Raw genomic sequence first — 50,235 nt, 5'->3', positions numbered from 1 at the left:
AATCAGTTTGCGCGTGGCTTCGAGGCCGCCGATGCCCGGCATCTTGATGTCCATCAGGACAACGTCGGGCTTCAGTTCGCGGGCTTTCTTCAGGGATTCTTCGCCAGACTCGGCTTGACCCACTACATGCAAGCCGTCGATATCAGCCAGCATACGGGTGATGCCGGTACGCACCAGGTCGTGGTCATCAACAACTAGCACCCTGATCAAGCGACACCCCGTTTGCATCAGCCGCTAAAAGCGGCTGGTTGGGTTGGAAGGCTGGAGATTTGTTAAACCCAGCTTGGCGCATAACCGTCAAAATGCAAGCGCCAATAAAGCTGTGCGCAAGGATGACGGCCAGAGGAATGTGGCGGAAGCGGTGAGATTCGAACTCACGGAAGAGTTTCCCCTTCGACGGTTTTCAAGACCGTTGCATTCAACCGCTCTGCCACGCTTCCGGCGTTCGCGGGCGGCAATCTTACCCGAACGCAACACGCTGTCAAACTCTGCGTATTGGCTCTTTATCTGCCTCTGCTATTATCGGGCCTGACCTTGGTCACGGAACCATCAGCCATTTCAGGAGTGTCGCCATGAACGAACACAATTATGCACTTGACCATACGCAGGTTGAGCAGCAAGAAGTCAGCCGCGTCCTGCGCAACACCTATGGCCTGCTGGCCATCACCCTGGCCTTCAGCGGCCTGGTGGCGTACATCGCGCAGCGCGCCAATGTGCCTTATCCGAATATCTTCGTGGTGCTGATCGGCTTTTACGGCCTGTTCTTCCTCACCGCCAAACTGCGTAACTCGGCCTGGGGCCTGGTTTCGACCCTCGCCCTGACCGGCTTTATGGGCTACACCCTCGGGCCAATCCTCAACCGCTATATGGGCATGGCCAACGGCGCTGAAGTTGTCAGCTCGGCCTTTACCATGACCGCACTGGTATTCTGCGGCCTGTCGGCCTACGTGCTGACCACCCGCAAGGACATGAGCTTCCTCAGTGGCTTTATCACTGCAGGTTTCTTTGTGCTGATCGGTGCGATGGTTGCCGGCTTCTTCTTCCAGATCAGCGGCCTGCAACTGGCGATCAGCGCAGGTTTCGTCCTGTTCTCCTCGGCCTGCATCCTGTTCCAGACCAGCGCGATCATCCATGGCGGCGAGCGCAACTACATCATGGCGACCATCAGCCTGTATGTATCGATCTACAACCTGTTCGTCAGCCTGCTGCAGATTTTCGGCATCATGGGCAGCGACGACTGATTCAAGTTGCTGTGCAAAGCCCGCTTCGGCGGGCTTTTTTATGCCTGCCGTCCATAGATGGCGCGCATCTTGGCGGCTCAGGCTTTATCATTCCGGCAAATTGGCTTGCCAGGTTTGCTATGAAGTTCGCCATCGCCCTGTTCTCACCTCCTCATGCGCCCTCCTCGCGCCGCGCGCTGCGTTTTGCCCAGGCGGCATTGGCCGGTGGGCATGAGATTGTGCGGCTGTTCTTCTATCAGGACGGCGTCCACAGCGCCTCGAGCAATGTGGTCTGCGCGCAGGATGAAGTGGACCTGCCGCGTGAATGGCGTGAGTTTGTGCAAGCGCAGCAACTGGATGGCGTGGTGTGCATTGCCGCCGCCTTGCGCCGTGGCGTATTGAATGACGACGAAGCGCAGCGTTACTCGCGCACTGCCGCCAACCTGGATACACCCTGGGAGCTTTCCGGCCTGGGCCAGTTGCACGAAGCGGCGCAACTGGCGGATCGCCTGGTGTGCTTTGGAGGGCCTTGAGATGAGTAAGTCGCTATTGATCATCAGCCGCCAGGCGCCCTGGTCCGGCCCCAGTGCGCGGGAAGCGCTGGATATCGCGCTGGCCGGCGGCGCCTTCGATTTACCGGTTGCCATGCTGTTTCTTGATGACGGGGTATTTCAGCTGAGCAGTGCACAGCAGCCGGCCAGCCTGCAGCAGAAAGACCTCAGTGCCAATCTGCAGGCTCTGCCGATCTTTGGCGTCGAGGCGCTGTATGTTGCCCAGCGCAGCCTGGAAGAACGCGGCCTGCAGGATCAGCCCAGCAGTCTTGCGGTCGAGCGTCTCGATGATGCTGGGCTAAGCGCCTTGATTGACCGTTACGACCAGGTGATTACGCTCTGATGGCTACCTTGCATGTACTCTCGCACTCGCCCTTTACCGATAGCCGCCTGGGCAGTTGCCTGCGCATTCTCGGCAGCCAGGATGCCCTGCTGCTCTGCGGTGATGCCGTATACGCCTTGCAGGACGGCAGCGCGCAGCGTCAGGCGTTGGAACTGATGCCAGAGGCCATTGCGCTGTATGCCCTGGATGAAGATGTCCAGGCCCGCGGCCTTGCGCACCCTAGCCGCCTCACCCTGGTCGATTACCCCGCTTTCGTGGCCCTGAGCTGCCAATACGACAAGGTAAACACCTGGCTATGACGGCATTGAATGTTGAAGGCCGCAGCCTGGCACTGGACAAGGACGGCTATCTGCTCGACCTGGCGGATTGGTCCGAAGCTGCCGCGCACGCCCTGGCGCAACGTGAGGGCATCAACCTGAGCGCCGATCACTGGGAAATACTCTGGCTGGTGCGCAGCTTTTATGACGAGTTTCAGTTGTCGCCGGCCAATCGCCCGCTGATCAAGTTTATTGCCGTGAAAGTCGGCCCCGAGAAAGGCAATAGCCTGCATCTCAATCGCCTGTTCAATGGTGCTCCCGCCAAACTCGCCGCCAAGCTGGCGGGCCTGCCTAAACCGACCAATTGCCTATGAATCTTGTTACCCCAGCCGAACACCCTTTTGCCCAGTTCGTCCGCGCCCTGGGCAAAGGCAAGCGTGGCGCACGCAACCTCACTCGCGAGGAGGCCCGTGAGGCCATGGGCATGCTGCTCGACGGTCAGGCCGAAGAAAGCCAGTTGGGCGCATTCCTGATGCTGCTACGGCACAAGGAAGAAAGCGCCGAGGAAATGGCCGGCTTTGCCGAAGCTGTGCGTGCACGCCTGCAGGCGCCGGCAATTCAGGTCGATCTGGACTGGCCAAGCTATGCCGGCAAGAAACGCCACCTGCCCTGGTTCCTGCTGGCCGCCAAAGCCCTGGCGGGCAGCGGTATGCGCATCCTGCTGCATGGCGGCGGCCCACACACCGCCGGGCGTATGTACAGCGAACAGTTACTCGAAATCCTGCACATTCCACTGTGCCGCAGCTGGGGTGGCGTCGAGCAGGCATTGGCGCAACAGCAGCTGGCGTTTATCCCGCTGGGCGACTGGATGCCGCAACTGCAGCGCATGATCGACCTGCGCAATATCCTCGGCCTGCGCTCCCCCATTCATTCCCTGGCACGCATTCTCAATCCGCTGGGCGCGCGTTGCGGCCTGCAGAGCATCTTTCATCCGGGTTATCAGGCGGTGCACCGTGAAGCAAGCCAGTTGCTCGGCGATAGCGCGGTGGTGATCAAGGGCGAAGGCGGCGAAATCGAGATCAACCCGGACGCCACCAGCCACCTGTATGGCACGGCTAACGGCGAAACCTGGGATGAAGAATGGCCGGCGCTGTCGGCGTTGCGCCACGTCAAACCCGAGTCACTGCAACCCGCTCATCTGGCAGCGTTCTGGCGTGGTGAAGTGGTCGATGATTACGGTCAGCTTGCAGTCATCAGCACCATGGCCCTGGCCTTGCGCGCCCTCGGTGAGCCGCGCGAAGAGGCCCTGGAGCGTGCCGCGCAGCTGTGGGCCGCGCGCAATCAGACGCTGGCCTGAGCCCCTTCGAACCAGGCCAGTTTTTCCCGCAGCTGCACCACTTCGCCGACGATTACCAGGGTCGGCGCATGCACCTCATGCTCCGCCACCAACTCGGCCAGATTGGCCAGGGTGCCGGTAAACACCCGCTGGTTCTGCGTGGTGCCCTGCTGGATCAATGCCGCCGGGGTTGTTGCGGCACGGCCATGGGCAATCAGCTGCTGACAGATGATCGGCAAGCCCACCAGGCCCATATAAAACACCAGGGTCTGACTGCTGGCCGTCAGCTCATTCCAGGGCAGATTGCTGCTGCCATCTTTCAGGTGACCGGTAACAAAGCGCACCGACTGCGCATGGTCACGGTGGGTCAGCGGAATCCCGGCATAGGCCGCGCAGCCTGACGCCGCAGTGATGCCCGGCACCACCTGAAACGGAATCCCGTGAGCGGCCAGTTCTTCGATCTCTTCGCCGCCGCGGCCGAAAATAAACGGATCGCCGCCCTTAAGGCGCAGTACGCGCTTACCTTCTTTGGCCAGATTGACCAGGCGTTGATTGATTTGATCCTGCGGCAGCGCATGCTCGGCGCGCTGCTTGCCAACATAGATACGTTCAGCATCGCGGCGGCACAGCTCGATAATCGCCGGCGCTACCAGGCGGTCGTACAACACCACATCAGCCTGCTGCATAAGGCGCAAGGCGCGGAAGGTCAGCAGATCAGGATCGCCCGGCCCGGCGCCAACCAGATACACCTCGCCCAGCGCGCGCGGTGCAATCCCGGCAATCTTTTCTTCCAGCAGACGCTGACCTTCCTGCAGTTTGCCGGCGAAGACGCTTTCGGCGACCTGGCCCTGGAACACATCCTCCCAGAACACTCGGCGCTGCTGCACATCCGGAAACAGCCCTTTAACCTGGGCGCGAAAGCGTTTGGCCAGGCCTGCTAACTGGCCGTAGGTCGCGGGAATCCAGGTTTCGATCTTGGCGCGAATCAGCCGAGCCAGTACCGGGGCGTCGCCGCCACTGGTGATAGCGACGATCAACGGCGAGCGGTCGACGATGGCGGGGAAAATCACGCTGCACAGCTTCGGGGCATCCACCACATTGACCGGGATACCCAAAACCTGGGCCTCGGCCGAAATCTGCGCATTCAGCGGTTCGTCATCGGTGGCGGCAATGATCAAGGCCACGCCCTGCAGATCAGCCGACTGATAATCACGCAGCAGCACCTCGCCATTGCGGGCGTTGGCCATCTCACGCAGTTCATCACGAATCTCCGGCGCCACCACCCGCAATGTCGCGCCGGCATCACTGAGCAAGCGCGCCTTGCGCACGGCAACTTCGCCGCCACCGACCACCAGTACCAGGCGATCCTGCAGTTTGTGGAACAGGGGCAGAAAATCCATGACGCACGCTCTCGATCGGGTAAACAAAACGGGGCAGCACTAGCCGCCCCGTCACGTGCAACTGAAGCCGGCTTAGCCGATTACTTCAATGCCGCCCATATAGGGTTTCAATACATCCGGAACGCGGATGCTGCCATCGGCCTGCTGGTAGTTTTCCAGCACGGCTACCAGAGTGCGACCCACCGCCAGGCCGGAGCCGTTGAGGGTGTGTACCAGCTCGGGCTTGCCGGTTTCCGGGTTGCGGTAGCGCGCCTGCATCCGGCGCGCCTGGAAGTCGCCGCAGTTGGAGCACGAGGAAATCTCGCGGTACTTATCCTGACTCGGCACCCAGACTTCCAGGTCGTAGGTTTTTACCGCGCCGAAGCCCATGTCACCGGTGCACAGCGCCAGTTTGCGGTACGGCAGCTCAAGCAGCTGCAGCACGCGCTCGGCGTTGGCGGTCAGGCTTTCCAGTGCCTCGAAAGACTTGCTCGGCTCAACGATCTGGACCATCTCGACCTTGTCGAACTGGTGCTGGCGGATCATGCCACGGGTATCACGGCCAGATGCGCCGGCTTCGCTACGGAAGCACGGGGTGTGTGCAACCAGCTTCAACGGCAGCTGCTTGGCATCGAGAATCTCGCCGGCAACGATATTGGTCAGCGACACTTCTGCAGTCGGGATCAGGTACAGATCGGCCTCGCCTTCACGGCTGATCTTGAACAGGTCTTCCTCGAACTTCGGCAGCTGGCCGGTGCCTTGCAGCGCCGGCGCCTGCACCAGATACGGCGTATAGGCTTCTTCGTAGCCGTGTTCGCCGGTGTGCAGGTTGATCATAAATTGCGCCAGAGCGCGGTGCATGCGGGCGATGGGGCCACGCAGCACAGCAAAGCGCGCGCCGGACAGTTTGGCGGCGGTCTCGAAATCCAGCCAGCCGTGCTGTTCGCCCAGGGCAACGTGGTCCTGAATCGGGAAATCGAAGCTGCGCGGCGTGCCCCAACGGGAAACCTCAACGTTGCCCTCTTCGTCTTCACCGACCGGCACCGACTCATGCGGCAGGTTGGGGATATTCAGCAGCAGGTCGTCGAGTTCGCTCTGGATGCTATCGAGGTCACGCTTGCCCTGCTCCAGATCGCTGCCCATCTGGTCCACTTCTGCCAGCAGCGGCGCAATGTCTTCACCGCGCTGCTTGGCCTGGCCAATAGATTTGGAGCGGCTGTTACGCTCGGCCTGCAGCTGCTCGGTGCGGGTCTGCACATCCTTGCGCTGAGCTTCGAGCGCTTCGAAACGCGCAACATCAAGGACAAAGCCACGGGCGGCCAGGCGCTCGGCCACTTCATGGAGCTGGGTACGAACGAGTTTGGAATCGAGCATGTTCTGGTCTCAACACATCACAAGGGTTTGCATGGCAGTAGCCATGGCGCGCAATGCCGCGCAGTTTAAGGCTTTAACAGGCTTGGGTGCCACACCGCACGTTAGCTTGCGTGGCTACTGGTAGAGGCGCGCCAGGGCAAAACCGCCCCACACCGCAGCCACACCACCGATTACGCTGCACAACAGGTAGGCGAAGGCTTCATTGTGGCGACCGCCTTCAAACAGCTTGAGCAACTCAAGGCTGAATGAAGAAAAGGTGGTGAAACCGCCCAGCAGGCCGATGATTAGACCGCTACGCAATTCGATGGGCAGATCACTACGCAGCAGAAACAGGCCGGACAACAGACCGATCAACAGGCAGCCGAGGATATTGACGGTGAAGGTGCCCAGGTAAAAATGCCGTGGCCAGTGCGCAACCACCCAGCTTGCAGTGAGAAAGCGCAGTACAGAACCTACGGCACCGCCGAGGGCAACGGCCATCGCTACACGAATCATGGTTTTCTCCGCTGACGAGGGCTGTTTCGGTCCTGGTTTTTCAAATGCTGCAGCTTGTCGCGAATCTTCAGTTCCAGGCCACGTGGCACCGGTTGGTAATACTCGCGTGGCTCGAAGCTTTCGGGAAAGTAGTCCTCGCCTGCCGCATAGGCATCGGGCTCATCATGGGCATAGCGGTATTCGTCGCCATAGCCCAGTTCTTTCATCAGCTTGGTTGGCGCGTTGCGCAGGTGCAGCGGGACTTCCTGCGAGCCGTGCTCAGCAGCATCACGCATGGCGGCGTTGAAGGCGCTGTAGACCGCATTGCTTTTCGGTGCGCAGGCCAGGTAGACAATCGCCTGGGCCACGGCCAGCTCACCCTCGGGGCTGCCCAGGCGTTCCTGCACATCCCAGGCATTCAGGCACAGGGTCAAGGCGCGCGGGTCGGCATTGCCAATATCTTCGCTGGCCATGCGCACCACGCGCCGGGCGATATACAGCGGATCACAGCCGCCATCGAGCATGCGCGCATACCAGTACAGCGCACCGTTCGGGCTGGAGCCGCGTACGGATTTGTGCAGCGCCGATATCTGGTCGTAAAAGGCTTCGCCGCCTTTATCAAACCGCCGACGGGTATCGCCGAGCAGATTGAGCAGCAGTTCGCTGCCGATCTCGCTGCCGTCCTCGGCCAGGTCCGCGGCGTTTTCCAGAAAATTGAGCAGGCGCCGACCATCGCCATCGGCGGCGGCCTGGAGGATCTTGAAGCTTTCTTCCGGCAAGCTCAGCTGGCGTTCGCCCAGGCCTTTCGGGTCGTTCAAGGCGCGCTCGACCAATTTGCGCAGCGCGCTTTCATCCAGACTTTTCAGCACGTACACGCGAGCCCGTGAGAGCAAGGCGTTGTTCAGCTCGAACGAGGGGTTTTCCGTAGTGGCGCCGATAAAGATCAGCGTGCCGTCTTCCACGTACGGCAGAAAGGCATCCTGCTGCGACTTGTTGAAGCGGTGCACTTCATCGACAAACAGGATGGTCTGGCGGCCGTATTGCGCGGCATGCTGCTGCGCCACTTCCACAGCCTGGCGAATCTCCTTGACCCCGGAGAGCACAGCGGAAATTGTCTCGAAATGCGCATCGGAAACCTGGGCCAACAAGCGCGCCAGGGTGGTCTTGCCGACGCCCGGCGGGCCCCAGAAGATCATCGAGTGCAGCGCACCCTGCTCCAGCGCTTCACGCAAGGGCTTACCACGGGCCAGCAAATGTTCCTGGCCGACGTACTCATCCAGGCTGGCTGCACGCAAACGGGCAGCCAGGGGTTGAGCGACGGGAGCCTTGCGAAACAGATCCATGACTGCGGTTTAACGCCTCTTGCTTTGAGCTTACTACTCTTGAATCACGTCCGCGCCGGCCGGAATCTCGAAGGTGAACTGCGCATCGTCCTGCGGCTCATTCATTTTCACGTTGAGAAACAGGATGTTGGTGCGCTGGCCGATGCTGTCGATCAACTGCATATCGTTGAGCACCTTGTTGCGGAACGACAGGCGCAGGCTGTCGAACAGGGTGTCCTTGGATTTTGGCTTGAGGATGAAGTCGACCACGTTGCCGCCTTCGTTGTGGCTGATTTCGAAGTTCTCACGAATCTTCGACACATCACCGGACAGCAGCAGCGCCGGAGTGTGGGTCAGGCGCTGATCGAGGGTCTGAATGGTCACCTGTTGCAGGTCCGGGTCGTACAGCCAGACCTTTTCACCATTGGAGACCAACAGTTGCTCCATCGGTGCATCGGTGTGCCAGCGGAACAGGCCCGGGCGCTTCAGTGCGAGCTGGCCCGCGGTTTCCTGCAGCTGGGTGCCGCTGCCGTCCAGGGTCAGCTGGGAAAAGCGCGCAGTGATGGTTTGCGCCTGGTTGAGCAGCTCGGTCAGGCGCTGCACGGCAACTTCATCGTCGGCCATGGCGGCAACGCTAGTAAAACTCAGTACGGTCAGCAACAACATGCGAATCAGGCGCATGGGACTCCTTAAGATCGGGCTAGGCGTTAATCGCGAACAGGGCTTGGTGCTATGACCTCGCGAGAGCCATTGGTGTTCATTGAGGTGACGACGCCGGCCATTTCCATGGCCTCGATCATCCGCGCGGCGCGGTTGTAGCCGATTTTCAGCTTGCGCTGCACGGCGGAGATAGACGCGCGGCGGCTTTCCAGGACGAAATTGACCGCCTCGTCGTAAAGCGGGTCGGCCTCGCTGCCTTCACTGCCCTCGCCGCTGCCGCCCTCGAAACCGCTACCGGACTCTTCAGCACCGGCCAGGATGTCATCGATATAGTCAGGCGTGCCGCGCTGCTTCCAGGCCTCGACCACACGGTGTACTTCCTCGTCGGAGACGAAGGCGCCGTGCACGCGAATCGGCAAACCGGTGCCCGGCGGCATATAGAGCATGTCACCGTGGCCCAGTAGCTGCTCGGCGCCGCCTTGATCAAGGATGGTGCGTGAGTCGATCTTGCTCGATACCTGGAATGCCATACGGGTCGGGATGTTGGCCTTGATCAGGCCGGTGATCACATCCACCGAAGGACGCTGAGTCGCGAGAATCAGGTGAATCCCTGCCGCACGGGCTTTCTGCGCAATACGTGCAATCAGCTCTTCGACCTTCTTGCCGACGATCATCATCATGTCGGCGAACTCGTCGACCACCACCACGATGGTTGGCAGGGTTTTCAGCAGCGGCGCTTCGTCGTGCATGCTTTCGCGCTTGTACAGCGGATCGCTCAGCGGTTCGCCCGCCTCTTCGGCGTCTTTGACCTTGCGGTTGAAGCCGGCCAGGTTGCGCACCCCCATCTTCGACATCAGCTTGTAGCGACGCTCCATCTCGGCCACCGACCAGCGCAGGGCGTTGGCGGCTTCCTTCATGTCGGTCACCACCGGGCACAGCAGGTGCGGAATGCCTTCGTAAATCGACAGTTCGAGCATTTTCGGGTCGATCATGATCAAGCGCGCCTCTTCCGGCGTGGACTTGAACAGAATCGACAGAATCATGGCGTTAACCCCGACCGACTTACCAGAACCGGTGGTACCTGCCACCAGCAGGTGGGGCATCTTCGCCAGGTCAGTGATTACCGGCTTGCCGCCGATATCGTGACCCAGGGCCAGGGTCACGGGCGATTTGGCTTCGTCGTACTCGGGCGACGACAGCACTTCGGAGAAGCGCACGATTTGCCGGTCTTCGTTGGGGATTTCGATACCGACCGTGGTCTTGCCCGGAATCACTTCCACCACGCGCACGCTGATGATCGCCATCGAGCGCGCGAGGTCCTTGGCCAGGCCGGAAATGCGGCTGACCTTGACCCCAGCTGCGGGCTGAATTTCGAAACGGGTGATCACCGGGCCCGGATGGACCGATTCGACGATAACCTCGACACCAAACTCCTTGAGTTTGATTTCAAGCAGACGCGACATGGCTTCTAGGTATTCAGGCGAGTATTTCTTCTGAACCTTTTCCGCCACATCAAGGATGGAAATCGGCGGCAGGCTGCCGGCCAGAGCGCTGTCTTCAAACAGGTTGACCTGCTTCTCTTTCAGCACGCGCTTGCTCGGCTCGGGCGCTTTCGGCGCAGCCTGTGGCGTGATCACCGGGGCTGGGCGGTTAACCCGCTCGCTCATATGCTTGTTCAGCGACTCTTCGCGCTCAATCAGGCGCTCTTTGACCTTGGCCTGTTCACGGCGATCTAGCACGATCGGCGCGGAGACTTCACTGACGCGCTCATCTACCTCACGCAACTGCGCCACCAGCTGCTTGCGCTCAACCCGCGCACTCCACCAGCGGTTGGCCAGGCTCTGGATCAGCTCAATCAAATCGAGGGTGATCTTGCCGGTCAGGTCCATCACTTTGAACCAGGACAGGTCGGTAAATACCGTCAATCCGAACAGGAACAATGCAATCAGCAGCAGCGTACTGCCCTGCACATTCAGCGCATTGATCGCTAGCGCTCCCAGGCTTTCACCCAACGCACCGCCGGCAGAGGCTGGCATGCTCGAGCTGGCGTGAAAATGGATATACGCCAGAGCAGCACCGGACAGCACCAAAAACACCAGGCCAATCAGCCGCCAGGAGAACAGCCAACCGCTCCATTGCCATGGCTGATGGCGGGCGCGGAACACCTGCAGGGTTTTGACCGCCAACAGCAGCGGGAATAAATAGGCGAAATAGCCCAGCGCCATAAACAAAATATCGGCAAACCAGGCGCCGGCGCGGCCGGCGGCGTTCTGTACCTGCTCGACATTGCTGGTGTGGGTCCAGCCCGGATCGGCCGCATCGTAGGTCAGCAGAGCCATCCACAGATAAAGGCAAAGTGCGCCCAGGCCAATCAAAGCGCCTTCTTTGAGTCGATAAGGCAGCTGCTGGCGCCAGAGAGGGGCTTGTGCGGTTGGGCTAGATTTCTTCAAAACGCATCTGTTCCTGCGCCAGAGGCGCCGAATAATTGGTTAACGGCAAAATATGCAGCGATTGTACGGGTTTAGCCAAACGATACCAGACCGAGCTGTATGCATAAACAGCTACGGCGGTTGACTCCCGCTCTTTGCCTGCTTCGGTGTAGCATATCCGCCAACATCGTCCGTGCGGCTCAATTGGAGCATGCATTCTCTTTTGTGACAAAGGCTTATGAGGTGTTTTTATGAGCGAAGTCAAGCATTCACGCTTGATCATCCTGGGTTCCGGCCCTGCCGGTTATAGCGCTGCCGTTTACGCTGCCCGCGCCAACCTCAAGCCTGTGATCATTACCGGCATCCAGCCCGGCGGTCAGCTGACCACCACTACCGAAGTGGACAACTGGCCCGGCGACGTTGAAGGTCTGACTGGTCCGGCACTGATGGAGCGTATGCAGAAGCATGCCGAGCGCTTTGAAACCGAGATCGTCTACGACCACATCCACACCGCCGAGTTGCAGTCGCGTCCTTTCACCTTGAAAGGTGACAGCGGCACCTACACCTGTGACGCACTGATTATCGCAACGGGCGCATCGGCGCAGTACCTGGGCCTGCCGTCCGAAGAGGCATTTTCCGGCAAGGGCGTATCGGCGTGCGCCACCTGCGATGGCTTCTTCTATCGCAACCAGGTAGTCGCGGTGATTGGCGGCGGCAATACCGCCGTTGAAGAGGCGCTGTACCTGTCGAATATCGCTAAGGAAGTGCACCTGGTGCATCGCCGCGACAAGCTGCGTTCCGAGAAGATTCTTCAAGACAAGCTGTTTGACAAAGCCGCCAACGGCAACGTGGTGCTGCACTGGAATCACTCCCTTGAAGAAGTACTGGGTGACAACACGGGCGTTACCGGTGCGCGCCTGAAAGATACGCAGAGTGGTGTGAGCAAAGACCTGCCGTTGGCTGGCGTGTTTATCGCTATCGGCCATAAGCCCAATACCGAGTTGTTCCACGGCCAGCTGGAAATGCGCGACGGCTACCTGCTGATCAAGGGTGGCAATGAAGGCAATGCCACCGCCACCAGCATTGAAGGTGTATTTGCCGCAGGCGACGTGGCTGACCACGTTTACCGCCAGGCCATTACCTCCGCCGGCGCTGGCTGCATGGCCGCGCTGGATGTCGAGAAATTCCTCGACGACAATTGATCCATCCAGGGCGGACGGACAGTCCGCCCTGCCCTCCTACGTCCAACCCCGGCCCTGCACATGCTGACGTGGCTGCAACGCGACTCACTGGATTTCCCGCCTCTTAATAAAGCCCTGCGCGAGCCCAATGGCTTGCTGGCCGCTGGTGGCGACCTGCGCCCCGAGCGTTTGATCCAGGCTTATCGCCACGGCTGCTTCCCCTGGTTTCAGGATGGTCAGCCGATTCTCTGGTGGTCGCCGGACCCGCGCACCGTGCTGCTGCCTGACCAGCTGCACGTCTCGCGTAGCCTTGGCAAAGTGCTGCGCCAGGGCCGTTATCGAGTGACCTTTGATCAGGCTTTCGCTGACGTGATCCGCGCCTGCGCCGCGCCGCGCAATTATGCAGCAGAAACCTGGATCACCAGCCCCATGCAGGATGCTTACTTGGAGCTGCACAGGCGCGGTATCGCTCATTCGGTTGAGGTCTGGCGCGATAACGAGCTGGTTGGCGGGCTCTATGGCCTGGCCATGGGTCAGCTGTTCTTTGGTGAGTCGATGTTTAGCCGCGCGGACAATGCATCCAAGGTGGGTTTTGTCACGCTGGTTGAACGCTTGAAAAACTGGGGCTTTGTGCTGATCGACTGCCAGATGCCAACCGAACACCTGCTCAGCCTCGGTGCGCAGACGATTTCCCGAAGCGAGTTCGCCAGCTACCTGAGCGCTTATCTTGATCAACCCAATCAGGCCGGCTGGGTCGCCTAGGCGAGTTTGCCAGCCTGGCTTACACTTGATTCAAGCCCGACCCTGAGAGTCGATCATGACTGAGCTGGCCCGCCTGAAGTTTTACGCCACTCAACCGCACCCTTGCAGCTATCTGCCCGACGAGCAGGCCACCACCCTGTTCCTCGACCCCAGCCAGCCCATGGATGCGGATGTTTATGCTGAGCTTTCGGAAATGGGTTTTCGCCGCAGCGGCGACCACCTCTATCGCCCGCATTGCCAGCGCTGCACCGCTTGCGTTCCGGCGCGCATTCCGGCCGCGCAGTTCAGTCCGAACCGCCAGCAACGGCGCATCTTCAAGCGCAATCAGGACATCCAGGTGCGCCTGGTACGCCCGGCATTTACCGAAGAATATTACGCGTTGTACGTGCGCTACATCGAGCAACGGCATGCCGATGGCGATATGTACCCGCCCAACCGCGAACAATTTTCAACCTTTCTGGTGCGTGATCTAGCCTTCTCGCGCTTCTATGAGTTCCGCCAGGACAACCGTCTGCTGGCAATTGCTGTAACCGATGTGCTGCCCAATGGGCTGTCCGCGGTATACACCTTTTATGAGCCGAGCGAGGAACGGCGCAGCCTCGGACGCTTTGCCATCCTCTGGCAAATTGCCGAAGCGGCGCGTCTGGGGCTGCATGCGGTCTATCTGGGTTACTGGATCAAGAACTGCCGCAAGATGAATTATAAGACCCAGTACCGGCCAATAGAGCTGTTCGTCAATCAACGCTGGGTCAGTCTTAACTGAAGCCCTTGGCGCAAACCCCAAATTTCGGGCACAATGCACGCCGCTTTTGCCTGGCGCCAGTTGCACCGGGCCATTCATTGGATACCGAGGGCTTTACTGCATGTCGAAAGAAGACAGCTTCGAAATGGAAGGCACTGTCGTCGACACCCTGCCCAACACCATGTTCCGTGTGGAGTTGGAAAATGGGCACGTCGTTACTGCGCACATCTCCGGAAAGATGCGCAAAAATTACATCCGCATTCTGACTGGCGACAAAGTTCGCGTTGAACTTACGCCTTATGACTTGAGCAAGGGCCGCATTACTTACCGCGCCCGTTAACAGGCCTGCGAAAACTCAGTTTTCCGGCATCTGTTACACCAAGCTCCAGTAAAAACGCCCGGCATTGCCGGGCGTTTTTGTGCGCGTAAGAAAACTACGCCTAGGCCATTTCTGCCGTGGTTTCGAAATCGAAGGTCAACTCACCACCGTCAATATCGATATGCACCACGCCGCCGTGCTCAGCCAGCTCGCCAAACAGGATCTCTTCGGCCAGCGGACGCTTGATCTTGTCCTGGATCAGGCGGGCCATCGGCCGAGCGCCCATCTGCACGTCATAACCGCTTTCTGCCAGCCAGCTACGCGCTGCATCGCTGACCTCCAGCGTGACGCGCTTATCCTCAAGCTGCGCCTGCAGCTCGGTGAGGAACTTATCGACAATGCTTTTGATCACTTCGTGGCTCAGACGGCCGAACTGGATAATGGTATCCAGGCGGTTGCGGAACTCCGGAGTGAAGCTCTTCTTGATCACTTCCATGGCATCAGACGAGTGGTCCTGATGGGTGAAGCCAATGGATGCCCGCGCTGCGGTTTCAGCACCAGCGTTGGTGGTCATGATCACGATCACGTTACGGAAGTCTGCTTTGCGGCCGTTGTTATCGGTCAGGGTGCCGTGATCCATGACCTGCAGGAGCAGGTTAAAGACTTCCGGGTGAGCCTTTTCGATCTCATCGAGCAGTAGTACGCAGTGCGGCGTTTTGGTGATCGCCTCCGTTAGCAGGCCACCTTGATCAAAGCCGACATAGCCAGGTGGCGCACCGATCAGGCGCGACACGGTATGGCGCTCCATGTACTCAGACATGTCGAAGCGAATCAGCTCAACACCCAAGGCCTTGGCCAGCTGACGAGCGGCTTCGGTCTTGCCCACCCCAGTAGGGCCGGCAAACAGGAAGGAGCCGACCGGCTTGTCAGGCGCCTTGAGCCCAGCCCGCGACAGCTTGATCGCGGTCGAAAGTGAGTCAATCGCAGCGTCTTGGCCAAATACGGTTAGCTTCAGGTCGCGCTCAAGGTTGCGCAGCAGTTCTTTGTCAGAGCTGCTGACGTGTTTTGGCGGAATACGGGCAATTTTCGCCACGATGTCTTCGACCTGCGCCACGTCGATACGGGTCAGGCGCTTCTCCAGAGGCTGCAAGCGTTGATAGGCCCCGGCTTCATCAATTACATCAATCGCCTTGTCGGGCATATGCCGGTCATTGATATAGCGCGAAGCCAACTCCGCCGCTGCGCGCAGGGCTTCATCACTGTATTCGATGCTGTGATGCTGCTCGAAGCGACCTTTCAGGCCACGCAGAATGCCGATGGTGTCTTCCACCGAGGGCTCGACCACGTCGACTTTCTGGAAGCGCCGCGCCAAGGCGCGGTCTTTCTCGAAGATGCCGCGAAATTCCTGGAAGGTTGTCGAACCGATGCAGCGAATCTCACCCGAAGACAGCATGGGCTTGAGCAGGTTGGACGCATCCATGACCCCACCCGATGCCGCGCCGGCACCAATGATGGTGTGGATTTCATCGATAAACAAAATGGCATGTGGGCGTTTGCGCAGCTCATTAAGCAGTGCTTTCAGGCGCTTCTCGAAATCACCGCGGTATTTGGTGCCTGCCAGCAGCGCGCCGAGATCCAAGGAGTAGACAACGCTGTCCGCCAGCAGATCAGGCACTTGGTTATCGACAATACGCTTGGCCAGGCCTTCGGCAATGGCAGTTTTACCAACACCAGCCTCACCTACCAATAGCGGATTGTTCTTGCGCCGACGCGCGAGAATCTGCGCCACACGCTCGACTTCCAACTCACGGCCGACCAACGGATCAATGCGGCCCTGGCGAGCCAGTTCATTGAGGTTGCTGGCATAAGCGTCCAGCGGGTTGCTTGAGCTGGAGGACTCACCGCCCTCGTCGTCTTGCATTTCCTGTTCGCTTTCCGAATGGCCACCATGACCCGGTACCTTGGAGATGCCGTGGGCAATAAAGTTGACCACATCGATACGCGCAACGCTCTGCTGCTTGAGCAGAAACACGGCCTGACTTTCCTGCTCGCTGAAAATTGCCACCAGTACGTTGGCGCCGGTCACTTCACGCTTGCCGGAACTCTGTACGTGGAACACCGCGCGCTGCAGAACGCGCTGAAAACCCAGGGTAGGCTGCGTTTCGCGCTCTTCATCGTGCTGCGGAATCAGCGGCGTGGTGGAGTCGATAAACTCCTGCAGATCATGCCGCAGCTTGTCCAGATTGGCACCGCACGCGCGCAGCACGCTGGCAGCGGCCTCGTTATCGAGGAGGGCCAGCAATAAATGCTCAACCGTCATAAATTCATGACGTTTGGTACGAGCCTCCTTGAAAGCCAGATTGAGGGTGACTTCGAGCTCTCGATTTAACATAGCTTCACCTCATGCCCAAGTGGCCGGCGTTAACCGTCCTTCTCTATTTCACAGAGTAGCGGATGCTGGCTCTCTCTCGCATATTGATTCACCTGTGTCGCTTTGGTTTCAGCAATATCGCGGGTAAACACTCCACACACTGCCCGTCCCTCTGTATGGACGGTCAGCATGACTTTGGTCGCCATCTCTCGATTCAGGTTGAAAAACACCTCGAGAATCTCGACCACAAAATCCATGGGCGTGTAGTCGTCATTAAACAAAATCACTTTATACATAGGAGGCGCCTGCAGAGCGGGCTTGGATTCCTGAACGGCTAAGCCGAAGGAATCGTCCTCATGCTCTGCGGGGCGATCCTGATTGAATGTTAGTCGAATCTGGCTACGTGCATGCATGCTGAATAGCTTCGTTGATGGGCGAATAGTCTGTGCTAGACAGAGTTTGAACGGCTTCTCAGCCAGTTACAGCATTGCCTTGACTATCGGCAAAACGGTGTTACAAACAATGAATACCCAGCGTGGGTATTAAGGGGTTTCACAGCTTTGCCGACTCACGTCAAGCAGAGCGTGGAATTGAAGTGGATGATACTCCAGTGATGGAGTCCTTTGCAGAGGGATATCAGCATGGTTAGCGGTAAGGTCAAGTGGTTCAACAACGCCAAAGGCTATGGGTTCATCCTGGCCGATGGTCGAGATGAGGACCTGTTCGCCCACTACTCGGCTATCCAGATGGACGGCTATAAAACGCTGAAGGCTGGCCAGCCGGTAAGCTTCGATATTATTCAAGGTCCAAAAGGACTCCACGCCGTAAACATCAGTGCGGCTAATGCCGCAAGTGAAGCGCCCGCCGCTGTCAAGCAACACCAGGGCTCAACGGTTGAAGTCTGATTAGAGTCACCTGGGCAGTTAATCGCCCACAAAAAAGGCCGGTCATATGACCGGCCTTTCTTTATACGGCTGATTTGCTTACATGTGCGAAATCAGTGCATCACCGAATGCCGAGCAAGACAGCAGCTTGGCACCGTCCATCAGACGCTCGAAGTCATAGGTCACTGTCTTGGCCGAGATAGCGCCGTTGGTGCCCTTGATGATCAGGTCAGCCGCTTCGATCCAACCCATGTGGCGCAGCATCATTTCCGCGGAGAGGATCAGTGAACCTGGGTTCACTTGGTCCTTGCCGGCGTACTTCGGTGCCGTACCGTGGGTAGCCTCGAACATGGCAACGGTGTCGGACAGGTTGGCACCCGGGGCGATACCAATACCACCCACTTCAGCCGCCAGGGCGTCGGACAGGTAGTCACCGTTGAGGTTAAGGGTGGCGATTACGTCGTACTCGGCCGGACGCAGCAGGATCTGCTGCAGCATGGCATCGGCGATGGCGTCTTTGACGATGACGTTCTTGCCGGTTTTCGGGTTCTTGAACTGCATCCAAGGACCGCCATCAAGCAGGGTTGCGCCGAATTCTTCAGCAGCAATTTCGTAGGCCCACTCTTTGAAGGCACCTTCGGTGAACTTCATGATGTTGCCTTTGTGCACGATGGTCAGCGAGTCGCGGTCGTTATCGACTACGTACTGCAGCGCTTTACGTGCCAGACGCTTGGTACCTTCTTTGGAAACCGGCTTAACGCCGATACCGCAGTCCTGGTCAAAGCGAATCTTGGTCACACCCATTTCCTCTTTGAGGAACTTGATGACCTTGGTCGCTTCCGGCGAGCCCGCTTTCCACTCAATACCGGCGTAGATGTCTTCCGAGTTCTCACGGAAGATCGTCATGTCGACATCACCTGGCTTCTTCACCGGGCTTGGCACGCCTTCAAACCAGCGCACCGGGCGCAGACAGACGTACAGGTCAAGTTGCTGACGCAGGGCAACGTTGAGGGAGCGGATGCCGCCACCGACTGGCGTGGTCAGCGGGCCCTTGATGGATACGACATAATCTTTGACCGCATCCAGGGTTTCCTGAGGCAGCCAGGTGTCCTGATCGTAAACCTGAGTGGCTTTCTCGCCTGCGTAAACTTCCATCCAGGAGATCTTGCGTTCGCCGCCGTAGGCTTTCTGTACGGCCGCATCAACGACTTTGATCATCACCGGGCTGATATCGACACCGATACCATCACCTTCGATAAAGGGAATGATTGGATTATTCGGTACGTTCAGGGATGTATCGGCATTGACGGTGATTTTGTCACCGGTGGCAGGCACCTGGATCTTTTGGTATCCCATGCTGGACTCCGTCTTGTGGTTAAAACAGTCATATCGCCCCAGAGTAACCCACTTGAATCGGGCGAAACCATATGTTCGTTGGTCTTATGCGCCAAGGCATTCTGCGACGCGTTAGCGCGGTGGTATACTTCACCGATGACTAACAGGTCATAAGGCGCGGATCGTTCAAACAGGTTGTCCGCCTCTTGAATCCGTCGAACTGCTACAGCGATTCAACGGCTCGAAACGCTCAACACTCTACTGGTGCATCCAACATCACCGCGGCAAGACCTCGACTTCTGGCTCGTTCGCATGGGCCTCGGCGCTTACCTGCGCATGTCGAGTGCCTGTGCACGCTCAGCAAAGAAGAGAGTTAACTCAGAATGTCCACCCCTTCGAAGATCATCTATACCTTCACCGACGAAGCCCCAGCCCTTGCGACTTATTCGCTTCTGCCTATTGTAGAAGCCTTCGCAGCCTCTGCTGAGATTGCCGTCGAAACACGCGACATCTCTCTTGCAGGGCGCATCCTTGCAAGCTTTGCCGAGCAGTTGGATGCCAACAAGCAGGTCGACGACGACCTCGCCAAGCTGGCCGTACTGGCCACCTCACCAGACGCCAACATCATCAAACTGCCAAACATCAGCGCCTCGGTGCCGCAGCTCAAAGGCGCAATCGCCGAGCTGCAGGCCCAGGGCTACAACATCCCGAATTTCCCGGAAGACCCGCAAACGGACGCTGAGAAAGAAGCCAGCGCCCGCTACAGCAAAGTGCTTGGCAGTGCGGTCAACCCGGTGTTGCGTGAAGGTAACTCCGACCGTCGCGCACCTGCAGCGGTTAAAGCCTTTGTGCGCAAGCATCCGCACTCCATGGGCAAGTGGAGCATGGCCTCGCAATCCCACGCCGACTACATGCGTGGCGGCGATTTCTTCTCCAGCGAACAGTCGATCACCATGGCCAAGGCCGGTGATGTACGCATCGAGTTCGTCAGCAAGAACGGTCAGGTCGTGGTCAAGAAGCAACTCGCCCTGCAGGAAGGCGAAGTCTTCGATAGCATGTTTATGAGTTGCCGCAAGCTGCGTGAGTTCTTCGAGAAGACCCTGCAGGACTGCAAGGAAACCGGCGTGATGTGGTCCCTGCACGTCAAGGCGACCATGATGAAGGTTTCCCACCCGATCGTCTTCGGTCACGCTGTCAGCGTCTATTACAAGGACGTGTTCGACAAATACGGCGAGCTGTTCAAAGAACTGGGGGTCAACCCGAACAACGGCATCAGCAGCGTCTACGACAAGATCAAGTCCCTGCCCGCCTCGCGCCAGGAAGAAATCCTCGACGATATCCACGCCTGCTACAGCCATCGCCCAGAAATGGCCATGGTCGACTCGGTTAAGGGCGTCACCAACCTGCATATCCCCAGCGACGTAATCGTCGACGCCTCGATGCCCGCGATGATTCGCAGCTCCGGGCAAATGTGGGGCAAGGACGGCAAGCTCAAAGACACCAAAGCGGTGATGCCGGAAAGCACTTACGCCCGCATCTACCAGGAAATGATCAACTTCTGCAAAACCAACGGCGCGTTCGACCCAACCACCATGGGCAGCGTACCGAACGTCGGTCTGATGGCGCAGAAGGCCGAAGAATACGGCTCCCACGACAAGACCTTCGAGTTGACCGAAAACGGCATCATGCGCGTCGTCGCAGCCGACGGCAGCGTGCTGATGCAGCATGAAGTCGAAGCCGGTGACATCTGGCGCGCTTGCCAGACCAAAGATGCGCCGATCCGCGATTGGGTCAAGCTGGCCGTGACCCGCGCTCGTCAGTCCAATACCCCGGCAATTTTCTGGCTCGACCCAGAACGCGCCCACGACCGCGAACTGCAGAAGAAAGTTGAAGCCTACCTGCAGGAACACGACCTGACCGGCCTGGACATCCGCGTTATGGACTACAACCAGGCCATTCGCGTAAGCATGGAGCGCCTGATTCGTGGCCAGGACACCATTTCGGTGACCGGCAACGTACTGCGCGACTACCTGACCGACCTGTTCCCGATCATGGAGCTGGGCACCTCGGCCAAGATGCTCTCCATCGTGCCGTTGATGGCCGGTGGTGGCATGTACGAAACCGGCGCTGGCGGCTCGGCGCCCAAGCACGTGCAGCAGCTGATCGAGGAAAACCACCTGCGCTGGGATTCGCTCGGCGAGTTCCTGGCCCTGGCGGTTTCCCTGGAAGAAACCGGGATCAAGACCAACAACCCGAAAGCCAAACTGCTGGGCACCACCCTCGATGCGGCCACCGGCAAGTTGCTGGACAACAATAAGTCGCCATCGCGCAAAACCGGCGAGTTGGACAACCGTGGTAGCCATTTCTACCTGGCGCTGTACTGGGCCCAGGAACTGGCCGCGCAGAACGATGATGCCGAGTTGAAAGCGCAGTTCGCGCCACTGGCTAAAACCCTGACCGAGAATGAAGCAACCATCGTTGCCGAACTCAGCGCCGTGCAGGGTAAGCCCGTGGACATCGGTGGCTACTACCGCTCCAACCCGCAGCTGACCAGCCAGGTTATGCGCCCAAGCGCGACCTTCAATGCTGCGCTCGCCGCTCTGAACTAAGGCATCACGCCCAGCGCCCACGGGCGCTGCAACAGCACAAACCCCGGCCCAGTGCCGGGGTTTGTGCATTCAGGGCCGAGAGAATCAGGATAAGATCGCCTTTTCTCATAACGGGTAGCATTTTCATGCAGTGGCAGCCGCACATCACCGTGGCCACGGTCATCGAAGACCAGGGCCGTTTTCTGTTAGTCGAAGAAATGGCCGAAGGCCGCGCCGTATTTAACCAGCCTGCCGGCCACCTGGAAGCCAACGAAAGCTTGCTGCAGGCCGCGCTGCGCGAAACCCTCGAAGAGACCGGCTGGGATGTCGAACTGACCGGCGTAACCGGCATTTACCTGTACACCGCGCCCAGCAACGGCATCACCTACCAGCGCGTGTGCTTTGCCGCCAAACCCCTGCAGCAGCGACCCAATCATCCGCTGGATGACGGCATCATCGGCCCGCGCTGGCTAAGCCGTGACGAGCTGGCAGCGCAACCCGAGCGCTGGCGCAGCGAATTGGTATTGCGCTGCATTGATGACTACCTGAACGGCCAGTGTTTCCCCCTGAGCCTGATCCGCGATTAACGGCCACAGCTCTGCGCCTGCTAGAATCGCCCTCTTTTTAAGCCCGTGCCCAGTATCCCCATGCCAGATCCAACTACTCAGCGCGTAATCGTCGGCATGTCCGGCGGCGTCGATTCCTCCGTTTCCGCCCTGCTGCTGCTCGAACAGGGCTATCAGGTCGAAGGCCTGTTTATGAAGAACTGGGACGAGGACGACGGCACCGAATACTGCACCGCCATGGATGACCTGGCCGATGCTCAGGCCGTATGCGACAAGATTGGCATCAAGCTGCACACCGCCAACTTTGCCGCCGAATACTGGGACAACGTGTTCGAGCACTTCCTCGCTGAATACAAGGCCGGGCGCACACCGAATCCGGACATCCTGTGCAACCGCGAGATCAAGTTCAAAGCCTTCCTTGATTACGCCCTGATGCTCGGTGCCGATCTGATTGCCACCGGCCACTACGTGCGCCGCCGCGATATCGACGGGCGCACCGAGCTGCTCAAGGGCCTCGACCCGAACAAGGATCAGAGCTACTTCCTACATGCGGTGGGCGGTGAGCAGATCGCCAAAACGCTGTTCCCGGTCGGCGAGCTGGAAAAGCCAGCAGTACGCGCGATTGCCGAGAAGTACGCATTGGCCACGGCGAAGAAGAAGGATTCCACTGGTATCTGCTTTATCGGTGAGCGGCGTTTCAGCGATTTTCTTAAGCAGTACCTGCCGGCCCAGCCCGGCAATATCGAAACCACCGAAGGCGACGTCATCGGCCGTCACCACGGCCTGATGTACCACACCATTGGCCAGCGCCAGGGGCTTGGCATCGGCGGATTGAAAGATGCCAGCGACGAGCCTTGGTACGTTCTGCATAAGGACCTGACCCGCAATGTATTGATTGTTGGTCAGGGTAATGAGCACCCATGGCTGTTTAGCCGCGCCCTGCTCGCCTCGGAGATTTACTGGGTAAACCCAATCGATCTGAGCGCGCCGCGTGAGCTGAGTGCCAAGGTGCGCTATCGCCAGAGCGATCAGGCCTGCACGCTGGAGAAAACCGCCAGCGGCTACCGCGCCGTATTCAACGAGCCGCAGCGCGCAGTGACTCCGGGCCAGTCCGTGGTGTTCTACGACGGTGACATCTGCCTGGGTGGCGGCGTGATTGAAACCGCTGAACCCTGGACTGTGCGGGAGCAAACGGCGTGAATCCTATCCGCGAGCAACTGATCGCCCTCGGCGCAGTATTCGAATCGGCGGTATTGGTCGACAAGCTGGCGCGCACTGGCCAGGTCGGCGAGCCGGCCGTAGCCTGCATGATCAACAGCCTGCTGGTGCGCGACCCAAAGGACACGCTGGACGTATACGGCGGCGATGACCTTAACCTGCGCGACGGCTACCGAGCCCTGGTCAGTGCTCTGGAACGTGACCCGGCCAGCCTGCAGCGTGATCCGCTGCGTTATGCCCTGGCTCTACTGGCGCTGGAGCGGCAGCTGGATAAGCGTGGTGACATGCTGCACGTCATGGGCAGCCGCCTCGATCAGGTGCAGCAACAGGTCGAGCACTTCGGCCCGACCCATGAAAACGTTATTGCCAACTGCGCCAGCCTGTATCAGGACACCATCAGCACCTTCCGCCAGCGTATTCAGGTGCAAGGCGACATGCGTCACCTGCAACAGACCAACAATGCCGCGAAGATTCGTGCACTGCTGCTCGCCGGCATTCGTTCCGCGCGCCTTTGGCGGCAACTGGGCGGCCATCGCTGGCAGATGGTGTTCAGCCGCAGCAAGTTGCTCAAGGAACTCTACCCGCTGCTGCGTACGTGAACATGGGCACCCGCTCGGTCAAACCCGTTCAGGGTGCCGCCCTGCTTGCGCTGTCGGCCTTGCTGTTTTCCCTGATGGGCGTTGGTATTCGCGAGGTGTCGGTCAGCGTCAACAACGAGTCCGTGGTGTTCTTGCGCAACCTGGTCGGCGTGCTGTTCTTTCTGCCGCTGATTTTGTTCAAAGGCCTGCGCCCGCTGAAAACCACGCGGTTGAAATCCCATCTGTGGCGCACCACCTACGGCCTGGCGGCGATGTACTGCTTCTTCTACGCCATTGCCCACCTGCCGCTGGCCGACGCCATGCTGTTCACCTATTCAGCGCCGCTGTTTACTCCGCTGATTGCCTGGTGGTGGCTCAAGGAGCCGCTGAGCAAGCGCATGCTGCTGACCACCGTGGTGGGCCTGATTGGCGTACTGCTGGTGGCCAAGCCGTCGGCTGCGCTGCTCGACAGTCATGCATTGATCGGCCTGGCCGCCAGCGTGCTGGCCGCGTTTGCCTTTGTATCGATTCGCGAGATGAGCGACACCGAGCCTGCGCATCGCATCGTGTTCTATTTCTCCCTGTTCAGCGCCCTGCTCTCAGCCATCCCACTGACCTGGGCCTGGCAGCCGATGACCCAGCATGATCTTGGGTTGCTGCTGGTGATCGGCCTGCTGGCCACCGCCAGCCAGATCGTCATGTCCAAAGCCTACAGCCTGGCATCGCCGGGGCTGATCGGCCCCTTTGCCTACCTGGCGATTGTATTTGCCGGGCTGATCGCCTGGCTGCGCTGGGGTGAAACCCCGGACCTGACCTCGTTGATCGGTGCGGCGCTGATTTTCAGCGCCAGCCTGCTATCGATTGCTCGAAGCAAACGCGGCTGAACGGTCGCAGCCAATCGCGATTCAGCGGCCGATTTCATGTATGATACGCGCCCTTTTCAACAGAGGCTGTCTAGTATCTCGCGAGCTAGAGTCATGCAAGGCGAAAACAGGCGAGGAAGCGGAGTGTACGTTTGTACATGAGCATTCCGAGTCTGTTTTCAACGCAGCAGGGCCGACGCGCAGCAGATACTAGATAGTCTCTTGGCCCGACTGCCCGAGAACGCCCCTATGCAGCTTTCCTCGCTCACCGCGGTTTCCCCCGTTGATGGCCGCTATGCCGGCAAAACCAGCGCCCTGCGCCCAATTTTCAGCGAATACGGCCTGATCCGTTTCCGCGTACTGGTTGAGGTGCGCTGGTTGCAGCGCCTGGCCGCCCACGAAGGCGTTGCCGAAGTCGCGCCCTTCTCCGCCGAAGCCAACGCCGTGCTCAATGAGCTGGCAGACAACTTCGCCGTCGAGCATGCCGAGCGCGTCAAAGAAATCGAGCGCACCACCAACCACGACGTTAAAGCCGTGGAGTACCTGCTCAAGGAACAAGCGGCCAAGCTGCCTGAGCTGGACAAGGTCAGCGAATTTATTCACTTCGCCTGCACTAGCGAAGACATCAACAACCTGTCCCACGCCCTGATGCTGCGCGCTGGTCGTGACGACGTGCTGCTGCCACTGATGCGTCAGACGGCCGAAGCGATTCGCGAGTTGGCGATCAAATTCGCCGATGTGCCAATGCTCTCGCGCACCCACGGTCAGCCAGCATCGCCGACCACCCTGGGCAAGGAACTGGCCAACGTGGTCTACCGCCTGGAGCGGCAGATCGCTCAGGTTGCCGCTGTGCCACTGCTGGGCAAGATCAACGGCGCCGTAGGCAACTACAACGCCCACCTCTCGGCTTACCCGCAGATCGACTGGGAAGCCAACGCGCGTCAGTTCATCGAACGTGACCTGGGCCTGCAGTTCAACCCCTACACCACGCAGATTGAGCCGCACGACTACATCGCCGAGCTGTTCGATGCCATCGCCCGCTTCAATACCATCCTGATCGACTTCGACCGTGATATCTGGGGCTATATCTCCCTGGGCTACTTCAAGCAGCGCACCATCGCTGGCGAAATCGGCTCATCGACCATGCCGCACAAGGTCAACCCGATCGACTTCGAGAACTCCGAAGGCAACCTGGGTATCGCCAACGCGCTGTTCCAGCACCTGGCCAGCAAGCTGCCGATCTCGCGCTGGCAGCGCGACCTGACCGACTCCACCGTGCTGCGTAACCTCGGTGTCGGTTTTGCTCACAGCGTTATCGCTTACGAAGCCAGCCTCAAGGGAATCAGTAAGTTAGAGCTCAATGCTCAACGCATTGCTGATGATCTGGATGCTTGCTGGGAAGTCCTCGCTGAGCCGATCCAGACCGTAATGCGCCGTTACGCCATCGAGAACCCCTACGAGAAGCTCAAGGAACTGACTCGCGGCAAGGGCATCAGCCCCGAAGCGCTGCAAACCTTTATCGACGGCCTGGACATGCCAGCAGAAGCCAAAGCCGAGCTCAAGCTCCTGACCCCTGCCAGCTATATCGGCAACGCGGTCGCCCAGGCCAAGCGCATCTAACCGGCAACAGCCTCCCAGACGCCCGGCTGCGCCGGGCGTTTTTATTTATGGGTATTTACTGACTTCAAGGGCTTAGCGATGAATCCTGATACTCCGCTGCAACTGTTGGGTGGCCTTACTGCTCGCGAGTTCATGCGTGACTACTGGCAGAAGAAACCCCTGCTGGTACGCCAGGCCATCCCCGGTTTTGAGAGCCCTATTTCCCCCGACGAGCTGGCCGGCCTGGCGCTGGAAGAAGAAATTGAATCGCGTCTGGTCATCGAGCACGGCGAGCGCCCCTGGGAGCTGCGCCGCGGCCCGTTTGCCGAAGACGCCTTTGCCGAGCTGCCCGAGCGCGACTGGACCCTGCTGGTGCAGGCGGTCGACCAGTTTGTTCCGGAAGTGGCTGAACTGCTGGAAGCGTTCAAATTTCTGCCCAAGTGGCGCATCGATGACGTGATGGTCAGCTTCGCCGTGCCGGGTGGCGGCGTGGGCCCGCACTTCGACAACTACGATGTGTTCCTCCTGCAGGGGTACGGCAAGCGCCGCTGGCAGGTCGGTCAGATTTGCGATTCCGACAGCCCGACGCTGCAACACGCGGATCTGAAGATCCTTGCTGAATTCGTTAAAACTGAAGAATGGGTTCTGGAACCCGGCGACATGCTCTACCTGCCGCCGCTTCTGGCCCACTGTGGTACCGCTGAGGATGACTGTATGACGTATTCCGTAGGCTTCCGTGCGCCAAGCGCCGCTGAAGTTCTCACCCATTTCACCGATTTTCTCGGCCAGTTCCTGCCTGATGAAGAGCGCTACAGCGACGCTGACGCGCAGCCGACCAGCGACCCGACGCAGATCCAGCGTGACGCCCTGGATCGCCTCAAGGCCCTGCTCACCGAACACATGAGCGATGAGCGGCTGCTGATGACTTGGTTCGGCCAGTTTATGACCGAACCCAAGTATCCAGAGCTGATTGCCGGCATCGAGATCGACGAAGAAGGTTTCCTCGCCGGCCTGGAAAATGGCGCGATCCTGGTCCGCAACCCCAGCGCCCGCATGGCCTGGTCGGAAGTTGGCGACGACCTGGTGCTGTTCGCCAGCGGCCAGAGCCGTCTGCTCTCGGCCAATCTGCGTGAGCTGCTGAAACTGGTCTGCGCGGCCGATGCCCTGCATATCGAAAACCTCGGCGCGTGGCTCGCCGATGACGAAGGGCGTAACCTGTTGGTTGAACTGGTCAAACAAGGCAGCCTGGAGTTTGCTGATGAGTGAGATACAGGTTCGTCTGGCCGACTGGCAGAAGGACAACGCTGACCTGCGGCGCATTCGCGAAACCGTGTTTATCGCGGAACAAGCGGTGCCGCCAGAGCTCGAATGGGATGCCGAAGACGCCGATGCCGTGCATTTTCTCGCCCTCGAAGGCGACTACCCGATAGGTACCGCACGCCTGTTGCCCGACGGGCATATCGGCCGGGTCTCGGTACTCAAGGACTGGCGCGGTCTGAACGTGGGTGTAGCGCTGATTCAGGCGGTGATCGCCGAAGCGGAAAAGCGCGGCCTGACGCAACAAATGCTCAGCGCCCAGGTGCACGCCACTGCCTTCTATGAAAAGCTCGGGTTTGCCATCGTCAGCGGGGAATACCTCGACGCCGGCATCCCCCACGTGGACATGGTGCGTCATAGCGCCTAGAGGCCAAGATGAACGACGAAAACGCCCCGAGTGACCCTGCCGAGCCGCTGGAGCCCATAGAGCTTCCCGCCATCGAGTTTCAGTCACCGGGGCGTTTTGCTGTGCACAACCCGGGCAGCCCCAGCCCGGACAGCCCACGGGCGGAGCCAGCGCCGTTTATCCTCGGCGCGCATGCAACGCTGGAACGCTTCAGCCAGCCCGAACAGGCCCGCGCCCATGCACTGGCGCTGTTGCAGCAAGCGCAACGCAGCCTGTGCATCTACAGTCACGACCTGGAGCCCTGGCTCTACCACCACAGCAGCGTGCAAGACGCCTGTACGCGTTTTCTCCTGGCCAGCCCGCGCAATCAACTGCGTATTCTGCTGCGCGACCCCAGCCGGGCAGTCAAGGAAGGCCACCGCCTGCTCAGCCTTTCGCGCCGGCTGTCCTCCAACCTGCAGATCCGCAAGCTGCACCCGGACTACCCTAATGAGGCGCTGGCGTTTCTGCTGGCCGATGATCGCGGCTTGCTGCTCTTGCCGGAAGTTGGCCAGGCCAGCGGCTATGCCCTGTACCAAGACCCCGGCCGCAATCGCCAGCGCCGCGCGCAGTTTGATCAAGCCTGGGATACCAGCATCACCGACGCTGATTTACGGAGTTTTCTGCTATGAAGGTTCGCGCCCTGCTCGCCGCCGCGCTGTTTAGTTGTAGCCTGTCCCTCAGCGCCGCTACCGAAGTGATTCCGCTGAATTTCCGCACGGCTGATGAAGTGCTCAGCGTGGTGCAATCGGTGCTCGGCCATGAGGGCAAGGTCAACGCCTATGGCAACCAGCTGATCGTCAATGCCGAACCGGCGAAGATTGCCGAGGTGCGCGCCCTGCTGCAGCAACTCGACACCGAGCCACGGCGCCTGCTGATCAGCGTCGACACCAATGAGTCGGGCTTTCAGTCTGACCGCGGCTACCGTGCAGATGGCACTATCAGCGCGGGCGATGCCTAGGTGCTGATCGGTCAGGGCGAAATCAATGGCCGCGACCAGGTGCGTATTATCCGCCGCAGTACCGACAGCCGCAGCGGTGGCACCCAGCAGGTGCAGGCCACCGAGGGCTACCCGGCGCTGATTCAGGTCGGCCAGAGCGTACCGCTTACCACGCGCGGGCGTGATGCCTATGGCCAGCCCTATAGCAACACGCAATACCGCAACGTCACCCGCGGTTTCTACGTCACCGCCAGCCTTAGCGGTGAGCGGGTGCATATCAATATCAGCAGCAATCGTGATCGTCTCAGCCAGTCGCAACCCGGCGCCATCGATGTGCAAAGCACCGATACGCGGGTCAGCGGGCGGCTGGGCGAATGGATCAGCATTGGTGGCGTCAGCGAGCAAAGCCAGGGCGAGCAAGGCGACTTTCTGCAGCACCGCTCGACCCAGGGCCGTGAAGACATGAGCATGCGCGTCAAAGTCGATGTAGTGAATTAAACCCCACCGCCCCTCCCTCGCACTGGGCCGCCCTGGCCCAGTGCCGATAACCGCTCATCGGCTGATCTACGTCGCCGCCGCAAAGCAAATACCGCAAAGCCTCAGCCCAGCCCCGCAAACCGCCGGATAGCGCGGCAAAAGCTGACTTGTCGGTCGCTTCTGGATTTATGTAGTAGTCATGCAAAAAGCACTACAAAATAATTGACGAACACTTTTGGCAGAGGCATGATGGCCCCGCTCCCGCTAATCAGAGGCGCTGAAAGGCCCTCCGAATCGCGCTCCAACTTACCGTCCGAGCCGATTTGCGTTGTAAAGCCCACAAGGCCGTTCGATGAGATTGCGACTGGAACGAAGTTGTCCTGAGGGACGGGGAAGCGTTTAGCAACAGCGCGCAGCAAGCACAGCACGTTGAGTCGTCCAACGGCATCTTTGCCGGTAAACGCCAAATGACCCGCTCATTTGCAACAGCTGAAGCCCGCGAACTGTTTAGCTCGTCACCCTCCTCCCGGATCAATTCCGTCTCAAGTCGATGTCTCGGCGTTCTGCAGTTGGCTACAACAACCACCAGCAACATTGCTGTTAAAGCATTGGTGTTCAGTGGGGAAGTCGGTGCTCAACCAAACACATACTTTGAAGGATTGACCATGTCAGCTTATCAAAACGACATCAAAGCCGTTGCCGCCCTTAAAGCCGCCGCAGGCAGCAGCTGGAGCGCTATCGACCCTGAGTCCGTGGCCCGCATGCGCGCCCAGAACCGCTTCAAAACCGGTCTGGAAATCGCTCAGTACACTGCCGACATCATGCGCAAAGACATGGCTGAGTACGATGCTGACTCCTCCGTCTACACCCAGTCCCTGGGCTGCTGGCATGGTTTCATCGGTCAGCAGAAGCTGATTTCGATCAAGAAGCACCTGAAGACCACCAACAAGCGCTACCTCTACCTGTCGGGCTGGATGGTTGCTGCTCTGCGTTCGGATTTCGGTCCGCTGCCGGATCAGTCCATGCACGAGAAAACCTCGGTTTCCGGCCTGATCGAAGAGCTCTACACCTTCCTGCGCCAGGCTGATGCCCGTGAGCTGGACCTGCTGTTCACCGCGCTGGACGCTGCCCGCGCTGCTGGCGACAACGCCAAAGCGGCTGACCTGCAGAACCAGATCGACAACTACGAAACTCACGTAGTGCCAATCATCGCCGACATCGACGCTGGTTTCGGGAACCCTGAAGCCACCTACTTGTTGGCCAAGAAGATGATCGAAGCGGGTGCTTGCTGCATCCAGATCGAAAACCAGGTTTCCGACGAGAAGCAGTGCGGCCACCAGGACGGTAAAGTGACCGTTCCTCACGCCGACTTCCTGGCCAAGATCAACGCTGTTCGCTACGCATTCCTCGAGCTGGGCATCGACAACGGCGTGATCGTTGCGCGTACCGACTCCCTGGGTGCTGGCCTGACCAAGCAAATCGCTGTTACCAACGAGCCGGGCGACCTGGGCGACCAGTACAACTCCTTCCTCGATTGCGAAGAAGTGTCTCCAGCCGACCTGAAGAACGGCGACGTGGTTCTGAACCGCGAAGGCAAGCTGCTGCGTCCTAAGCGTCTGCCGTCCAACCTGTTCCAGTTCCGTGCTGGCACCGGTGAAGCGCGCTGCGTACTGGACAGCATCACCTCGCTGCAGAACGGCGCTGACATGCTGTGGATCGAAACCGAGAAGCCACACGTCGGCCAGATCGCAGAAATGGTTAACGAAATCCGTAAAACCATCCCGAACGCCAAGCTGGTTTACAACAACAGCCCATCGTTCAACTGGACCCTGAACTTCCGTCAGCAGGTGTTCGACGCCATGGTTGCCGAAGGCAAGGACGTTTCCGCCTACGACCGCACCAAGCTGATGAGCGTCGACTACGACGAAACCGAGCTGGCTCAGGTTGCTGACGAGAAGATCCGTACCTTCCAGCGTGATGGTTCCGCTCAGGCTGGTATCTTCCACCACCTGATCACTCTGCCGACCTACCACACCGCCGCGCTGTCCACCGACAACCTGGCCAAAGGTTACTTCGCAGAGCAAGGCATGCTGGCCTACGTGAAAGGCGTTCAGCGTCAGGAGATCCGTCAAGGTATCGCCTGCGTTAAGCACCAGAACATGTCCGGTTCCGACATCGGCGATGCTCACAAAGAGTACTTCGCTGGTGAAGCGGCCCTGAAAGCCGGCGGTAAAGACAACACCATGAACCAGTTCAGCTAAGAACCGGCTCACTCAACCGAGGCCACGATCAAGGTTGAGGGTGTTAAGAAAATCCCAGCAGAAATGCTGGGATTTTTTTTTGTCCAGAACTTGCCCCTTTTTCTGCTTTTGTGCGCTTTCGCACAAGCGCTGTCATGTTTACGTCAATTTCATTGGATAGCGTCAGGCACCCGTCGATTAATCCAAGGAACCTGCATGAGCCACGATAATGACAACTCAGTGCTGTTCGGCAATGGCGATGAATTGCCCAGCAATGCGTCCGAGAACCCACATATCACTCAGATAATCGACGGCGTCGGCCGTCGGCAAGTGCTGGCCGCCGGTGCCGCGCTCGGTACCCTGGCGTTTCTCGGCAGCGCCCTGCCCGGCGCCGCGGTTGCAGCAGAGCCCGCTGCCAAAGGCCTGGAAAAACTACGTTTTAAACCGCGTAGTAAACTGCCCTTCACGGCCATTGCGACCAATCGTTTAGACAGCATCAGCGTACCGAGCGGTTACCGCGCCACGCCCTTTATCCCCTGGGGCACGCCGATAACCGGCAACTACCCGGCGTACCTGAGCGATGGCAGCAACAGCGCTCAGGATCAGGCCGAGCAACTGGGCATGCACCATGACGGCATGCATTTCTTCCCGATTGACGCGCAGCGCGGCGGCAAGAAAAGCGATCACGGCTTGCTGGTGCTCAACCACGAATACATCGACGCGCCGCTGCTGCACCCCAACGGTCCGACGCTGGTGGCCGGTAAACGCAGCAGCGCCGAAGAAGTGCGCAAGGAAATCAACGCCCACGGCGTTTCTGTGGTGGAAGTTCGCCGCGGCCTGAATGGCGAGTGGGCGGTATTGCCGAGCGCCAGAAACCGCCGGATTACCGGTGCCACCCCCATGCAGATCAGCGGTCCGGCGCGCGGTCATGTGTTGTTGAAAACCCGCTATAGCCCGAAAGGCACGGCCACTCGCGGCACCCTGAACAATTGCTCCCACGGTTTCACGCCATGGGGTACCTACCTGACCTGCGAAGAGAACTGGGCCGGCTACTTTGCCAGCCGCGATAGCGACCTGCCGCGCGAGCTGAGCCGCTATGGCCTGCGCAGCAGCAGCCGCTATGGCTGGGATCATCTCAAGGGTGATGAGTTCGAGCGTTTCGATGCCACGCGTACCACCACCACTGCCAGCGCGGACTATCGCAACGAGCCCAATCACTTTGGCTGGATCGTCGAAATCGACCCGTTCGCACCGGAGTCCGTCCCGGTCAAGCGTACGGCCCTCGGCCGCTTCGCCCACGAAGGCCTGGTGTTCGCCCCGGTAAAATCCGGCCGTCCGGTGGTGTGCTACTCCGGCGACGATTCGCAGAACGAGTACATCTACAAATACGTCAGCCGCGACAAATACCGGCCAGGGCGCAGCAATGGCCGGCTGCTCGACGAAGGCACGCTGTATGTCGCGCGCTTTGATAGCAGCGGCAAGGGTGAATGGCTGGCGCTGGATATCAGCGACAAGAAGTTCCAAAAAGCCTGCAAGGCCGCTGGCGTGAGCTTTGCTGACCAAGGCGAAGTGTTGATCAATACCCGTCTGGCCGCTGACGTGGTCGGCGCGACCAAGATGGACCGGCCGGAATGGGGTGCGGTCAATCCGGACAACGGCGAGGTGTACTTCACCCTGACCAACAACAGTGCCCGGACCAGCACTGATGCTGCCAACCCGCGTCCAGCCAACGCGTTCGGCCACATCATCCGCTGGCGTGAGCTGAGCAAGGATTACGCCGGCCGCCAGTTTGCCTGGAGCCTGTTTATGCTGGCTGGGCCGGAGACCGATAGCATCGGCCCGAATGGCCAACCGCTGACGGCCGATAACCGCCTGGCCAGCCCAGACGGGCTGTGGTTCGACGAAGAAGGCCGGCTGTGGATTCAGACCGACATGAGCGGCAGCCAATTGAGCAGCGGCCCGTTCGGCAATAACCAGATGCTGGTTGCCGAGCCGCGCACCGGTGAGTTGAAACGGTTTCTGGTGAGCCCCATTGGCGCCGAAGTGACCGGCATCACCGCGACCCCGGACTTCCGCACCCTGTTCGTCAATATCCAGCACCCGGGAGAAGGCTCCACGGCGACTAACCTGCTCAGCACCTGGCCCGATGGCCCCGCTCAGCGTCCGCGCTCGGCCACCGTGATCATTACCCGAGATGACGGCCGTCGGCTGCTCTAACCGACGGGCAATAGCGTGACCGGTCAGCCCTGGCCGGTCACATTTCGCTGTGACAGACTCATGCTCTTCCCTCTGCGCAAAGAGCATCAGCATGTCCAGCAACCGCTTGAGCCGTATCGTCGGCAAAATCCAGCAACTGCCCAACGCCCTGCAAAGCCCGGCGCTGTCGCTGCTGTTTGGCTCCCAGGTGAAGTTCGCCGGCACCGCCAAGGTGCGCGTGCATACGCTGACCCAGCAGCAGGCGGTGATGAGCATCGCCAACAAGCGCAAGGTGCAAAACCACATCAAGGGCGTGCATGCCGCCGCCATGGCGTTGCTGGCTGAATCGGCCACCGGTTTTCTGGTCGGCATGAACGTGCCGGATGACAAACTGCCGCTGATCAAAAGCCTCAAGGTCGACTACCTCAAGCGCGCCACTGGCAGCCTGCGCGCCGTGGCGAGCCTGACACCCGAGCAGATTCAGGCCATTCACACCCAGGAAAAAGGCGAAGTACTGGTTGCCGTGACGGTGACCGATGACGCCGGCATCCAGCCGATCCAGTGCGAAATGCTGTGGGCTTGGGTCAGTAAGAAGCGCTGAGTACAGACTGGGCTAAGCTGAAAACGCCGCACGGTGCGGCGTCATTCAGGAGATAGCCGGTGCAGGGAAAACCTCTTCTAGTGGGTGCTGGGCTGGTGTTGATTGCCGTGCTCGGCACGCTTTACTGGCGCTTGCACAGCGGGCCACCGTTGGCCGCGCTGACCGGTCCGGCCGATAACACTGCAAGCGTGTTTACGGGTGATAACCCCGCAACGCCGATGCCCACCGAGGCGCAGCTGCAAGAGCTGTTGCAAAACCCTGCGGTCAAAAACCAGGAGCAACGCCTGGCGTTCCATCAGGCCTACCGTGACTTTGTCAGCGGCGCCGCCGAGCTGCCTCCCGCGCAACGTGAAAGCCAGGCGCAGGCCTTGCGTGAGCAGATCGAAACTTACGAGCAACGCAGTGAACTGGCCATGAGTGAGTCGCTGTTACTGCAGCTGGGTCTGATTCAGCTCACCACTGGCGATGAACAAGCGCAGAAAGATCAGGCCGCCGCATTGGTCGCCCGCTACAAGGCGATTAGCGCCGAGCGCGAAGCCAAGGCCGCGACACCGAGCGCCGAGTTTCGCCGTTACAAGACCGATGAGAAGCGCATCGTTGAGGAAGTCCTGAGCATGGACAGCTTCCCCGATGGACTGAGCCGTGATGAGTACCTGCGCCAACGCCTGCAGCAGGCGCGCGAACAGCACTATCAATAACCCGACCTGAGCAGGCTGCTCAGGTCGGGTGGCAGTGTTACAGCAGTTGGTCGAGCGCGTAGTACAGCAGGTTGAAGGGTTTGTTGCGGTCAGCGGTGTCGCTCTGCTCGGAGGCATCGAGTACCGGGCCGCTGCCATTCATCACGTTGTTGACGAAGTCATCCAGCTGCAGGTTTTGCTCCTGAATATCCGCGTTGGCAAACTCGATGATGCTGGTGCAGTGGCTTTCATTGACCGCGCGGTACTGCGGAAAGTAACCGCCGACATTCGGCAGGTTGGCCAACTCGTTACGCAGCCGGCCGGTGTCCACATTCCATTTAGCGTGGATCAGCGCCTCCTTGGCGGCCTTATTGGGGGCATTGATGATTTCCGGGTAGAAGCGCTCATAGGAATAGGACGAGTAATTCAGGTCCTTCCAGAAGTGCGTATGGCCCATGCGATCAGCCGCCAGGTTGCTCGACAACGCCGGGTAGATGCTGCCCAGGTTATTCAGGTTCAGCCCCGGCAAACGCGACTGCAGGTAGGGCAACGGACCAGCATCCAGGCCCCAGGCAGTGCGGATAAAACCCTGCAGCGGCAATGACGGATAGGCCTCGTTACCCCCACCACTGATGGCTGAGAAGACTGGGCCGGAATCATTGATCAGGAAGCTGCGTGTCGGCGCGATGTCCTGCCGAGTTGGTGCGTAGTTGGTCAGGCTGCCGGCACCGCCGGCACTGCAACCGGTGGTCAGCATCTGGGTGGGGCGCGGCAGGTTGTCTTTCAGCCAGCCCACTACCGCGCGCATGTTGCGCAGGCCATTGTGGTGCCAGATCAGCGGCGCCTGCTGGCTTTGCGGGTCTTGATAGACCGCCACCTTGTCACCTGAGTAGATGTCGCCGGTGCAATACGGCACATAGACCATGTTCCAGTTCTGGGTTTTTACCCGCGTCCAGGGGTGCAGGCGCACCACAAACGGACTGACCAGGCTGGCGCCCGGATTGAGCAGGCTCATGTAGTCATTGGGAATACCGTTGGGATTGCGTGCACCGCGAATACCACTCTGGCCGGTGCAACTGGCGTAGTCCCAACAGGCCCCGCCGCCCTCCAGGTAGATGATGGTGTTGCGGGTATTGGGGACGCGGTTGACGAAGAACTTGTACGGCGAGCCGTTGCCGCACACGGCGCCGGTTTGCGGGGCCATCTGCACGGTTTGCCAGGCGTAGTAATTGGCCGGTTTGAAGCCGCTGTTAAAGCCGCCCGGATTGGCCAGCAGCGGGTACGGGCCGAGGCGTTGCGCCGGAGTGACCTTGTTATCGGCCGCAGGTGCCACCACCAGGTTGCCCAGGGTTTCCCAGAAGTTGTAATCGCCCTGCTCGGCCTGCACTGGCATGGCCAGGGCCGCAATCATCAGCGGCGCAGCACAGCGCCGAAGTGTTATCGCTACAGACATGGTGAGTCCCTCATCTTGTTGTTATCGATGGGTCCACATACCCGAGCCGTTGTACGAATCCCCTCCAGCTGTCACCCGAAATCAGCCCATCACCCACTGGAGACTGCTCATACACCGCGCCGAAGCAGCAGTAACTGCGCGTACCCAAACGTGTCGCCGCTGCTCAAGGTTCAAGCCAGCCGGGCGATTCGTGCACGTTAGTCCAAGAAAGTCCCACTAACCACAGGGCAACATACTTATTGGATATAGCGCGGCGGGTTTTAAGCTGCTGCAGTTATCTGCCGGCACGCCGTTGACCTGTCGGAGCGGCGGGGGCGCCTAGCCATGCCCGCGAAACGATTGTCGCGGGCATGGCCCACTCCTACGGAGAAAAATAAAAAGGGAAGCATGGCTTCCCTTTCTATGTGATTGCCTCAGGTGCTAGATGCGGAACTGACGCACCAGCGCGCCCAGCCGCTCACCCAGCCCGGCCAGGTTGCGCGCGGTCTGTGCGCCCTGCTGGGTTTCGTCGGCCACGCTGTCCACCGCCACGGCAATCTTGTGCACGCTGCGGTTGATCTCTTCGGCCACTGCAGTTTGCTCTTCGGCGGCGCTGGCGATCTGCGCGTTCATTGCGTTGATGGTGCCGATCAGTTGCGCGATGGCATCCAGCGAGGTACCAGCGCGGTTGGCCTGCTCGCTGGTGACATCACCAGCATCACTGGAGCGGCGCATTGCGGTCACCGCATCCTGCGTACCCTTCTGCAGGCGATCGATCATGCCCTGAATTTCCTGGGTGCTCTGCTGCGTGCGGCTGGCCAGCGCCCGCACCTCATCGGCGACCACGGCAAAGCCGCGCCCCGCCTCCCCGGCTCGTGCGGCCTCGATGGCGGCGTTGAGGGCCAGCAGGTTGGTCTGCTCGGCGATGGAGCGAATCACATCGAGCACACTGACAATCGACGACACGTCTTTCTGCAGCGTGTCGAGAGACACGCCGCTGTCACGGATGTCCTGCACCAGGGTGTGGATGCGCTCGATACTGCCATCGACGACTTTTTTCGCCGCCTGGCCTTCGGTGTCGGTCTTCTGCGCCGCTTCTGCAGCGCCCTGGGCGCTTTGCGCGACTTCATGGGCGGCGGCGGACATTTCATTGATGGCAGTGGCAACCTGATCGGTCTCATGGCGCTGACGCTCCATGGCCTCTTCCGAACGCTGCGCCTGCGCTGATACCTGGCCGACCAGCTCGGTCAGCTGGCCGGTCATGTCAACGATCTGCCGTACCAGGCCGTGGATCTTTTCGACAAAGCGGTTGAACGAACCCGCCAGCTGGCCAAGCTCATCGTCGCCATCGATCGGCAGGCGGCGAGTCAGGTCGCCTTCACCGGCGGCGATGTCATCGAGGTTGTCCTTGATCTGCTGCAGCGGACGCAGGAAGGTGTTGCTCAGCACCACACCGGCGACGCCAAAGATCATTAGCAGCACGGCAGCCACCACCATGATGCTGGTGATGATGGTGCTGATGCGCTTGTCGATTTCAACTTGCACCTGGACGATTTGCGCCTCAACGCCATCAAGGTTGATCGCGGTACCCAGGGCCATGTCCCATTTCGGCAGGTAGTAGCTGTAGGCCATTTTCGGCACCATTACCGAATCATCAGTCGGCAGTGGCGAGCTGTAATTGACGTAGTAGCTGTTGTTCTTGGCGACATTCACCAGTTCGCGGTTGATGTATACGCCGTTCGGGTCGCGGCGATCGGCCAGGCTTTTGCCCACATCCACCGGGCTGTCGCCACGGAACAGGCGCACCACATTGGAGTCGTGACCGAAGAAGTAGCCGTCCTTGCCGAACTTGATCTTCGACAGAATCGCCACGGCTTGCTCACGGCTGGCCATATCGCCTTGCGCGGCGCCGTCATACAGGGTCTGTACCGAACCCAGGGCGATCTGCACGTAGTGCTGCAGCTCATTGCGGCTTTCCTGCAGCAGGCGCTCGCGGGTTTCCTCAACCTCCTGGGCCGCCAGGTTCTGCAACACCTTGGCGGCGGCACCACTGAGTACCAGGGCAAACAGCACCACGGGTATCAGTGCCAACAGCACTACTTTTGACTTCAAGGTAAGACGCATCGGGCAGATCCTTGCTTGGCAGTAGAGCGAAATGAAAACGGGGCTACCGGTTTATCGGTAGCCCCGCTGAAAGGTTGAGTCGTCTGGCGCTATCGCGCGGCAAACGAGCAATGCCCCGGTCAAATCACCATAGCTGCTGCCCAACCGAATACCAGCAACGGCAGGTTGTAGTGCAGGAAGGTCGGCACCACGCTGTCCCAGATATGGTTGTGCTGGCCGTCGACGTTGAGCCCGGCAGTTGGCCCGAGGGTCGAATCGGAGGCTGGCGAGCCAGCATCACCCAGCGCGCCAGCGGTGCCGACGATGCACAGAATGGCCAGCGGGCTGAAGCCCAGTTGCAACCCCAGCGGCACGAAGATCGCCGCAATGATCGGGATGGTGGAGAACGACGAGCCGATACCCATGGTCACCAACAGGCCGACCAGCAGCATCAGCAGCGCGCCCAGCGCCTTATCGTGGCCGATCAATGTGGCGGAGCTGTCGACCAGGTTTTTCACTTCGCCGGTGGCCTTCATGACTTCGGCAAAACCGGCGGCGGCGATCATGATAAAACCGATCATCGCCATCATCTTCATGCCTTCGGTGAACAGGCCATCAGCCTCTTTCCAGCGCACCACGCCAGATACCGAGAAGATGATAAAGCCGACCAGGGCGCCGATGATCATCGAGTCCAGCCACAGCTGCACGACAAACGCCGCAACAATCGCCACGCCGGCCACCAGCAGGCTCAGTGGGTTGTAGGCAACATCCACGCGCTCGGCCTGCTCGATCTTGCTCAGGTCATACACGCGCTTTTTGCGGTAGCTGAACAACACCGCCACCAGCAAGCCGAACAGCATGCCCAGCGCTGGAATCGCCATGGCCTTGGTCACGTCCAGGCCGCGGGTATCGACGCCGCCGCTGGCAACATTGGCCAGCAGAATGTCATTGAGGAAAATCCCGCCAAAACCCACAGGCAGAAACATATAGGGGGTAATCAGGCCGAAGGTTAGCACGCAGGCGATCAACCGGCGGTCGAGCTGCAGCTTGCTCAATACATACAGCAGCGGCGGCACCAGCAGCGGGATAAAGGCGATATGAATCGGCAGGATGTTCTGCGAGGAAATCGCCACCGCCAACAACAGCGCAATCAGCAGCCACTTGAGCAGGCCTGCGCCTTTGGCGTCCTGCTTGCCGACCATGGCCAGGGCTTTGTCCGCCAAGGCGTGAGCCAGACCGGATTTGGCAATCGCCACAGCAAATGCGCCGAGCAAGGCATAGGACAACGCCACCGTCGCGCCGCCGCCCAGGCCTTTATTGAATGCCGCCAGCGAGCCTTCAATACCCAGGCCACCGAGCAGGCCGCCCGCCAAGGCGCCGACGATCAGGGCCACCACCACATGCACACGGCACAAGCTGAGAATCAGCATGATCCCCACTGCCGCAACGACTGCGTTCATCGATTTACTCCCGCAATTTAAGTAGGTCCGCGAAGGTTTCGACCTTCTCTGGATGCTGCGCCGGCTCGGCGAAGGGCGCGTACTCTGCACAATGCTGACTGACCTGTCAAAACACCCGTAAATTATTCTGTACAAGGCGTTGCTAATTTCGATTACCCTGCCATTTCCTAGCTGTCGCTGGCCTGTAATTTGCTCTGCTTTACTTAACCTGAAACTTAAAGAAAAGCCCCTAAGCGCCGATAGGCGCTCTAAGCCTCTGCCATAAAAAGGTCCTGAAAATGCTGTTCAGCCGACTTTCCATCCAATTGAAGATCACCCTGCTGGCCGGCCTGTGCTTGCTGGCCATTGTTGCCGTGCTGGTCTGCGCTTCGGTCATCCAGGCCTCACGCAGCGCCAGCCTGGTCAAGCAGGCCAGCTCGGCCATGCTGCAGGAGTCTGCGCAGTTGCGTATGGCGGCGCGCGGCGAATCTCAGGCACTGCAGATCCAGCGTTACTTTATGGATGCCTATCAGTACGGGCGCGGCGCAGCCACTCAGGTGCTGTTTATCCGCGAACAGGCGGAAAAGCGCTTTCTCGATGCCTTCGACCTGCGCGAAGACCTGACCCGTCAGGTGCGCAGTGCGCTGGAGGCCAACCGCAGCCTGTTGGGGGTTTATGTAGCATTCGAACCCAACGCCCTGGATGGCAAGGACGAGTTGTTCGCCGATCAGGAAAACCTCGGCAGCAACGACAAAGGCCGTTTCTCGATTTATTGGGCACAGGGCAAGGACGGCGAACTCAGTTCCGAATCCATGACCGAACAAACCCTCACCGACACAACCCCTGGCATCAGTGGTGCACCCTACAACGCCTGGTACAGCTGCCCATTGCAGAAAAAACAGGTGTGCCTGCTTGATCCCTATATCGACGAAGCTGATGGGATAAAGACCCTGATGACCAGCATCGCTTTCCCCTTAATTCAGGGCGATAAGGTGATCGGTGTGCTTGGCGTGGATATCAGCCTGGCCAGCCTGCAGGAGCTGAGCAGCAGCGCACACCGCGGTCTGTTCGACGGTGCCGGACATGTCAGCATCGTCAGTCCAGCGGGTTTGCTTGCCGGCCATAGCCGCGACAGCAGCCTGCTGGGCGATAAGCTGGAGAAAGCCTTCACGGACCAGCATCGCGAACTGCTCAGCCTGGTGGCGAGCAATCGCCCTGAGGTACTGCACCATGATGGGGCATTGCAAGTGCTACAACCGCTACTGCCAATTCCCGAATCACAACCCTGGGGCGTATTGATGGAGGTGCCAGAGAACGTTCTGCTGGAACCGGCCACGCGCCTGGAAGCGCAAATGGATGAAATGGGCACGCGCAGCACCGCCGTTTCCCTCAGCCTGGGCCTGGCTGCCGGAGTAATTGGCATTCTGTTGATCTGGCTGACGGCGCTGGGTGTGACTCGGCCGATTCTCGGGGTCGCGGCCATGCTTAAAAATATAGCCAGCGGTGAAGGCGACCTGACCCGCCGCCTGGAATATGCCAAACAGGATGAACTGGGCGAACTGGCCAGTTGGTTCAATCGCTTCCTCGACAAGCTGCAGCCGATCATCGCTGACGTTAAGCGCAGCGTGCAGGACGCCCGCAGCACGGCCGATCAATCCGCACTAATCGCCAGCCAGACCAGCGATGGCATGCAGCAGCAGTTCCGTGAAGTCGATCAGGTGGCCACCGCTTTCCAGGAAATGAGCGCCACGGCGCAGGATGTTGCGCACAACGCCGCCCAAGCCGCAGAAGCAGCGCGTACCGCCGACCAAGCCAGTCGTGAAGGTATGAGCGTGATCGGCAAGACCACCTCAACCATCGAACTGCTGGCCAATGAAATGAACGTGGCCATGCAGGAAGTCGAAGGCCTGGCCAATAGCAGCGAGAAGATCGGCTCGGTGCTTGAAGTGATCCGCTCAATAGCCGAACAGACCAACCTGCTGGCCCTCAACGCAGCGATTGAAGCCGCCCGCGCCGGGGAAGCTGGCCGTGGTTTTGCCGTGGTAGCTGATGAAGTGCGCAACCTGGCCAAGCGCACCCAGGACTCGGTGGAAGAAATTCGCCAGGTCATCGAAGGCCTGCAAAGCGGCACCAAGGAAGTGGTCAGCACCATGCACAGCAGCCACCGCCAGGCCCAGGGCAGCGTCGATCAGGTTGAACAGGCGGTGGCCGTGCTGCAACGCATCAGTCAGGCGGTCAGCGTGATTACCGATATGAACCTGCAGATCGCCAGCGCCGCCGAAGAACAAAGCTCGGTGGCTGAGGAGATCAACCGCAATGTGGCCTCGATCCGTGATGTCACCGAGTCGATTTCCGCCCAGGCCGATGAGTCGGCGAAAATCAGCCAGGGTCTGAATAAACTGGCCAATCACCAGCAGAGTCTGATGGACCAGTTCCGCGTTTAGTCGACATGGCACCATCGGACCGCCACTCTGGCGGCTGTTTCCTTGTGACGCAGGCGAGCAATCGTTAGCCTGCGTTTTTCATTTATGACGTATCAATTAATCGAGGTGCACGATGCTCAATATCGCTCTGGTGGCCGGCTCCGGCCGCAGTAACAGCCAATCGGGCAAGGTCGCCCGCTTCTTGCGCCAGCGCCTGATTCAGTTGGGTTACACCGATGATGCGCAGAGCAATGTGATTGACCTAGGCCTTGCCCCCCTGCCGCTGTGGCCCGCCGACGACAGCGGCCCCTGGGGGCTGTACAGCAAACAACTGGCGGCCGCCGATGCCGTGGTGATCATCTCCCCGGAGTGGAATGGCATGGCCTGCCCGGCGATCAAGAACTTCTTTATCTATGCCAGCAAGGCTGAGCTGGCGCACAAACCAGGGCTGTTGGTGGGCGTATCGTCGGGCGTTGGCGGGGCTTATCCGATCAGCGAGTTGCGCGCGTCCAGCTACAAGAATTGTCGCCTCTGCTACCTGCCTGAGCATCTGATCGTGCGCGGCGTCGAGAAGGTGCTGAACACCCCAGAGCCAAGCAGCGAGGACGACCAGCGCCTGCATGCACGGATCGATTACGAGCTGGATATTCTGAGCAAGTACGCACACGCCCTGCTTCCAGTACGCGCCAGTATCGACATGAGCAACCCGGCATTTGCCAACGGTATGTAAGCCTTGGGTTAGGCGTACCTGATGAACTCAGGTGCGCTTTACCGGCAAGGTAACCGTTACGCGCAGGCCGCCTAGCGGGCTGTCTGCCAGCTGCAAGCGCCCTGCCCAGGCGTCGATGATATCGCGCACAATGCCCAGACCCAGGCCATGCCCGGCGACTTGCTCATCCAGGCGGCTGCCACGGCTAAGCACGTCCTCGCGCTGCGCGGCGTCGATGCCCGGGCCGTCATCATCAATCAGTAATTGATAATCCTCGCCCAGCTTGCTGATCTGCAGCCGTACCTGGCTGTCGGCCCATTTGCAGGCGTTGTCCAGCAGGTTGCCAAGCAGCTCCAGCAGGTCTTCACGGTCCCAGGGTAGGCGCAAGCCAGGATCGGCCTGCCAATCCAGTTGCAGGTGGTTGCCATGGATCATCACCAGGGTCGAAAACAGCTCCGGCAGTTCACTGGCGCAGTCGAAATGCGCGCCCGGCAAGGCTTCGCCGGCTAAGCGGGCACGGCCCAATTCGCGGGCGATACGCTGCTCGATCTGTTGCAGCTGGCCATTGAGGCTCTCGCGCAGCTGCGGTAACTGCTTGAGCTCTTCCCGGGTGGCCAGGCTGACCAGCACCGCCAACGGCGTTTTCAGCGCATGGCCCAGATTGCCCAGGGCATTGCGTGAACGTTTGAGGGTGTCTTCGGTATGCGTCAGCAGGTGGTTGATCTGCGCCACCAACGGCTCCAGCTCCACTGGCACCTGCTGGTCCAGCTGGCTGCGTTGGCCCTGCTGCAGCTGTAAAAGCTGCCGGCGGGTCTGCTCCAACGGGCGCAACGCACGACTGACGATCAGCCGTTGCAGCAACAGAATCAGTACCAATGCCGCCCCCCCCAGGCCCAGCACAACCTTCTGCACCTGACTGAAGCTGTCGAGTATCGGCGTGTAATCGCGCGCCACGTGAATCACGATGGGCTGCCCATAACGCTGGTAGTCCGCGCGGTACACCAGCCACTGCTGACCTTGCGGCCCGTCGCCCAACGCATCCTGCAGGCCAGCGGTTTCAACCGGGAGCAGGTCACGATCCCAGAGCGAGCGCGAGCGCCAACTCTGCCCCTCCAAGTCGATACGGAAATACAGCCCTGAATACGGTCGTTTAAACGCCGCACTGAGGCGGCGTTCATCCAATTGCAGGCCATTGGGGCCACGCACAATTGCCCCCAGCAGGGTCTGCGTTTCTTCTTGCAGGGTTGTCTGCAGGTAACTGCGCAGGCTACGGTCGAACAGCCAAAGGCTGCTTTGCGCCAGCAGCAAACCGATAATCAGCAATACGCTGATCAGGCCCAGGCTCAAACGCCGCTGAATCGACCTCAAGCAGCATCCCCGCTAAAGCGATAACCCTGGCCGCGGCGGGTTTCGATGATCTCGCGCCCCAGCTTGCGCCGCAGGTGGTTGACGTGCACCTCGATAACATTCGAGTCGCGCTCGCTCTCGCCGTCATACAGGTGCTCAGCCAGGTGGCTTTTCGACAGCAACTGCCCGGCATGCAGCATGAAATAGCGCAGCAAGCGGAACTCGGCAGCAGTCAGCTGCACCTCTTCGTCATTACGTTTAACTGTTTGCCGGCCCTCATCCAGCTGCAACCCCGCCGCTTCCAGTTGCGACTGGTTGGCCAGACCATGGGCGCGGCGCAGCAGGGACTGGATGCGCAATTGCAGCTCTTCCGGGTGAAAGGGTTTGCTCATGTAGTCATCCGCGCCAGCCTTGAGCCCTTCAATACGTTCGGCCCAGGAGCCGCGCGCGGTAAGGATCAACACAGGTGTGCTCAGGCCACCGGCGCGCCATTCCTGCAACACCTCAAGCCCCGGCTTGCCAGGCAAGCCGAGGTCAAGAATGATCAGATCATAGGGTTCGGTCGCGCCCTGATAGGCGGCATCACGGCCATCGGCCAACCAGTCCACCGCATAGCCCTGACGGGTCAAGCCGGCTAGCAGCTCATCGGCCAGGGGTACGTGGTCTTCAACCAGCAATAGACGCATTCAGTCTTCCACCTCGTCCTTGAGCACTTCGCCGGTGCCGGCGTGCAATTCCAACTCACGCACGACGCCTTGCTCAGTCACCAGTTCGACTTCGTACACCAGTACGCCATCCTCTTCTTCCAGCTCGACTTCCAGCAGCACCGCACCGGGATGCCGCTGCAGGGCCATCTGCAACAACTGCTCAAGGGGCATGATCAGCCCCTCGCGGCGCAGGCGTAATGCTTCATCCTGATCCAGGTCACGCGCGCTGCTGCTGAACGTCAGCGTCAGCAGCAGGCAGGCCAGGAATGCGCGGGCAAGCCAAGCAGTGGTGTTCATTAATCGTCTCGTTGGTTCTTCAGCACTTGGGCGTTAGTGGCATCCAGCTCGACGTCCCACTGCACGCCCTGAGCATCGCGAATTTCAACCTGGTAGATATAGCGGCCGTATTCTTCTTCCAGCTCGGTGTCTTCGGTCTTGCCACCGGGATGCAGCGCCAGCGCTGCGGCGTTGAGTTTTTCGAATGACTGGATGGTGCCAGCGTCACGCAGTTTCAGTGCTTCATCCGGGCCCAGGTCACGGGCTTGGGCCAAACCGGCAGTCAGGGTCAGGGCAGCGGCGGCAAATACGGCAGTCAGGGTTTTCATGTTCAAGTTCCTTATGGAGTTGGCTTTCGACGAAGTCCAAGTTACTGCACACGACTTAACTCAAGCTGAATTTACTTAAGGCATGGCGCAAACACTGATTTATCCCAACCCACGCGCGCATCATTCACGCGCTGAAGTCGCTTTGTTTGGGCGCTCAGCGCTCTATAATCGCCGCCTTGCGCGATGGAGGCCAGCATGAGTGCGATATTAATCAAGTCCCCTGCCTTGACAATCAAGGCCGGTAAACGCGCCCTCGCGCGGATTCGCGAGCACGGCCTGCAACCGGCGGATGTCGGCATTCTGCCCGGCGCGGCAGGCGGCCCGAAGGCGCTGGGGATTCAAGGGTTGGATCTGGCGCTATTTGGCGACTGGCTGCAACGTGCGCCTCGCGAGCGTTCGCTGATTGGCGCGTCCATCGGTTCCTGGCGTTTCGCCAGCGCCTGTTTACCGGATGCGGCTGCCGGCTTGCGTCGCCTCGGTGAGCTGTATACCTCGCAGCGCTTTGCCAAAGGCGTGAGCATGGCGCAGGTGTCCAACAGCTGCCGCCTGATGCTCGACCAATTACTGGGCAACGACGCCGCCAGCATCCTCAGCAACCCGCATTACCGCTTGAATATCGTCGTGGTAAAAAGCCATGGCCTGCTGCAGCACGATCACCGCGGCGCCCTCAGCCTGGGCCTGTCTTCGGTGATTGGCAGCAACCTGCTGGGCCGCCCGCGCCTGGCCAAGCACTTCGAGCGGGTGATCCTGCACGATGCCCGCCTGGCGCCACCGCTGGGCGCGCTCAGCGACTTTCCCTCGCGCTACCTGCAGCTCGATAGTGGCAACCTACGTCATGCGCTGCTGGCCTCAGGCTCGATCCCGATGGTCATGCAAGGCGTGCGTGATATTCCCGGCGCCGGGCCGGGCACCTACCGCGATGGCGGCCTGCTCGACTACCACCTCGACCTGCCCTACAGCGGCGAAGACATCGTGCTCTACCCGCACTTCACCGATAAGGTCATCCCCGGCTGGTTCGACAAGGGCATGCCCTGGCGTCGCGGCGACAGCGGGCGCCTGCAGGATGTGTTGCTGCTGGCACCTTCACGCGACTACCTGGCGCGCCTGCCCCATGGCAAACTCCCCGACCGCAAGGATTTCAGCCGTTACCTGGGCGATGATGCCGGCCGCGAATGCTATTGGCGCACGGCCATGAGCGAAAGCCAGCGGCTGGGCGACGAGTTTCTCGAACTGGTCGAAAACGGCCGCCTCGGCGAGCGTCTGCAGCCGCTCTAGCGACTGACGCCAACCGAACACCTCAAGCAGCATGACCAAGGATGGGCAAGATGAAACTCGCAGTCGCCATTATCCACGGCATCGGCACGCAGCCCGATCTGCGTGACGACGAAGGCCAGCACGCCTTTGCCCAGAGCCTGATCGCCGGGTTGCGCCAACGCCTTGGTGCGGAAGCGGACCAGGTAGCCTTCCAGTCGCTGTACTGGGCCAGCGTGCTGGACAAGCGGCAACTGGCGTTCCTCGACAAGCTGCGCGACCAACCCGTGCGCTGGCGCTGGTTGCGGCGCATCGTCACGCTGTTTCTCGGCGATGCCAGCGGCTATCGCAAAGTCAGCCAGGCCTACGACACCACCTACGAAGAAGTCCATCAATGTCTGCGCAGCGGCCTCAATGCGCTGCGCGCAAAAGTCGATGCCGATACCCCGCTGGTGGTGCTCGCACACTCGTTGGGTGGGCATATCTTCTCCAACTTCGCCTGGGATCAGCAGCGCATCAACCAGGCTGAGGAATGCCCGCTCGATCCCTTTCTGGCCCTGGAAACCCTCAGCGGGCTGATTACCTTCGGCTGCAATATTCCGCTATTCACCTTTGCCTATGACAGCGTTGTGCCGATCCGCTTCCCCGGCCACTGCCTGACCGACGCGGTGACCGAGCAGGCGCGCTGGCTCAACCTCTATGCCCCCGCCGACCCGCTGGGTTATCCATTGCGCCCACTGCCCAGCTACGCCGCCGTGGTTGCCGAAGACCGCGCCATGCCAGTGGGCCCCTGGTACAAGCGGCATACGCCGCTGAGCCACCTCGGCTATTGGGATGACCGGGGCTTTCAACGCTATATCGCCCGTTATCTGCAGCAATTGCTGGCAGTCTGCAAAGACTCAGAGAGAGCCTAACCCCTCTCTTCCTCGCCCTATTTCTCGGCTTACGCGATTAAAACTGTGATTTATCGGACAATTACGTGCATTTTTTCGCCAGCATGTGACTTAACGGTCAGCTTCGGTCATCAACAACTATGACTGGCAAGCGTGAGTCCACCGCTTGCCCTTGTGTATTTGGGATCACCCGGAGAAACCGACCCCATGAACGCACCGCTGCGTTTTAACGAAGCCCTGCTGATTGCTGACCGCGCCTTTCAACCTTTCCAATGCGTCGCCTGGGCCCCGCAAGATGGCACTGGCAACCTCAGCCTGACCGTGATCGACCGTACCAGTACCCGCCTGCTCGGCCGCACGCAACTGTCCAGCACCATCTACAGTGACCCGGTGCAATTTGCCGACGTGCTCAAGCAGTCCCGTGAGCAACTCAGCCAGCAAGGTTTCACCCTGGAGCCATGGAGCATGCCGGAGTAATCGACGGCTGCAACAAGGGCTCTGAGCTGCCGATTGGCCCCTCTTGTCAGAGCCCTTCTCTCCTTTCCATTCGCCATACCGGCGACGCTCTAATGGCAATATCTGTGGGCTTATTGTCCTTGTTGCCAATTACTCGATAAGCGCAGACTGCATCCATCGCTTATCGAGACGCTTCCATGGATGCTCCGCGAACCATTGCCTGCCTGCTTTATCCGCATGTCATGAGCCTGGACCTGACCGGTCCGCTGCAGGTATTTGCCTCCGCCAATGACGAACGGCAACGCCAGGGTTTGCCCGCGTCTTATCGCCTACTGATACTCGGCGAGCAGCCAGGGCCGGTGCCTACCTCCGCCGGTTTCCAACTGGTGGCCGAACAGGCTTGGGATGTCGCAGAACCCGCACACATCGATACTCTGCTGATCCCCGGCGGTCAGGGTGATAAGGCGCAGTGCCAGAACATTGAGTTGCTGGACTGGTTACGTAGTGCCGTGCCGCAAATCAGGCGAGTAGGCTCGGTCTGTTCCGGCGCACTGATTCTCGCTTCCGCCGGCCTGCTCGATGGTCGACGTGCCACCACCCATTGGGCCGACCTCGACCTTCTGCGACAGGAACATCCGCAAGTTGAGATCAGTGGCGACTGCCTGCACACCTATGATCCGCAAGACCCTGCCGGTAATGGTCATATCTTTACTTCTGCTGGTGTAACCGCTGGGATTGATCTGGCGCTCGCTCTTCTCGAAGCCGACCACGGCCGACCACTGGCCTTAGCCGTGGCCAAACGCCTGGTGTTGTATCTGCGCCGCCCCGGCGGACAGGCACAGTTCAGCGCGCTGCTAAGCCCAGAGCCAAGCCGAGTGCCGCGCTTGGCCAGCCTGTTGGAATGGATACCGCTGCACCTGCATGCAGACCTTTCGCTGGCAGTTCTGGCCACGCAAGCCAATATGACGCCGCGTACCCTATCGCGGATTTTCAACCAAGAACTGGGCATGGGGCCAGGCCGCTATGTGGAGATTGTGCGTCTGCAAGCTGCGCGCAGTCTGTTACAGAACGCACAAGCTTCAATCAGCACGGTAGCGCGTTTGAGCGGCTTTAAGCACCCGGAAAACCTGCGTCGCACCTTTCACAAGCACCTTGGCATCAGCCCACAGGAATATGCCGAACGCTTCGCCTGAACACCCCACCCAAGGAGCTTGCCATGCTGGAGTTACGTGCAAAATGTGAATGCTGTAACCGGGATCTGCCGGTCGATAGTCAGGACGCGTTTATCTGCTCATACGAGTGCACATTTTGCCGCGACTGCGTCGACAGCACATTGCACGGGTGCTGCCCGAACTGCAGCGGAGAGTTGCTGCCGCGGCCACGACGTGCTGTCAGTGAGGCGCAATAGAAAGCGCTCCAGAGGAGCGCTTATCCAGGCTCAGTTTGGCGCTAACAATAGCTAATGGGGTCGGAGTGAATTATCTAGCAGTTTACCATTCCTAATTGATCAAAAATAAATCACTCCGACCCCATTAGCTGGTGCCGGCAAAAGATGAACATGATTGGTCATCAAGCAGTAGGCGTAGACCTTTACCCCAAATACATCTTTAAGTTCGCGAAGATCCGTGAGATAGCGCTGATAATCCTCGGCAGCGGCAAACACCACCTGCCGGTTATGACCACGCT

The 50,235-nt window shown here is 59.7% G+C and carries 48 protein-coding genes, 1 tRNA gene and 4 pseudogenes; 33 read left to right on the top strand and 20 right to left on the bottom strand.

Annotation, left to right across the window (positions count from 1 at the left end; translation table 11 throughout):
* On the bottom strand, window positions 1-210 hold a 210-nt coding region (locus Q8M42_RS04980), incomplete at its 3' end, for a response regulator (RefSeq protein ID WP_305283589.1).
* A 140-nt stretch (window positions 211-350) separates the two neighbouring features.
* Window positions 351-440, bottom strand: a tRNA-Ser gene (locus tag Q8M42_RS04975).
* Between the two features lie 132 nt (window positions 441-572).
* On the opposite strand from Q8M42_RS04975, the gene Q8M42_RS04970 reads away from it, so the two are divergent.
* From Q8M42_RS04970 to Q8M42_RS04945, 6 genes are all read left to right on the top strand, one after another.
* Window positions 573-1,241, top strand: coding sequence for a Bax inhibitor-1/YccA family protein (locus tag Q8M42_RS04970; protein ID WP_304866861.1), 669 nt, complete (start codon window positions 573-575; stop codon window positions 1,239-1,241).
* A 119-nt stretch (window positions 1,242-1,360) separates the two neighbouring features.
* Window positions 1,361-1,753, top strand: coding sequence for a sulfurtransferase complex subunit TusD (gene tusD / locus Q8M42_RS04965; RefSeq protein WP_304866858.1), 393 nt, complete (start codon window positions 1,361-1,363; stop codon window positions 1,751-1,753).
* 1 nt (window position 1,754) lies between these two features.
* The gene (gene tusC / locus Q8M42_RS04960) at window positions 1,755-2,114 is read left to right on the top strand and encodes a sulfurtransferase complex subunit TusC (RefSeq protein ID WP_304866856.1); all 360 of its coding nucleotides are present in this window, start codon (window positions 1,755-1,757) and stop codon (window positions 2,112-2,114) included.
* On the top strand, window positions 2,114-2,413 hold the full coding sequence (tusB, locus tag Q8M42_RS04955; RefSeq protein ID WP_304866853.1) for a sulfurtransferase complex subunit TusB: 300 nt from the start codon (window positions 2,114-2,116) through the stop codon (window positions 2,411-2,413). Before tusC ends, tusB begins: the two co-directional genes overlap by 1 nt.
* Complete coding sequence (locus Q8M42_RS04950) at window positions 2,410-2,745, top strand: TusE/DsrC/DsvC family sulfur relay protein (protein WP_304866851.1); 336 nt, start codon at window positions 2,410-2,412, stop codon at window positions 2,743-2,745. Before tusB ends, Q8M42_RS04950 begins: the two co-directional genes overlap by 4 nt.
* Window positions 2,742-3,728: a glycosyl transferase family protein gene (locus tag Q8M42_RS04945; protein WP_304866848.1), complete on the top strand. Its 987-nt coding sequence runs from the start codon at window positions 2,742-2,744 to the stop codon at window positions 3,726-3,728. Before Q8M42_RS04950 ends, Q8M42_RS04945 begins: the two co-directional genes overlap by 4 nt.
* Here the strand turns inward: Q8M42_RS04945 and cysG are convergent.
* The 6 genes from cysG to ftsK all read right to left on the bottom strand — a co-directional run bounded on the left by cysG (window position 3,713) and on the right by ftsK (window position 11,366).
* Entirely contained in the window at window positions 3,713-5,107 is a 1,395-nt protein-coding gene (gene cysG, locus Q8M42_RS04940; RefSeq protein ID WP_304866845.1) for a siroheme synthase CysG, read from the bottom strand. The two genes, Q8M42_RS04945 and cysG, sit on opposite strands and share 16 nt — an antisense overlap.
* A gap of 72 nt (window positions 5,108-5,179) precedes the next feature.
* Window positions 5,180-6,460, bottom strand: coding sequence for a serine--tRNA ligase (serS, locus tag Q8M42_RS04935; protein WP_304866843.1), 1,281 nt, complete (start codon window positions 6,458-6,460; stop codon window positions 5,180-5,182).
* Between the two features lie 114 nt (window positions 6,461-6,574).
* Window positions 6,575-6,955 carry a fluoride efflux transporter CrcB gene (gene crcB / locus Q8M42_RS04930; protein ID WP_304866840.1) on the bottom strand — a complete coding sequence of 127 codons (381 nt, stop codon included), beginning with the start codon at window positions 6,953-6,955 and terminating at the stop codon, window positions 6,575-6,577.
* Entirely contained in the window at window positions 6,952-8,277 is a 1,326-nt protein-coding gene (locus tag Q8M42_RS04925) for a replication-associated recombination protein A (protein WP_304866838.1), read from the bottom strand. Before Q8M42_RS04925 ends, crcB begins: the two co-directional genes overlap by 4 nt.
* A gap of 33 nt (window positions 8,278-8,310) precedes the next feature.
* Entirely contained in the window at window positions 8,311-8,937 is a 627-nt protein-coding gene (lolA, locus tag Q8M42_RS04920; RefSeq protein WP_304866835.1) for an outer membrane lipoprotein chaperone LolA, read from the bottom strand.
* Between the two features lie 26 nt (window positions 8,938-8,963).
* The gene (gene ftsK, locus Q8M42_RS04915; RefSeq protein WP_304866832.1) at window positions 8,964-11,366 is read right to left on the bottom strand and encodes a DNA translocase FtsK; all 2,403 of its coding nucleotides are present in this window, start codon (window positions 11,364-11,366) and stop codon (window positions 8,964-8,966) included.
* Window positions 11,367-11,596: 230 nt separating this feature from the next.
* On the opposite strand from ftsK, the gene trxB reads away from it, so the two are divergent.
* The 4 genes from trxB (at window position 11,597) to infA (ending at window position 14,370) form a co-directional block, all read left to right on the top strand.
* Window positions 11,597-12,547: a thioredoxin-disulfide reductase gene (trxB, locus tag Q8M42_RS04910; RefSeq protein WP_170049957.1), complete on the top strand. Its 951-nt coding sequence runs from the start codon at window positions 11,597-11,599 to the stop codon at window positions 12,545-12,547.
* Between the two features lie 60 nt (window positions 12,548-12,607).
* Window positions 12,608-13,288 (top strand): leucyl/phenylalanyl-tRNA--protein transferase, encoded by a 681-nt coding sequence (aat, locus tag Q8M42_RS04905; RefSeq protein ID WP_304866826.1) that lies wholly within the window; start codon window positions 12,608-12,610, stop codon window positions 13,286-13,288.
* Window positions 13,289-13,343: 55 nt separating this feature from the next.
* Window positions 13,344-14,051 carry an arginyltransferase gene (locus Q8M42_RS04900; protein WP_304866823.1) on the top strand — a complete coding sequence of 236 codons (708 nt, stop codon included), beginning with the start codon at window positions 13,344-13,346 and terminating at the stop codon, window positions 14,049-14,051.
* Window positions 14,052-14,151: 100 nt separating this feature from the next.
* Window positions 14,152-14,370, top strand: a complete 219-nt coding sequence (infA, locus tag Q8M42_RS04895; protein WP_002553999.1) for a translation initiation factor IF-1 — start codon at window positions 14,152-14,154, stop codon at window positions 14,368-14,370.
* 100 nt (window positions 14,371-14,470) lie between these two features.
* Here the strand turns inward: infA and clpA are convergent, their stop codons facing one another.
* Both clpA and clpS read right to left on the bottom strand, forming a co-directional pair.
* Window positions 14,471-16,741, bottom strand: coding sequence for an ATP-dependent Clp protease ATP-binding subunit ClpA (gene clpA / locus Q8M42_RS04890; RefSeq protein WP_304866821.1), 2,271 nt, complete (start codon window positions 16,739-16,741; stop codon window positions 14,471-14,473).
* A 29-nt stretch (window positions 16,742-16,770) separates the two neighbouring features.
* Entirely contained in the window at window positions 16,771-17,133 is a 363-nt protein-coding gene (gene clpS, locus Q8M42_RS04885) for an ATP-dependent Clp protease adapter ClpS (RefSeq protein WP_304866818.1), read from the bottom strand.
* A 228-nt stretch (window positions 17,134-17,361) separates the two neighbouring features.
* Here clpS and cspD point away from each other — a divergent pair, with 228 nt between their 5' ends.
* Complete coding sequence (cspD, locus tag Q8M42_RS04880) at window positions 17,362-17,625, top strand: cold shock domain-containing protein CspD (protein ID WP_304866815.1); 264 nt, start codon at window positions 17,362-17,364, stop codon at window positions 17,623-17,625.
* Window positions 17,626-17,703: 78 nt separating this feature from the next.
* Here the strand turns inward: cspD and icd are convergent, their stop codons facing one another.
* Window positions 17,704-18,960, bottom strand: coding sequence for an NADP-dependent isocitrate dehydrogenase (gene icd / locus Q8M42_RS04875; RefSeq protein ID WP_304866812.1), 1,257 nt, complete (start codon window positions 18,958-18,960; stop codon window positions 17,704-17,706).
* Between the two features lie 362 nt (window positions 18,961-19,322).
* Between icd and Q8M42_RS04870 the strand changes: the two genes are divergently transcribed.
* The 14 genes and pseudogenes from Q8M42_RS04870 (at window position 19,323) to Q8M42_RS04805 (ending at window position 35,205) form a co-directional block, all read left to right on the top strand.
* Window positions 19,323-21,548: an NADP-dependent isocitrate dehydrogenase gene (locus Q8M42_RS04870; RefSeq protein WP_304866809.1), complete on the top strand. Its 2,226-nt coding sequence runs from the start codon at window positions 19,323-19,325 to the stop codon at window positions 21,546-21,548.
* Between the two features lie 125 nt (window positions 21,549-21,673).
* Window positions 21,674-22,114 carry an NUDIX hydrolase gene (locus Q8M42_RS04865; RefSeq protein WP_304866807.1) on the top strand — a complete coding sequence of 147 codons (441 nt, stop codon included), beginning with the start codon at window positions 21,674-21,676 and terminating at the stop codon, window positions 22,112-22,114.
* Window positions 22,115-22,174: 60 nt separating this feature from the next.
* Window positions 22,175-23,293 carry a tRNA 2-thiouridine(34) synthase MnmA gene (gene mnmA, locus Q8M42_RS04860; RefSeq protein ID WP_304866805.1) on the top strand — a complete coding sequence of 373 codons (1,119 nt, stop codon included), beginning with the start codon at window positions 22,175-22,177 and terminating at the stop codon, window positions 23,291-23,293.
* The gene (gene hflD / locus Q8M42_RS04855; protein WP_304866803.1) at window positions 23,290-23,910 is read left to right on the top strand and encodes a high frequency lysogenization protein HflD; all 621 of its coding nucleotides are present in this window, start codon (window positions 23,290-23,292) and stop codon (window positions 23,908-23,910) included. The genes mnmA and hflD overlap by 4 nt, the downstream gene beginning before the upstream one ends.
* Window positions 23,911-23,912: 2 nt before the next feature.
* Window positions 23,913-24,773 carry a DMT family transporter gene (locus tag Q8M42_RS04850; RefSeq protein WP_304867146.1) on the top strand — a complete coding sequence of 287 codons (861 nt, stop codon included), beginning with the start codon at window positions 23,913-23,915 and terminating at the stop codon, window positions 24,771-24,773.
* A 228-nt stretch (window positions 24,774-25,001) separates the two neighbouring features.
* Window positions 25,002-26,372 (top strand): adenylosuccinate lyase, encoded by a 1,371-nt coding sequence (gene purB / locus Q8M42_RS04845; protein WP_304866800.1) that lies wholly within the window; start codon window positions 25,002-25,004, stop codon window positions 26,370-26,372.
* Window positions 26,373-26,450: 78 nt separating this feature from the next.
* A complete protein-coding gene (locus Q8M42_RS04840) occupies window positions 26,451-27,617 on the top strand; it encodes a cupin domain-containing protein (RefSeq protein ID WP_304866798.1) in 1,167 nt (388 codons plus the stop codon).
* Window positions 27,610-28,035, top strand: coding sequence for a GNAT family N-acetyltransferase (locus tag Q8M42_RS04835; protein ID WP_090253657.1), 426 nt, complete (start codon window positions 27,610-27,612; stop codon window positions 28,033-28,035). Before Q8M42_RS04840 ends, Q8M42_RS04835 begins: the two co-directional genes overlap by 8 nt.
* An 8-nt stretch (window positions 28,036-28,043) precedes the next feature.
* Entirely contained in the window at window positions 28,044-28,685 is a 642-nt protein-coding gene (locus Q8M42_RS04830; RefSeq protein ID WP_304866792.1) for a histone acetyltransferase HPA2, read from the top strand.
* Window positions 28,682-29,491, top strand: a pseudogene (locus Q8M42_RS04825) (secretin N-terminal domain-containing protein). Before Q8M42_RS04830 ends, Q8M42_RS04825 begins: the two are co-directional and overlap by 4 nt.
* Before the next feature lie 644 nt (window positions 29,492-30,135).
* Window positions 30,136-31,731, top strand: a complete 1,596-nt coding sequence (locus Q8M42_RS04820; protein WP_305283567.1) for an isocitrate lyase — start codon at window positions 30,136-30,138, stop codon at window positions 31,729-31,731.
* A 195-nt stretch (window positions 31,732-31,926) separates the two neighbouring features.
* A complete protein-coding gene (locus Q8M42_RS04815) occupies window positions 31,927-33,927 on the top strand; it encodes a PhoX family phosphatase (protein ID WP_304864943.1) in 2,001 nt (666 codons plus the stop codon).
* A 91-nt stretch (window positions 33,928-34,018) separates the two neighbouring features.
* The gene (locus tag Q8M42_RS04810) at window positions 34,019-34,507 is read left to right on the top strand and encodes a DUF4442 domain-containing protein (protein WP_304864944.1); all 489 of its coding nucleotides are present in this window, start codon (window positions 34,019-34,021) and stop codon (window positions 34,505-34,507) included.
* Between the two features lie 59 nt (window positions 34,508-34,566).
* Entirely contained in the window at window positions 34,567-35,205 is a 639-nt protein-coding gene (locus tag Q8M42_RS04805; RefSeq protein WP_304864946.1) for a hypothetical protein, read from the top strand.
* A gap of 37 nt (window positions 35,206-35,242) precedes the next feature.
* Here Q8M42_RS04805 and Q8M42_RS04800 read toward each other — a convergent pair whose 3' ends face one another.
* From Q8M42_RS04800 to Q8M42_RS04790, 4 genes and pseudogenes are all read right to left on the bottom strand, one after another.
* Entirely contained in the window at window positions 35,243-36,637 is a 1,395-nt protein-coding gene (locus tag Q8M42_RS04800) for a pectin acetylesterase-family hydrolase (RefSeq protein ID WP_304864948.1), read from the bottom strand.
* A gap of 420 nt (window positions 36,638-37,057) precedes the next feature.
* Window positions 37,058-38,113: a methyl-accepting chemotaxis protein gene (locus tag Q8M42_RS20900; RefSeq protein WP_370692690.1), complete on the bottom strand. Its 1,056-nt coding sequence runs from the start codon at window positions 38,111-38,113 to the stop codon at window positions 37,058-37,060.
* A gap of 42 nt (window positions 38,114-38,155) precedes the next feature.
* Window positions 38,156-38,740: pseudogene (locus Q8M42_RS20895) on the bottom strand (cache domain-containing protein); the annotation flags it as partial.
* 119 nt (window positions 38,741-38,859) lie between these two features.
* The gene (locus Q8M42_RS04790) at window positions 38,860-40,179 is read right to left on the bottom strand and encodes a Na+/H+ antiporter family protein (RefSeq protein ID WP_304864951.1); all 1,320 of its coding nucleotides are present in this window, start codon (window positions 40,177-40,179) and stop codon (window positions 38,860-38,862) included.
* A gap of 278 nt (window positions 40,180-40,457) precedes the next feature.
* On the opposite strand from Q8M42_RS04790, the pseudogene Q8M42_RS20890 reads away from it, so the two are divergent.
* The 3 genes and pseudogenes from Q8M42_RS20890 to Q8M42_RS04780 form a co-directional block, all read left to right on the top strand.
* Window positions 40,458-41,744, top strand: a pseudogene (locus tag Q8M42_RS20890) (HAMP domain-containing protein); the annotation flags it as partial.
* Window positions 41,745-41,846: 102 nt separating this feature from the next.
* Window positions 41,847-42,602, top strand: a complete 756-nt coding sequence (locus Q8M42_RS20885; RefSeq protein ID WP_370692691.1) for a methyl-accepting chemotaxis protein — start codon at window positions 41,847-41,849, stop codon at window positions 42,600-42,602.
* A 112-nt stretch (window positions 42,603-42,714) separates the two neighbouring features.
* Complete coding sequence (locus Q8M42_RS04780) at window positions 42,715-43,311, top strand: NADPH-dependent FMN reductase (protein WP_304864955.1); 597 nt, start codon at window positions 42,715-42,717, stop codon at window positions 43,309-43,311.
* A gap of 27 nt (window positions 43,312-43,338) precedes the next feature.
* Here Q8M42_RS04780 and Q8M42_RS04775 read toward each other — a convergent pair whose 3' ends face one another.
* Genes Q8M42_RS04775 through Q8M42_RS04760 form a run of 4 tightly spaced genes read right to left on the bottom strand, consistent with a single transcriptional unit; the run spans window position 43,339 to window position 45,949 of the window.
* The gene (locus Q8M42_RS04775) at window positions 43,339-44,658 is read right to left on the bottom strand and encodes a sensor histidine kinase (protein ID WP_304864957.1); all 1,320 of its coding nucleotides are present in this window, start codon (window positions 44,656-44,658) and stop codon (window positions 43,339-43,341) included.
* Complete coding sequence (locus Q8M42_RS04770; protein WP_304864959.1) at window positions 44,655-45,323, bottom strand: response regulator transcription factor; 669 nt, start codon at window positions 45,321-45,323, stop codon at window positions 44,655-44,657. Before Q8M42_RS04770 ends, Q8M42_RS04775 begins: the two co-directional genes overlap by 4 nt.
* On the bottom strand, window positions 45,324-45,641 hold the full coding sequence (locus Q8M42_RS04765) for a PepSY domain-containing protein (protein ID WP_304864961.1): 318 nt from the start codon (window positions 45,639-45,641) through the stop codon (window positions 45,324-45,326). It abuts the gene before it with no gap.
* The gene (locus Q8M42_RS04760; protein WP_233684949.1) at window positions 45,641-45,949 is read right to left on the bottom strand and encodes a PepSY domain-containing protein; all 309 of its coding nucleotides are present in this window, start codon (window positions 45,947-45,949) and stop codon (window positions 45,641-45,643) included. The genes Q8M42_RS04765 and Q8M42_RS04760 overlap by 1 nt, the downstream gene beginning before the upstream one ends.
* 195 nt (window positions 45,950-46,144) lie before the next feature.
* Here Q8M42_RS04760 and Q8M42_RS04755 point away from each other — a divergent pair, with 195 nt between their 5' ends.
* From Q8M42_RS04755 to Q8M42_RS04735, 5 genes are all read left to right on the top strand, one after another.
* Window positions 46,145-47,224: a patatin-like phospholipase family protein gene (locus Q8M42_RS04755; protein WP_304864965.1), complete on the top strand. Its 1,080-nt coding sequence runs from the start codon at window positions 46,145-46,147 to the stop codon at window positions 47,222-47,224.
* 50 nt (window positions 47,225-47,274) lie between these two features.
* A complete protein-coding gene (locus tag Q8M42_RS04750; protein ID WP_304864967.1) occupies window positions 47,275-48,114 on the top strand; it encodes a hypothetical protein in 840 nt (279 codons plus the stop codon).
* Between the two features lie 186 nt (window positions 48,115-48,300).
* Window positions 48,301-48,570 carry a hypothetical protein gene (locus tag Q8M42_RS04745; protein ID WP_304864969.1) on the top strand — a complete coding sequence of 90 codons (270 nt, stop codon included), beginning with the start codon at window positions 48,301-48,303 and terminating at the stop codon, window positions 48,568-48,570.
* Window positions 48,571-48,746: 176 nt separating this feature from the next.
* The gene (locus tag Q8M42_RS04740) at window positions 48,747-49,742 is read left to right on the top strand and encodes a GlxA family transcriptional regulator (RefSeq protein WP_304864971.1); all 996 of its coding nucleotides are present in this window, start codon (window positions 48,747-48,749) and stop codon (window positions 49,740-49,742) included.
* A 23-nt stretch (window positions 49,743-49,765) separates the two neighbouring features.
* On the top strand, window positions 49,766-49,957 hold the full coding sequence (locus Q8M42_RS04735; protein ID WP_304864973.1) for a DUF1272 domain-containing protein: 192 nt from the start codon (window positions 49,766-49,768) through the stop codon (window positions 49,955-49,957).
* A gap of 117 nt (window positions 49,958-50,074) precedes the next feature.
* On the opposite strand, the pseudogene Q8M42_RS04730 reads toward Q8M42_RS04735, so the two are convergent.
* Window positions 50,075-50,235: pseudogene (locus Q8M42_RS04730) on the bottom strand (transposase); the annotation flags it as partial.

This window comes from Pseudomonas sp. (genome assembly GCF_030684895.1).
Classification (GTDB): Bacteria; Pseudomonadota; Gammaproteobacteria; order Pseudomonadales; family Pseudomonadaceae; genus Aquipseudomonas.
This window is presented reverse-complemented; position numbering and strand designations above follow the sequence as displayed.

What these genes read in the sequence shown, in the direction of transcription:
- crcB (WP_304866840.1), bottom strand. Translation starts at nt 6,955, where the DNA reads ATGATTCGTGTAGCGATGGCCGTTGCCCTCGGCGGTGCCGTAGGTTCT.
- trxB (WP_170049957.1), top strand. Translation starts at nt 11,597, where the DNA reads ATGAGCGAAGTCAAGCATTCACGCTTGATCATCCTGGGTTCCGGCCCT.
- Q8M42_RS04835 (WP_090253657.1), top strand. Translation starts at nt 27,610, where the DNA reads ATGAGTGAGATACAGGTTCGTCTGGCCGACTGGCAGAAGGACAACGCT.
- Q8M42_RS04870 (WP_304866809.1), top strand. Translation starts at nt 19,323, where the DNA reads ATGTCCACCCCTTCGAAGATCATCTATACCTTCACCGACGAAGCCCCA.
- Q8M42_RS04945 (WP_304866848.1), top strand. Translation starts at nt 2,742, where the DNA reads ATGAATCTTGTTACCCCAGCCGAACACCCTTTTGCCCAGTTCGTCCGC.
- infA (WP_002553999.1), top strand. Translation starts at nt 14,152, where the DNA reads ATGTCGAAAGAAGACAGCTTCGAAATGGAAGGCACTGTCGTCGACACC.
- Q8M42_RS04850 (WP_304867146.1), top strand. Translation starts at nt 23,913, where the DNA reads ATGGGCACCCGCTCGGTCAAACCCGTTCAGGGTGCCGCCCTGCTTGCG.
- Q8M42_RS04830 (WP_304866792.1), top strand. Translation starts at nt 28,044, where the DNA reads ATGAACGACGAAAACGCCCCGAGTGACCCTGCCGAGCCGCTGGAGCCC.
- Q8M42_RS04950 (WP_304866851.1), top strand. Translation starts at nt 2,410, where the DNA reads ATGACGGCATTGAATGTTGAAGGCCGCAGCCTGGCACTGGACAAGGAC.
- Q8M42_RS04900 (WP_304866823.1), top strand. Translation starts at nt 13,344, where the DNA reads ATGACTGAGCTGGCCCGCCTGAAGTTTTACGCCACTCAACCGCACCCT.
- serS (WP_304866843.1), bottom strand. Translation starts at nt 6,460, where the DNA reads ATGCTCGATTCCAAACTCGTTCGTACCCAGCTCCATGAAGTGGCCGAG.
- purB (WP_304866800.1), top strand. Translation starts at nt 25,002, where the DNA reads ATGCAGCTTTCCTCGCTCACCGCGGTTTCCCCCGTTGATGGCCGCTAT.
- Q8M42_RS04780 (WP_304864955.1), top strand. Translation starts at nt 42,715, where the DNA reads ATGCTCAATATCGCTCTGGTGGCCGGCTCCGGCCGCAGTAACAGCCAA.
- lolA (WP_304866835.1), bottom strand. Translation starts at nt 8,937, where the DNA reads ATGCGCCTGATTCGCATGTTGTTGCTGACCGTACTGAGTTTTACTAGC.
- Q8M42_RS20885 (WP_370692691.1), top strand. Translation starts at nt 41,847, where the DNA reads ATGCAGCAGCAGTTCCGTGAAGTCGATCAGGTGGCCACCGCTTTCCAG.
- cysG (WP_304866845.1), bottom strand. Translation starts at nt 5,107, where the DNA reads ATGGATTTTCTGCCCCTGTTCCACAAACTGCAGGATCGCCTGGTACTG.
- Q8M42_RS04735 (WP_304864973.1), top strand. Translation starts at nt 49,766, where the DNA reads ATGCTGGAGTTACGTGCAAAATGTGAATGCTGTAACCGGGATCTGCCG.
- clpS (WP_304866818.1), bottom strand. Translation starts at nt 17,133, where the DNA reads ATGCATGCACGTAGCCAGATTCGACTAACATTCAATCAGGATCGCCCC.
- Q8M42_RS04765 (WP_304864961.1), bottom strand. Translation starts at nt 45,641, where the DNA reads ATGAACACCACTGCTTGGCTTGCCCGCGCATTCCTGGCCTGCCTGCTG.
- Q8M42_RS04970 (WP_304866861.1), top strand. Translation starts at nt 573, where the DNA reads ATGAACGAACACAATTATGCACTTGACCATACGCAGGTTGAGCAGCAA.
- Q8M42_RS04820 (WP_305283567.1), top strand. Translation starts at nt 30,136, where the DNA reads ATGTCAGCTTATCAAAACGACATCAAAGCCGTTGCCGCCCTTAAAGCC.
- mnmA (WP_304866805.1), top strand. Translation starts at nt 22,175, where the DNA reads ATGCCAGATCCAACTACTCAGCGCGTAATCGTCGGCATGTCCGGCGGC.
- Q8M42_RS04840 (WP_304866798.1), top strand. Translation starts at nt 26,451, where the DNA reads ATGAATCCTGATACTCCGCTGCAACTGTTGGGTGGCCTTACTGCTCGC.
- Q8M42_RS04790 (WP_304864951.1), bottom strand. Translation starts at nt 40,179, where the DNA reads ATGAACGCAGTCGTTGCGGCAGTGGGGATCATGCTGATTCTCAGCTTG.
- Q8M42_RS04925 (WP_304866838.1), bottom strand. Translation starts at nt 8,277, where the DNA reads ATGGATCTGTTTCGCAAGGCTCCCGTCGCTCAACCCCTGGCTGCCCGT.
- Q8M42_RS04800 (WP_304864948.1), bottom strand. Translation starts at nt 36,637, where the DNA reads ATGTCTGTAGCGATAACACTTCGGCGCTGTGCTGCGCCGCTGATGATT.
- Q8M42_RS04810 (WP_304864944.1), top strand. Translation starts at nt 34,019, where the DNA reads ATGTCCAGCAACCGCTTGAGCCGTATCGTCGGCAAAATCCAGCAACTG.
- tusB (WP_304866853.1), top strand. Translation starts at nt 2,114, where the DNA reads ATGGCTACCTTGCATGTACTCTCGCACTCGCCCTTTACCGATAGCCGC.
- clpA (WP_304866821.1), bottom strand. Translation starts at nt 16,741, where the DNA reads ATGTTAAATCGAGAGCTCGAAGTCACCCTCAATCTGGCTTTCAAGGAG.
- Q8M42_RS04740 (WP_304864971.1), top strand. Translation starts at nt 48,747, where the DNA reads ATGGATGCTCCGCGAACCATTGCCTGCCTGCTTTATCCGCATGTCATG.
- Q8M42_RS04815 (WP_304864943.1), top strand. Translation starts at nt 31,927, where the DNA reads ATGAGCCACGATAATGACAACTCAGTGCTGTTCGGCAATGGCGATGAA.
- Q8M42_RS04755 (WP_304864965.1), top strand. Translation starts at nt 46,145, where the DNA reads ATGAGTGCGATATTAATCAAGTCCCCTGCCTTGACAATCAAGGCCGGT.
- tusD (WP_304866858.1), top strand. Translation starts at nt 1,361, where the DNA reads ATGAAGTTCGCCATCGCCCTGTTCTCACCTCCTCATGCGCCCTCCTCG.
- cspD (WP_304866815.1), top strand. Translation starts at nt 17,362, where the DNA reads ATGGTTAGCGGTAAGGTCAAGTGGTTCAACAACGCCAAAGGCTATGGG.
- Q8M42_RS04770 (WP_304864959.1), bottom strand. Translation starts at nt 45,323, where the DNA reads ATGCGTCTATTGCTGGTTGAAGACCACGTACCCCTGGCCGATGAGCTG.
- aat (WP_304866826.1), top strand. Translation starts at nt 12,608, where the DNA reads ATGCTGACGTGGCTGCAACGCGACTCACTGGATTTCCCGCCTCTTAAT.
- icd (WP_304866812.1), bottom strand. Translation starts at nt 18,960, where the DNA reads ATGGGATACCAAAAGATCCAGGTGCCTGCCACCGGTGACAAAATCACC.
- Q8M42_RS04760 (WP_233684949.1), bottom strand. Translation starts at nt 45,949, where the DNA reads ATGAAAACCCTGACTGCCGTATTTGCCGCCGCTGCCCTGACCCTGACT.
- tusC (WP_304866856.1), top strand. Translation starts at nt 1,755, where the DNA reads ATGAGTAAGTCGCTATTGATCATCAGCCGCCAGGCGCCCTGGTCCGGC.
- Q8M42_RS04750 (WP_304864967.1), top strand. Translation starts at nt 47,275, where the DNA reads ATGAAACTCGCAGTCGCCATTATCCACGGCATCGGCACGCAGCCCGAT.
- Q8M42_RS04745 (WP_304864969.1), top strand. Translation starts at nt 48,301, where the DNA reads ATGAACGCACCGCTGCGTTTTAACGAAGCCCTGCTGATTGCTGACCGC.
- Q8M42_RS20900 (WP_370692690.1), bottom strand. Translation starts at nt 38,113, where the DNA reads ATGGTGGTGGCTGCCGTGCTGCTAATGATCTTTGGCGTCGCCGGTGTG.
- Q8M42_RS04865 (WP_304866807.1), top strand. Translation starts at nt 21,674, where the DNA reads ATGCAGTGGCAGCCGCACATCACCGTGGCCACGGTCATCGAAGACCAG.